Source organism: Acidimicrobiia bacterium (assembly GCA_029210695.1).
Lineage (GTDB): Bacteria > Actinomycetota > Acidimicrobiia > Spongiisociales > JAHEDJ01 > JAHEDJ01.
Genome location: JARGFH010000002.1, coordinates 56,666 through 112,576, shown reverse-complemented (window position 1 = coordinate 112,576; position 55,911 = coordinate 56,666). Strand labels below are relative to the sequence as shown.

63 protein-coding genes (2 of these 63 only partly in view) are annotated in these 55,911 nt (G+C 63.0%); 45 read left to right on the top strand and 18 right to left on the bottom strand.

The window, feature by feature from the left end:
- From P1T08_01295 to P1T08_01285, 3 genes are all read right to left on the bottom strand, one after another.
- On the bottom strand, positions 1-539 hold the 5' portion of the coding sequence (locus tag P1T08_01295) for an ATP-dependent DNA helicase (protein ID MDF1594720.1). The gene continues 2,458 nt to the left of window position 1, outside the view; the window shows 539 of its 2,997 coding nt (coding positions 1-539); it begins with the start codon at positions 537-539; its stop codon lies beyond the left edge, outside the window.
- Positions 540-740: 201 nt separating this feature from the next.
- Complete coding sequence (locus P1T08_01290) at positions 741-932, bottom strand: hypothetical protein (GenBank protein MDF1594719.1); 192 nt, start codon at positions 930-932, stop codon at positions 741-743.
- Positions 929-1,729, bottom strand: a complete 801-nt coding sequence (locus tag P1T08_01285; GenBank protein MDF1594718.1) for a PD-(D/E)XK nuclease family protein — start codon at positions 1,727-1,729, stop codon at positions 929-931. The genes P1T08_01290 and P1T08_01285 overlap by 4 nt, the downstream gene beginning before the upstream one ends.
- Positions 1,730-3,196: 1,467 nt before the next feature.
- Between P1T08_01285 and P1T08_01280 the strand changes: the two genes are divergently transcribed.
- The 5 genes from P1T08_01280 (at position 3,197) to fabI (ending at position 5,859) form a co-directional block, all read left to right on the top strand.
- Positions 3,197-3,799 carry a PH domain-containing protein gene (locus P1T08_01280; protein MDF1594717.1) on the top strand — a complete coding sequence of 201 codons (603 nt, stop codon included), beginning with the start codon at positions 3,197-3,199 and terminating at the stop codon, positions 3,797-3,799.
- Positions 3,800-4,306, top strand: a complete 507-nt coding sequence (locus tag P1T08_01275) for a YbaK/EbsC family protein (protein MDF1594716.1) — start codon at positions 3,800-3,802, stop codon at positions 4,304-4,306.
- A 32-nt stretch (positions 4,307-4,338) separates the two neighbouring features.
- On the top strand, positions 4,339-4,617 hold the full coding sequence (locus tag P1T08_01270) for a hypothetical protein (protein MDF1594715.1): 279 nt from the start codon (positions 4,339-4,341) through the stop codon (positions 4,615-4,617).
- A gap of 82 nt (positions 4,618-4,699) precedes the next feature.
- A complete protein-coding gene (locus tag P1T08_01265) occupies positions 4,700-5,068 on the top strand; it encodes a hypothetical protein (GenBank protein ID MDF1594714.1) in 369 nt (122 codons plus the stop codon).
- An 8-nt stretch (positions 5,069-5,076) separates the two neighbouring features.
- Positions 5,077-5,859 carry an enoyl-ACP reductase FabI gene (gene fabI, locus P1T08_01260; GenBank protein MDF1594713.1) on the top strand — a complete coding sequence of 261 codons (783 nt, stop codon included), beginning with the start codon at positions 5,077-5,079 and terminating at the stop codon, positions 5,857-5,859.
- On the opposite strand, the gene P1T08_01255 is transcribed toward fabI, so the two are convergent.
- A complete protein-coding gene (locus tag P1T08_01255) occupies positions 5,811-7,682 on the bottom strand; it encodes an ATP-binding protein (protein ID MDF1594712.1) in 1,872 nt (623 codons plus the stop codon). The genes fabI and P1T08_01255 overlap by 49 nt on opposite strands.
- Positions 7,683-7,735: 53 nt before the next feature.
- Between P1T08_01255 and P1T08_01250 the strand changes: the two genes are divergently transcribed.
- From P1T08_01250 to P1T08_01220, 7 genes are all read left to right on the top strand, one after another.
- A complete protein-coding gene (locus P1T08_01250) occupies positions 7,736-8,461 on the top strand; it encodes an alpha/beta hydrolase (protein MDF1594711.1) in 726 nt (241 codons plus the stop codon).
- A complete protein-coding gene (locus tag P1T08_01245; protein MDF1594710.1) occupies positions 8,458-9,969 on the top strand; it encodes a UDP-N-acetylmuramoyl-tripeptide--D-alanyl-D-alanine ligase in 1,512 nt (503 codons plus the stop codon). Before P1T08_01250 ends, P1T08_01245 begins: the two co-directional genes overlap by 4 nt.
- Before the next feature lie 13 nt (positions 9,970-9,982).
- Positions 9,983-11,071 (top strand): hypothetical protein, encoded by a 1,089-nt coding sequence (locus P1T08_01240; GenBank protein ID MDF1594709.1) that lies wholly within the window; start codon positions 9,983-9,985, stop codon positions 11,069-11,071.
- A gap of 45 nt (positions 11,072-11,116) precedes the next feature.
- Positions 11,117-11,350: an Lrp/AsnC ligand binding domain-containing protein gene (locus P1T08_01235; protein MDF1594708.1), complete on the top strand. Its 234-nt coding sequence runs from the start codon at positions 11,117-11,119 to the stop codon at positions 11,348-11,350.
- Positions 11,351-11,367: 17 nt separating this feature from the next.
- A complete protein-coding gene (locus P1T08_01230) occupies positions 11,368-12,615 on the top strand; it encodes a hypothetical protein (protein ID MDF1594707.1) in 1,248 nt (415 codons plus the stop codon).
- A 24-nt stretch (positions 12,616-12,639) separates the two neighbouring features.
- Complete coding sequence (locus P1T08_01225) at positions 12,640-13,122, top strand: NUDIX domain-containing protein (protein MDF1594706.1); 483 nt, start codon at positions 12,640-12,642, stop codon at positions 13,120-13,122.
- A gap of 75 nt (positions 13,123-13,197) precedes the next feature.
- Complete coding sequence (locus P1T08_01220) at positions 13,198-14,001, top strand: GNAT family N-acetyltransferase (GenBank protein ID MDF1594705.1); 804 nt, start codon at positions 13,198-13,200, stop codon at positions 13,999-14,001.
- 37 nt (positions 14,002-14,038) lie between these two features.
- On the opposite strand, the gene P1T08_01215 is transcribed toward P1T08_01220, so the two are convergent.
- Both P1T08_01215 and rpmB read right to left on the bottom strand, forming a co-directional pair.
- The gene (locus P1T08_01215; GenBank protein MDF1594704.1) at positions 14,039-14,254 is read right to left on the bottom strand and encodes a cold shock domain-containing protein; all 216 of its coding nucleotides are present in this window, start codon (positions 14,252-14,254) and stop codon (positions 14,039-14,041) included.
- A 6-nt stretch (positions 14,255-14,260) separates the two neighbouring features.
- Entirely contained in the window at positions 14,261-14,449 is a 189-nt protein-coding gene (rpmB, locus tag P1T08_01210) for a 50S ribosomal protein L28 (protein MDF1594703.1), read from the bottom strand.
- A 95-nt stretch (positions 14,450-14,544) separates the two neighbouring features.
- On the opposite strand from rpmB, the gene P1T08_01205 reads away from it, so the two are divergent.
- From P1T08_01205 to P1T08_01140, 14 genes are all read left to right on the top strand, one after another.
- On the top strand, positions 14,545-15,087 hold the full coding sequence (locus P1T08_01205) for a DAK2 domain-containing protein (GenBank protein MDF1594702.1): 543 nt from the start codon (positions 14,545-14,547) through the stop codon (positions 15,085-15,087).
- Between the two features lie 191 nt (positions 15,088-15,278).
- Entirely contained in the window at positions 15,279-16,253 is a 975-nt protein-coding gene (locus tag P1T08_01200) for a hypothetical protein (protein ID MDF1594701.1), read from the top strand.
- Entirely contained in the window at positions 16,250-18,886 is a 2,637-nt protein-coding gene (locus tag P1T08_01195; GenBank protein ID MDF1594700.1) for an ATP-dependent DNA helicase RecG, read from the top strand. The genes P1T08_01200 and P1T08_01195 overlap by 4 nt, the downstream gene beginning before the upstream one ends.
- On the top strand, positions 18,883-19,425 hold the full coding sequence (gene rsmD / locus P1T08_01190) for a 16S rRNA (guanine(966)-N(2))-methyltransferase RsmD (protein MDF1594699.1): 543 nt from the start codon (positions 18,883-18,885) through the stop codon (positions 19,423-19,425). Before P1T08_01195 ends, rsmD begins: the two co-directional genes overlap by 4 nt.
- A complete protein-coding gene (coaD, locus tag P1T08_01185; GenBank protein MDF1594698.1) occupies positions 19,422-19,898 on the top strand; it encodes a pantetheine-phosphate adenylyltransferase in 477 nt (158 codons plus the stop codon). Before rsmD ends, coaD begins: the two co-directional genes overlap by 4 nt.
- On the top strand, positions 19,895-20,413 hold the full coding sequence (locus tag P1T08_01180) for a hypothetical protein (protein MDF1594697.1): 519 nt from the start codon (positions 19,895-19,897) through the stop codon (positions 20,411-20,413). Before coaD ends, P1T08_01180 begins: the two co-directional genes overlap by 4 nt.
- An 11-nt stretch (positions 20,414-20,424) precedes the next feature.
- Positions 20,425-20,931 carry a YceD family protein gene (locus tag P1T08_01175; protein ID MDF1594696.1) on the top strand — a complete coding sequence of 169 codons (507 nt, stop codon included), beginning with the start codon at positions 20,425-20,427 and terminating at the stop codon, positions 20,929-20,931.
- A gap of 11 nt (positions 20,932-20,942) precedes the next feature.
- On the top strand, positions 20,943-21,119 hold the full coding sequence (rpmF, locus tag P1T08_01170; protein ID MDF1594695.1) for a 50S ribosomal protein L32: 177 nt from the start codon (positions 20,943-20,945) through the stop codon (positions 21,117-21,119).
- Between the two features lie 10 nt (positions 21,120-21,129).
- Complete coding sequence (plsX, locus tag P1T08_01165; GenBank protein MDF1594694.1) at positions 21,130-22,101, top strand: phosphate acyltransferase PlsX; 972 nt, start codon at positions 21,130-21,132, stop codon at positions 22,099-22,101.
- Entirely contained in the window at positions 22,098-22,793 is a 696-nt protein-coding gene (rnc, locus tag P1T08_01160; protein ID MDF1594693.1) for a ribonuclease III, read from the top strand. Before plsX ends, rnc begins: the two co-directional genes overlap by 4 nt.
- 117 nt (positions 22,794-22,910) lie before the next feature.
- A complete protein-coding gene (gene mutM, locus P1T08_01155; protein ID MDF1594692.1) occupies positions 22,911-23,741 on the top strand; it encodes a bifunctional DNA-formamidopyrimidine glycosylase/DNA-(apurinic or apyrimidinic site) lyase in 831 nt (276 codons plus the stop codon).
- Between the two features lie 87 nt (positions 23,742-23,828).
- Complete coding sequence (gene smc / locus P1T08_01150) at positions 23,829-27,281, top strand: chromosome segregation protein SMC (protein ID MDF1594691.1); 3,453 nt, start codon at positions 23,829-23,831, stop codon at positions 27,279-27,281.
- A gap of 11 nt (positions 27,282-27,292) precedes the next feature.
- The gene (ftsY, locus tag P1T08_01145; protein ID MDF1594690.1) at positions 27,293-28,303 is read left to right on the top strand and encodes a signal recognition particle-docking protein FtsY; all 1,011 of its coding nucleotides are present in this window, start codon (positions 27,293-27,295) and stop codon (positions 28,301-28,303) included.
- The gene (locus P1T08_01140) at positions 28,300-28,689 is read left to right on the top strand and encodes a cytidine deaminase (protein MDF1594689.1); all 390 of its coding nucleotides are present in this window, start codon (positions 28,300-28,302) and stop codon (positions 28,687-28,689) included. Before ftsY ends, P1T08_01140 begins: the two co-directional genes overlap by 4 nt.
- Positions 28,690-28,757: 68 nt before the next feature.
- Here P1T08_01140 and P1T08_01135 read toward each other — a convergent pair whose 3' ends face one another.
- From P1T08_01135 to P1T08_01110, 6 genes are all read right to left on the bottom strand, one after another.
- Positions 28,758-29,714: an electron transfer flavoprotein subunit alpha/FixB family protein gene (locus P1T08_01135; protein ID MDF1594688.1), complete on the bottom strand. Its 957-nt coding sequence runs from the start codon at positions 29,712-29,714 to the stop codon at positions 28,758-28,760.
- Position 29,715: 1 nt separating this feature from the next.
- Positions 29,716-30,474, bottom strand: coding sequence for an electron transfer flavoprotein subunit beta/FixA family protein (locus tag P1T08_01130; protein ID MDF1594687.1), 759 nt, complete (start codon positions 30,472-30,474; stop codon positions 29,716-29,718).
- Positions 30,475-30,557: 83 nt separating this feature from the next.
- Positions 30,558-31,379 (bottom strand): purine-nucleoside phosphorylase, encoded by an 822-nt coding sequence (locus P1T08_01125; protein MDF1594686.1) that lies wholly within the window; start codon positions 31,377-31,379, stop codon positions 30,558-30,560.
- Entirely contained in the window at positions 31,376-32,689 is a 1,314-nt protein-coding gene (locus P1T08_01120; GenBank protein ID MDF1594685.1) for a thymidine phosphorylase, read from the bottom strand. The genes P1T08_01125 and P1T08_01120 overlap by 4 nt, the downstream gene beginning before the upstream one ends.
- Complete coding sequence (locus P1T08_01115) at positions 32,686-33,855, bottom strand: phosphopentomutase (GenBank protein ID MDF1594684.1); 1,170 nt, start codon at positions 33,853-33,855, stop codon at positions 32,686-32,688. Before P1T08_01115 ends, P1T08_01120 begins: the two co-directional genes overlap by 4 nt.
- Before the next feature lie 94 nt (positions 33,856-33,949).
- Entirely contained in the window at positions 33,950-34,216 is a 267-nt protein-coding gene (locus P1T08_01110; GenBank protein MDF1594683.1) for an MGMT family protein, read from the bottom strand.
- Between the two features lie 98 nt (positions 34,217-34,314).
- Here P1T08_01110 and P1T08_01105 point away from each other — a divergent pair, with 98 nt between their 5' ends.
- Positions 34,315-34,821, top strand: a complete 507-nt coding sequence (locus tag P1T08_01105) for a hypothetical protein (protein ID MDF1594682.1) — start codon at positions 34,315-34,317, stop codon at positions 34,819-34,821.
- A 143-nt stretch (positions 34,822-34,964) separates the two neighbouring features.
- Here P1T08_01105 and upp read toward each other — a convergent pair whose 3' ends face one another.
- Together upp and P1T08_01095 are read right to left on the bottom strand one after the other, a co-directional pair.
- On the bottom strand, positions 34,965-35,585 hold the full coding sequence (gene upp, locus P1T08_01100) for a uracil phosphoribosyltransferase (protein MDF1594681.1): 621 nt from the start codon (positions 35,583-35,585) through the stop codon (positions 34,965-34,967).
- Between the two features lie 204 nt (positions 35,586-35,789).
- Positions 35,790-37,061: a DUF222 domain-containing protein gene (locus P1T08_01095; protein MDF1594680.1), complete on the bottom strand. Its 1,272-nt coding sequence runs from the start codon at positions 37,059-37,061 to the stop codon at positions 35,790-35,792.
- Positions 37,062-37,189: 128 nt separating this feature from the next.
- Between P1T08_01095 and P1T08_01090 the strand changes: the two genes are divergently transcribed.
- A complete protein-coding gene (locus P1T08_01090; GenBank protein MDF1594679.1) occupies positions 37,190-37,477 on the top strand; it encodes a hypothetical protein in 288 nt (95 codons plus the stop codon).
- A 38-nt stretch (positions 37,478-37,515) separates the two neighbouring features.
- On the opposite strand, the gene ppc is transcribed toward P1T08_01090, so the two are convergent.
- Positions 37,516-40,254 (bottom strand): phosphoenolpyruvate carboxylase, encoded by a 2,739-nt coding sequence (gene ppc / locus P1T08_01085; protein MDF1594678.1) that lies wholly within the window; start codon positions 40,252-40,254, stop codon positions 37,516-37,518.
- 53 nt (positions 40,255-40,307) lie between these two features.
- Here ppc and ffh point away from each other — a divergent pair, with 53 nt between their 5' ends.
- From ffh to rimM, 4 genes are read left to right on the top strand one after another with little or no spacing between them, the layout of a single operon-like run.
- Positions 40,308-41,654 (top strand): signal recognition particle protein, encoded by a 1,347-nt coding sequence (gene ffh / locus P1T08_01080; protein ID MDF1594677.1) that lies wholly within the window; start codon positions 40,308-40,310, stop codon positions 41,652-41,654.
- A gap of 4 nt (positions 41,655-41,658) precedes the next feature.
- Positions 41,659-42,168, top strand: coding sequence for a 30S ribosomal protein S16 (rpsP, locus tag P1T08_01075; protein MDF1594676.1), 510 nt, complete (start codon positions 41,659-41,661; stop codon positions 42,166-42,168).
- Positions 42,165-42,416, top strand: a complete 252-nt coding sequence (locus P1T08_01070; GenBank protein MDF1594675.1) for a KH domain-containing protein — start codon at positions 42,165-42,167, stop codon at positions 42,414-42,416. The genes rpsP and P1T08_01070 overlap by 4 nt, the downstream gene beginning before the upstream one ends.
- Entirely contained in the window at positions 42,343-42,894 is a 552-nt protein-coding gene (gene rimM, locus P1T08_01065; protein ID MDF1594674.1) for a ribosome maturation factor RimM, read from the top strand. The genes P1T08_01070 and rimM overlap by 74 nt, the downstream gene beginning before the upstream one ends.
- Positions 42,895-42,918: 24 nt before the next feature.
- On the opposite strand, the gene P1T08_01060 is transcribed toward rimM, so the two are convergent.
- Positions 42,919-43,779, bottom strand: a complete 861-nt coding sequence (locus P1T08_01060) for a Gmad2 immunoglobulin-like domain-containing protein (protein MDF1594673.1) — start codon at positions 43,777-43,779, stop codon at positions 42,919-42,921.
- Positions 43,780-43,862: 83 nt separating this feature from the next.
- Between P1T08_01060 and cofG the strand changes: the two genes are divergently transcribed.
- Both cofG and cofH read left to right on the top strand, forming a co-directional pair.
- Positions 43,863-44,999 carry a 7,8-didemethyl-8-hydroxy-5-deazariboflavin synthase CofG gene (cofG, locus tag P1T08_01055; protein MDF1594672.1) on the top strand — a complete coding sequence of 379 codons (1,137 nt, stop codon included), beginning with the start codon at positions 43,863-43,865 and terminating at the stop codon, positions 44,997-44,999.
- A complete protein-coding gene (cofH, locus tag P1T08_01050; GenBank protein MDF1594671.1) occupies positions 44,996-46,849 on the top strand; it encodes a 5-amino-6-(D-ribitylamino)uracil--L-tyrosine 4-hydroxyphenyl transferase CofH in 1,854 nt (617 codons plus the stop codon). Before cofG ends, cofH begins: the two co-directional genes overlap by 4 nt.
- A gap of 126 nt (positions 46,850-46,975) precedes the next feature.
- On the opposite strand, the gene P1T08_01045 is transcribed toward cofH, so the two are convergent.
- The gene (locus P1T08_01045) at positions 46,976-47,248 is read right to left on the bottom strand and encodes a hypothetical protein (GenBank protein MDF1594670.1); all 273 of its coding nucleotides are present in this window, start codon (positions 47,246-47,248) and stop codon (positions 46,976-46,978) included.
- 72 nt (positions 47,249-47,320) lie between these two features.
- Between P1T08_01045 and P1T08_01040 the strand changes: the two genes are divergently transcribed.
- From P1T08_01040 to P1T08_01020, 5 genes are all read left to right on the top strand, one after another.
- Positions 47,321-48,451, top strand: coding sequence for a hypothetical protein (locus tag P1T08_01040; GenBank protein MDF1594669.1), 1,131 nt, complete (start codon positions 47,321-47,323; stop codon positions 48,449-48,451).
- Positions 48,448-49,083: a response regulator transcription factor gene (locus P1T08_01035; protein ID MDF1594668.1), complete on the top strand. Its 636-nt coding sequence runs from the start codon at positions 48,448-48,450 to the stop codon at positions 49,081-49,083. Before P1T08_01040 ends, P1T08_01035 begins: the two co-directional genes overlap by 4 nt.
- 210 nt (positions 49,084-49,293) lie before the next feature.
- Positions 49,294-49,743, top strand: a complete 450-nt coding sequence (locus P1T08_01030) for a hypothetical protein (GenBank protein MDF1594667.1) — start codon at positions 49,294-49,296, stop codon at positions 49,741-49,743.
- Positions 49,740-50,510 carry a DUF4097 family beta strand repeat-containing protein gene (locus P1T08_01025; protein ID MDF1594666.1) on the top strand — a complete coding sequence of 257 codons (771 nt, stop codon included), beginning with the start codon at positions 49,740-49,742 and terminating at the stop codon, positions 50,508-50,510. Before P1T08_01030 ends, P1T08_01025 begins: the two co-directional genes overlap by 4 nt.
- Positions 50,507-50,695, top strand: coding sequence for a hypothetical protein (locus tag P1T08_01020; GenBank protein MDF1594665.1), 189 nt, complete (start codon positions 50,507-50,509; stop codon positions 50,693-50,695). Before P1T08_01025 ends, P1T08_01020 begins: the two co-directional genes overlap by 4 nt.
- 16 nt (positions 50,696-50,711) lie before the next feature.
- Here the strand turns inward: P1T08_01020 and P1T08_01015 are convergent, their stop codons facing one another.
- The gene (locus P1T08_01015) at positions 50,712-52,502 is read right to left on the bottom strand and encodes a heavy metal-binding domain-containing protein (protein ID MDF1594664.1); all 1,791 of its coding nucleotides are present in this window, start codon (positions 52,500-52,502) and stop codon (positions 50,712-50,714) included.
- 71 nt (positions 52,503-52,573) lie between these two features.
- Between P1T08_01015 and trmD the strand changes: the two genes are divergently transcribed.
- The 6 genes from trmD to P1T08_00985 form a co-directional block, all read left to right on the top strand.
- The gene (gene trmD / locus P1T08_01010; protein MDF1594663.1) at positions 52,574-53,236 is read left to right on the top strand and encodes a tRNA (guanosine(37)-N1)-methyltransferase TrmD; all 663 of its coding nucleotides are present in this window, start codon (positions 52,574-52,576) and stop codon (positions 53,234-53,236) included.
- Positions 53,237-53,317: 81 nt separating this feature from the next.
- A complete protein-coding gene (gene rplS / locus P1T08_01005) occupies positions 53,318-53,659 on the top strand; it encodes a 50S ribosomal protein L19 (GenBank protein ID MDF1594662.1) in 342 nt (113 codons plus the stop codon).
- A 60-nt stretch (positions 53,660-53,719) separates the two neighbouring features.
- A complete protein-coding gene (gene lepB, locus P1T08_01000) occupies positions 53,720-54,454 on the top strand; it encodes a signal peptidase I (GenBank protein ID MDF1594661.1) in 735 nt (244 codons plus the stop codon).
- Positions 54,455-54,544: 90 nt separating this feature from the next.
- Positions 54,545-54,841 carry a DUF2469 family protein gene (locus P1T08_00995; protein MDF1594660.1) on the top strand — a complete coding sequence of 99 codons (297 nt, stop codon included), beginning with the start codon at positions 54,545-54,547 and terminating at the stop codon, positions 54,839-54,841.
- Positions 54,842-54,882: 41 nt separating this feature from the next.
- Positions 54,883-55,176: a YraN family protein gene (locus P1T08_00990; GenBank protein MDF1594659.1), complete on the top strand. Its 294-nt coding sequence runs from the start codon at positions 54,883-54,885 to the stop codon at positions 55,174-55,176.
- 363 nt (positions 55,177-55,539) lie between these two features.
- Positions 55,540-55,911, top strand: partial view of an enoyl-CoA hydratase/isomerase family protein gene (locus P1T08_00985; protein MDF1594658.1) — the 5' portion only. It continues 396 nt past the right edge of the window; only the first 372 of its 768 coding nucleotides appear in the window; the start codon lies at positions 55,540-55,542; its stop codon lies off the right edge, out of view.

Below are 55,911 nucleotides of genomic sequence, written 5' to 3'. Positions count from 1 at the left end.
AACGCCCGCCAGTCGGCCCGATCGGCGGCCAATGCACGAAGCCCGGCATCATCGAGGAGATGCTCACGACTGCGCATGATGAAGTCGGCGACCTCTTCGGCGAAGGTCATCGACCCGAGGAGGGGTCGAAAGAGCACCGGCCATCTCCGCTGGTTTTCCGACGACAGCAGTTCTGACACGAGTGCGACTTGCTCGGGGCCTGTGAGGAGCGAAGGCATGTCGCCCCAGCCGAGTCGCTCCCGTCCATGGTGCTCGAGGAGCCGGAAGGCGAGGGAATGGAAGGTGGAGGCCGGGATCTCGCTGATCGAGCGATCGAGGCGCGCCTGCACACGCGTCTTCAGGTCCGAGGCAGCCCTTCGAGAGAACGTGAGGATGGCCATCCGATCGGCTGGAAGATGGTGGCGTTCTGTGAGTTCGACCACTCGGCGCACGAGGAACTCGGTCTTACCGGTTCCCGGGCCGGCCACCACGATTTGCGGTCCGTCAACGTTCGCGATCGCGTCGGGCCAGTCGTCTGGATCAATCCGCCATTCAGTCATGTTTCCCAGGAGGGTAGGTCGATGCTCAGGCAGCGAGTTGGTGAGCCCTTCCGCAGATGGGACAGTCTCGATCGGCGAAGACCTCCTCGAACTCGATGCCGGCTTCCGACAGAAGTTGCTGAAGATGGTGCGTTGTGTTCATACCAACAAGCTATCGGGCGGGTGTGACAGAAAAGCACTCAACAGATGGGCGCGCCAATGTCAGGCGGCCAGTACCGCGCCACAGCCTGCACACGTCAGGGGATCGAGGCCCGAAAGATCCAGAGCGAGGGTGAGCTGCTCGATTGCGTGATCGCACGTCGGACACGACTCGGGTGGTCCATCGAAAATGACCTCGATGCCGGTGCCGAACCGCTCCCGAAGCGCCGCCATCTCATCACGTGAAGACGTCATGCGGTGCTCGCCAAGGTCTGGTCATCGCCTTCCGCATCGTTGTCGGCGAAGGCGGGGCACCGATCCTGGTAGGAACACCAGTTGCACAGTTGCCCCGGGCGCGGCGGGAAGTTATCGCCGGCGATGGCCTTGTCGATCGCCGCCCACAGTGCCCGGAGCTGGCGGTCCATACCATTCAGATGCGCGTCGCCGACGGGCAGGCGATAGAGGGTCGGTCCGTTGAGGTACAACAGGCGGAGTTCAACGGGAGTCCGGCCCGTCTTGTGCCTGATCAAGAGCGCATAGATCTTGAGGGCGAAGAACGCCGGGAGTGCATATCGTTCGGGCGGTGCCTTGCCGGTCTTGTAATCGGTGATGACCAGTTCGCCGCCGGGAAGCTCGTCGATTCGGTCGAGGATGCCGCGAATGGTGATGCCCCCCAAATCCTCGAGCATGTCCAGCTCGCGATCGCGAGGACTCACCTCAACGGGGTCCTCGACGGTGAAGTAGTTGGCCAGGAGTGCAAGGCTCTCAACACCCCACATGCGCTCCTCGTCATCAGAACTAAACAGGTCGGCATACTCTTCTGTCGTGCGCAGCTCCGTCCACGCCTTGCGGAAGAGGTCGTAGAGGGCTTCCGGTGTGCGCTCCTCCGGTGAGAGGTCGTACAGCTCCTGCAGAGCGAGGTGCGCGGTGGTTCCCCGGGCCTGGTAGATCGTGACCGGTTCGGGTATGCGATCTATTGCCCGGAACTTGAAGAGTTGCGGGCATTGCTTGTAGTCGCTCGCCCGACTTGGAGACAGCGTTTCCAACGGCATGCCCCGACTATACGACACTCGAATGACACTTATGAGATTCCGAGTCGCGAAAACTATGAACAGGTCGCGAAAATTTGTGAGCTCTGTGCCTTGACGAACGGCGCAGGAGCGCTTACCTTCATCTTTACCGCATCGCAGGAAACTGCGAAGCGGACTGAAGAGGTCGAGAGGGCTCTTCGGACCGGAATCGGTGGAAACGCCGGTCGAGGGAGTCTTCGGGAAGACCGAGCTTTCGGGCAAGGAGTTCCCGGGATCGGGAACCCCGAGAGGGTAACGACTTCGGTCGGAGCTTTCTCGGGGTTTTCCGCGTCCTGGGGCGTATCCGCGACTCGTAACTCGCGACTTTTATGTTTGGGTCGCGAAATCTGGGTTGGTTTCTGCCTTGCGTTGGGTGGGGGTAGCCGATATGTTCCTCCCTGCCGGTTCGGAGGAAACTCTGAGACGGCATTGTCCCGGACGGGGCCATTTGGGAAACTGAGCGGCTTTGGATGGGACAACCACTTCGGTGGCTCCTGAAAGGGAGAGGCAGCTCGTAAGGGTTGTCCGTCCCGGGAGACCTTCGGGTCGATCGGGCGTCCGGCCGGAGTGTTGGTTTCTCCTTCGGGGGATACCAGGTCTCTTGGAAACGAGGGGCCGTGTTCGATACCAGTCTTTCGGGATTGGTGGAGAACGAGCCCGGGGCTGAAAGGCTGTGGGTCCGGGGTAGTGGAAACGCTACTTCGGGACTCGCCTCGGATCTTGTCCTTCGGGACTCGAACCGGAGCGGGGTTCGGGAACCCCGAGAGGGTAACGACTTCGGTCGGAGCTTTCTCGGGGTTTTCCGCGTCCTGGGGCGTACCCGCGACTAGCGACTCGTAACTCGGGACCCGCGACTCGTGGACTCGCGAACTCGCGACCCGTAACTGGCGACCCGCGACTCGTAACTCGCGACTTTTATGTTTGGGTCGCGAAATCTGGGTTGGTTTCTGCCTTGCGTTGGGTGGGGGTAGCCGATATGTTCCTCCCTGCCGGTTCGGAGGAAACTCTGAGACGGCATTGTCCCGGACGGGGCCATTTGGGAAACTGAGCGGCTTTGGATGGGACAACCACTTCGGTGGCTCCTGAAAGGGAGAGGCAGCTCGTAAGGGTTGTCCGTCCCGGGAGACCTTCGGGTCGATCGGGCGTCCGGCCGGAGTGTTGGTTTCTCCTTCGGGGGATACCAGGTCTCTTGGAAACGAGGGGCCGTGTTCGATACCAGTCTTTCGGGATTGGTGGAGAACGAGCCCGGGGCTGAAAGGCTGTGGGTCCGGGGTAGTGGAAACGCTACTTCGGGACTCGCCTCGGATCTTGTCCTTCGGGACTCGAACCGGAGCGGGGTTCGGGAACCCCGAGAGGGTAACGACTTCGGTCGGAGCTTTCTCGGGGTTTTCCGCGTCTTGAGATGCAACCGGCGACTCGCGCGAGCCGTGACTCGCGTACCATAAGCTCATGCCCTACCCAGAACGTCTCCTCAGTCCCGGCGAAGCCGTCCAACTCGAGTTCCGCCCGCATTGGCAGAGAATCATGGTTCCCACCGCCATCACGATCGTCGCCATCGCCGCGCTGGTTGCCGTCACCGCGCTCCTAGACGAAGGCGCCATGTGGATCTCGCTGGCCGTCGTTGCCCTCGTCTGGCTCATCACCGCCGTTCCGCGCTACCTCGATTGGTGGTTCACCCGATACATCGTCACCAACGAACGCCTCATCGTTCGGTCGGGGGTACTGGCTCGTCGAGGCAAGGAGATTCCGCTCGAGGTCATCAACGACGTTGCGTTCTCGCAGTCGGTGCTGGAGCGGCTGGTGCATTCGGGCGATCTCTTGATCGAGTCCGCCGGTGAGCAGGGGCAGAGCCGTTTCACCGATATTCCCCGCCCTGAGGATGTCCAATCGCAGATCTACCAACTGAGAGAGAAGCGAACGGTTGCGCTCGAAGGGGGCAACCAGGGGGGAGCCGCGGGGCAACTCGAGTCACTCGCTCGCCTCCATCGCGACGGTGTCCTGACGGATGAGGAGTTCGCCGCCAAGAAGCAGAAGCTTCTCGACGAGATCTGATTGACGGCCCTCCCCGAAACGCCCGCCACCATTGCCGTGGCCTCCTCCGGCGTCGAGCACCGGTTGGTCCCGTTCGGGGAGGTATCTTCTGTAGGCGAAGCCGCCGCCGCCCGAAATATCGATCTGAACCAGCTCATCAAGACGATCGTCGTGCGTGAGTCGGAGGGCCGGTATCTTTTGATCCTGGTTCCCGGTGACCGGGTCATCGACTGGACAAAACTGCGGAAATGCCGGGGTGTGTCGCGCCTGTCTCTCCCCGACGCTGATGAGGCCTTCACTGCCACCGGATACCGGAGAGGCACTATCACCCCGTTCGGCGCCGCCGGCAACTGGCCGGTTGTTGCCGACAGCTCGCTCGAGTCGAAGGCCGAGGTTTCGGTCGGCGGTGGTGTCTCAGGCCTTGCGATTCATCTCCGAAGCATCGATCTCATAGAGGCGACCGGCGCGGTGGTGGCGGATGTGACCAAGTCCGCAGAAGTTGTTTCAAATCCCCCAACCAGCCGGTAGCATTGGTTTCCAACAGGTCACCGGAGGGGAACATGTTCGAGGCGGTTGAGTTCATTGAAGTCGAAGGTACTTCCGGCCGTCCCAATCCGACACCACTCGAGCGCTTGATCGGGACCTACGGAGAGGAATCGGAGGCCATCGCCGCCGGCCGGGCCGCCAAAGCAGCCTTCCACGCCGCCGATCGCTCCGAATACGCATGGTGGGTTGTCCGCAGCCAGGGCGCGCAACTGGCCAACTGGATCGCTGACTCCTCGAACGACCAGGAGTTCATGCTCGATTTGCGCACCGGCCAACTCGTAGAGATCGACTGATTCGGACCATCGTCGGTCGCGCGAACTGCGCTCGATCTGTTGAGGGCAGTAAGGTCCTTCCCCGACCACAGAGAGGAAGAGGGTGACCGACGTCCACGGTATCGGTGCCTGGGTTGCGATCGGCCTGACCGGCGTAACCGGCCTCTGGGGTCTCGGGCTGGCCGTCCTCAAGCGCCAGCCGCCACGAGCTTTCACTTCTGCGGCACTGGTAGCGGTTGGAAGCATGCTGGCGCAGGGCGCGATGGGGCTCATCCTGTATGCCGATGGCGGAGAGCCGGGGTCGGGCCATCTCTTCTACGGCATGGTGATCGCCGCCTCCATCGCCTTCGGCTACATCTATCGGTCACAACTGGGAAAACGGGCTGCACTGGCATGGGGGTTGTTCCTCCTCTTCCTCATGGGGTCGGGGTTCCGTGCCATTGCCAACATCGGAACCGATCTAGGCGGGTGAGGAGCCTCATGTTGCTCGAACGGAAGAAGCTGGTGATCACAGGCGTCGTCACCGACGACTCAATCGCATGGCATGTCGCTCGCATTGCGCAGGAACAGGGCGCCGAGATCGTGTTGACGAGTTTCGGGCGTGGCCTGCGCTTGACCGAGCGGGCGGCGAGGCGTCTTCCCCAGTCCGTCGATGTACTTGAACTCGATATCAACGAACCTGCCCACATGGACGCCGTGGTGGCCGACTTGTCGTCGCGCTGGGGAGCGGTCGACGGCGCATTGCACGCTATCGCTTATGCGCCGCAAGACGCCCTGGGCGGTAACTTCCTGAACACCCCGGCGGAGAGTGCCAATACCGCATTCCAGACGTCCGCCTTCTCTTATAAGACCCTGGCCGTTGGCCTGTTGCCGCTCATGCGGGCGGCAGGCGGTGGATCATTGGTCACACTCGATTTTGACAACACGCAAGCCTGGCCGATTTATGACTGGATGGGTGTTGCCAAGGCGGCGCTCCAGGCGGTGACGCGCTATCTCGCCCGGGACCTCGGTGCCGAACACATTCGGGTCAACGCCGTCTCGGCCGGCCCGCTGTCGACGATCGCAGCCAAATCGATCCCGGGATTCCAGTCTCTTGAGCGGGCGTGGTTGCAGAGGTCACCAATCGAGTGGGACTCATCCGATCCGACCCCGGTTGCGCAAATGGTCGCGCTCCTCCTCTCCGACTGGACTCCCATGACCACCGGCGAGGTTGTTCATGTCGATGGAGGGTTCCACGCAGTCGCAGCCGGATCGCGCGAGTAGCCGGAGGGGGTGCCGTCCGCTCCCGGCGAGCGCGGCAAGTCCCGTGGCCGCGCAGGGAGATCGACCACGAATGTAGCTCCACCCCCCGGCGTGTCGTCGAGTCGCACGGTTCCACCCATCGATTCGACCAGGCCCTTGACGATGGCCAGCCCCAATCCTGTCCCGCTGCGGGAGCGGGTGGCCGCCGGTTCGAGCTGCGTGAAGGGTTCGAATACTTTGTCTCTCATCTCGGAACTGATACCGGGGCCGCGATCGACGACGCTGATCTCGACCCGCTCGCCCTGCACTTTCACCACGATCTCTGCAGGAGAGCCGGGCGCGTACTTCAACGCATTCTGGATGAGGTTGATGAGTACCCGACCCAGGTGATCGGGGTCGACGCGAACCGTTACCTCTTCCGTTGACCGAATGTTCACCTGCGCCGCGGCTCCCGGGATCTCGTCGATCACCGAACGGAGGAAAGATTCCAAATCGATTTCGGTGGGGTGTTGCGGCAGTGCTTGATTGTCGATCCGTGACGTCATCAGCAGGTTCTCGATCAGCTGCCGGAGTCGCCCGGCCTGGTTTCTGGCCGAATCGAGCAGACTCAGGGCACTTGCGTGAGTCGGTGCCAGCTCCGGCCTGGCGATCGTGTCGAGCGAGCCGATAATGCTGGTCAGCGGAGTCCGCAATTCGTGCGAGACGACGGAGACGAAATCCGATTTGAGTTGCGCCAGTTCCTCCATCCGGCGGCCGGCTTCTGCGGCCTCCTCATAGCGCCCGAGATGGGCAAGCACTAGTGCCGCCGGTGCCGACAGCGAAGCCAGGACGTCGAGGTCGTCGTCGGTGAACGGGGTTCCATCCGTCCGATCCGCCACCATCATGACGCCCATGGTGCGATGTTCGACCTTGAGCGGCACCGCCACTGCGTGCTGCACTCCGAGTTCGGTGAGCAGGTGGTTGGAGTTCTTCCCGTCTGTCTGGCTGAAGCGGCGCGCCTGGCCGGACACGAACGTCTGCTCGATGTTGCCGCGGCGGCGCAGGGGGAGCAGATAGCCGGTGACGTCGAGCGTATGTCCGGCAGCCCAGATCGGACTGACGACTTCGAGCGCGCCGCGGGCCGGGTCGTGGAGGAGGACGACGCCTACCTCAGCTTTGAGGTAGGTGGCGATCTTGCCGACGAGTTCTGGGAGAACGCGGGTGAGCGAGTCCCCGGCGGCCAGGGTTCGGGAGACTTCGTAGAGGCGTTCCAGATCCCGTTCTCGTGCCTCGAGTTCCCGCTGTCTTCGGATGCCGCTGCGGATCTCCCTTCGCAACTCGTTGGTGATGGCGGCGGTTGCGATGCCGACCACTACCAGGGTGATGGCCGGTACGACGATGTCTTCCGGATTCGGAGTGGTCCCGAAGGCGGTCTGAGCGATGACGTTCGTTGCTACGAGTACCAGGGCAGTGATGAGGGGAACGATCCAGTGGGCCAGCGCCGCCATGAGCGCCACCACCCCGAAGTAGCCGATGAGCACGAACGAGGCGAAGGCTGGAACCGTCGCCATGATGCTCATCGCCGAACCGATGGTGATGACTCCAAGCAGCAGCAAGAGATCGCCGGAGCCGCGTCGTAGCGTCAAATCCCAGTTGGGTAGGGACAATGCGCCGAGTACCGCGGCGATGGCAACTTGTGGGGCCCACACACGGAGGTTGTCGACTTCGCCGATCCGCCATGTAGCGAACACAAAGGATGCCAGCATGAGCCACCCGGCCCGCAGGGCCAGCGCAACGACCCTCGCCCGGGAAGCCGCCATAGCCGCTCTGGTGGAGCGCTGAGCGCTGATTGAAGGGATGGTCACAATGGTCAGGGTAATCTCCCCGCCATGTTGGATCTTGGATCGTCGATCCTCCAATGACTTTGCGTTCCTACGGAAACCTCTTCGGGGTGCGCTATGGGAGTGCTCAACCAAGGGTGCTGGCACTGCACGGTTGGGGTCGCAGTCGTACCGATTTCGAGGGGTGGTTGTCGGGATACGAGGCGATTGCGCTCGATCTACCCGGCTTTGGCGCCTCGCCTCCCCCTGATGAATCCATGGGAGCCACCGGGTATGCAGAATTGATAGGGTCGGTCTTGGGCGAGTTCGAAACACCACCGGTGATCGTCGGCCACTCGTTTGGAGGTCGAATAGCCGTCGCCCTGGCGGCCTCGCGACCCGAGGCTGTGTCCGGCCTGGTTCTGGCCGGTGTGCCGCTCATCCGCCTGAGTCCGGCCGGCAAACCGCCGTGGCGCTATCGGTTGGTTCGCCGGGCCGGGTCGATGGGACTCGTGTCCGCAGCCCGGCTCGAACGGGCCCGGCGTCGGTTCGGTTCGGCCGACTATCGAGCTGCCGCCGGCGTGATGCGCGATGTCCTCGTGAAGGTGGTGAACGAGAGCTACGAAATCGAACTGGGCGCCGTTAAGTGTCCCGTTCGGCTCGTGTGGGGGGAGCAGGACAGCGCGGTGCCAACGGCAGTGGCCGCCGCCGCCCTCGGCTTCCTGGCTGATGGCACTCTCGATGTGGTCGCGGGTGCCGGCCATGACGTCCACCTCTCCCATCCGGAGCGGCTCTGCGCTGCCATCGATGAGTTGTCGGTATGACGTGGATCGTCCTGGCGCTCGGCGTGGCGGCAGCCGCTCCTGCTGCTCTGCGATTTCTGCGCGTTGCTCAACGGGAGCATTACCTGGGGGGATCGACGATACGGTTCGCCCTTCGCTGGTGGACGGGATCGCGGAATGTCTGGCTCTTCGTCGCGGGAATCGTCGGTCTTGCGGCTACCCCGTGGTGGTGGTGGATGGCGCTTGTCCCGATCGGGGTTGCCGCTCTCGGCCCCCTCGGGTTGGGAGTGCGGGGGGTTTCATCGCCTCTTCGCTGGACGGGTCGCCTTCGCCGGTTGACGGCCATTGTCTCCGGCTCGGCCGCACTGTTGATCGTGGCGAGCGTCGTTCTCGAGTTTGTCACCGTCGTCGCTGCCATCCTTGCCCTCGGGATGCCGCTGTTGATCGACCTTGGACTGGCACTGGCGGCGCCCCTTGAAGCCAGGCTCGGAAGGCGCTGGATCGACAAGGCCCGCGACAAGCTCAACGCCGTCGACCCCCGGATCCTCGCGATCACCGGATCGTATGGGAAGACCACCACCAAGGAGTATGCGCGGTTGCTCCTGGCCGCCGAGATGCAGGTGGTGGCGAGCCCTGCCAGCTTCAACAACGCCATGGGACTGGCTCGTGCGATCAACGAACACCTCACGCCGGGTTCCGAGTTGTTCATCGCCGAGATGGGGGCTTACGGGCCGGGCGAAATCGCCGCGCTGTGTTCGTGGATCCCCCCGGAGGTGGCAATTATCACCGCCATCGGCCCTGTGCACCTCGAACGATTCGGTTCTCTGGAGCGGACGCTCGAAGCGAAATCGGAGATCCTCGAGGGAGCAGGCGTCGCCGTGCTCAACATCGATGACCGGCGTCTGGCCGGATTGGCCGATCGTCAGGCCGGCGTCCGCCGGGTGATCAGGTGCTCGGCGATCGACACTTCGGCGGACGTTTGTGTGCTCGGCCATAACGGCGTTCAGGAAGTGTGGGCCGGCGGAGCGCTCCTCGCCCGGTTGGATCCGCCGGTTGCCTTCGCGACGAATGTCGCCTGCGCGATCGGGGCTGCACTCGCCTTTGGCGTCGATCCCGGCTCGATCCGATCTGCGCTGGCCGGTGCCGATCGGCCGGCGCACCGGCAGACGCTGACGCAGAGCGATCTGGGCTTCACGATCATCGACGACACGTACAATTCCAACCCGGCAGGAGCTTCAGCCGGTTTGCAGTTGCTCGGCGAAATTGGTTCGGGCGCCAGGCGGGTGCTCGTTACCCCCGGCATGGTCGAACTCGGAGCCGACCAGGTGACCGAAAATGCTCGCCTGGCTGCACAAGCCGTTGAAGTTGCCACCGATATCCTTATCGTCGGCCTCACCAACCGGCGCGCCCTTTTGAAGGGAACGGAAGGAGGCAGAGCGTCCGTTATGGTGGTCGACTCCCGTCCGGAGGCCGTCGAATGGGTGCGCGCCAATCTCGGTCGGGGAGACGTTGTTCTCTACGAGAATGACCTACCGGATCACTACCCGTAATGAGGAGCGTGCCATGAGTCGACCGGCGGTTCTGTTCGGCGGGCCATCCCCGGAACACGACATCAGCATTCTGACCGGCCTCCAGGCGGCCAGAACCTTGACTGAGGCAGGCACGGCTGTCGATGCCGTCTATTGGTCAAAGACCGGGGATTGGTTTCTCGTCGAGGCCACGATGGAGGCCGCGGACTTCGCAGATGGGGTGCCGGCCAAGGCACGGCAGCTTCGGTTCGAGGCTGCTCCCGGCGGCGGATTCTTCCTCAAGAAGAAGGCGCTGTCTCCATCCGCCGTCGTGATCTGTTGTCACGGCGGCCCCGGTGAGGATGGGACTCTCCAGGCGGCCCTCAGCTTGGCCGGGATACGGTACACGGGGCCGGACGCGGCGGGATCTCTCCTTGGAATGGACAAATACGCGTTCGGTGCCGTTGTAGCGGCTGCCGGACTCCCGACGCTCCCGAGAGTGCTCGTTACGCCGGGCCGGGCGCCGGACTTCGATGGGCCGTTCATCGCCAAGCCGCGGTTTGGAGGGTCGTCGATCGGCATCGAAGTCGTAGAGGACTGGGACACTGCACTGGCGCTCGTGTCACGTTCGCCGCACATGCGACGTGGAGCCGTGGTCGAGCCGTACCTTCCGAAGAGCCGGGACTTGAACATCTCCGTTCGAACGTTCCCGCAGTTGCAGCTGTCTCCGATCGAAGCGCCGATCCGGGCCGACGCCGCCGCCCGCATCTACGACTACCGGCAAAAGTACCTCGCAGGCGGCGGTCTCGATGGTTCGGCCAGGGAGATCCCGGCCGACATCCCCGCTACATGGACCGAGTCGATTCGCTCGATGTCGACCACTATCGCCGGCCTGGTTCGGACCCGGTCTGTGGCCAGAATCGACTTCCTCCAAGACGGAGACGACCTGTATGTGAATGAGATCAACACGATCCCCGGCAGCCTATCTGCGTACCTGTGGGCGGAAGCAGGGGTCAGCAGGATCCAGCTACTCCGCGACATGGTGGCGGAGGCCGAGCAGTCCCAGCCCGATGCCTACACGACGGCCGGTGCCGACGGTGCGGCTCTGCGCAGCGCATCTTCCATTGCAGCGAAGCTCGGCTGACCTGAAGTGGTATTGTCCGAAACAACCCAGACAGAAGGAGGGCCCGTGGTCCAAGCGTACGTGCTGATCCAAACCGAGGTCGGCAAAGCTGCCTCGGTAGTCGAAGAAGCGCGCAAGATTCCCGGCGTCGAAGCAGCAGACGACGTAACCGGCCCGTACGACGTTGTCGTTAAGGCGTCGGCCGGAGATGTCGACCAGCTCGGCAAGCTGGTGGTGGCGCGCATCCAGGCTATTGAAGGGATCACCCGGACGCTCACCTGTCCGGTGGTGAACCTCTAGCGAAACCAGATACCAACGTGCCCGGTGAGCCGTCCGGAGACCACCGGACCCCCGGCGACTGGCAGGGCGTGGGGGATCTCGTCGCCCTGGCGACAGAGCGCCTGACCGCACCCGTTGAGGGAATGCACAACGCGATCGCGGACCGCTGGTTCGGTATTGCCGGTCCTGGAGCGGCCTCCGGTCGCAAGGCGTACCGCGCTCTCACGGCGAGCATCTACCAATCGGTGCGCTTCACCGGGTCTGTTCTGGGGGCAGCCGTGGGCATCGGGGCGGCGATCGCCGGAAGTCGGAAGCGGACGCGTCCGCTGTGGCATTCCGGTCCGGGCCGCGGCATCCAGTCGACCGTGAACGCGGTCTGGGGTGACGAGCTCGAACGTAGGAGCAGCAACCTGTCCATCGAGCTGAGCCTGCGCGACTCCGCCGGCGAGCCGATCCGCACCGATCCCGCTTCACTATCGCTCGCTTACGCAGATCCCACCCCCCGGCTGGCCGTCTTGCTCCACGGGCTGGGGGAGACCGAGCGATGCTTCCAGGGGCGAGCGGAAGACGAAGGGGCTACACCCGGGATGGGCGACATCCTGGCGGCCGACTCCTTCACCCCGTTGCTCGTGCGTTACAACACTGGAAAGCACGTGTCCGACAACGGGGTCGCGCTGGCCTCCCTGCTCGAGGAGACCGTTCGGTCCTGGCCGGTGGGGGTTGAGGAGGTTGTGCTCGTTGGGAACTCGATGGGTGGCCTATTGGCTCGCAGTACCGTCCACGCCGGGTTCTCCGCCGAGCATCGCTGGACGGGACTGGTCGGGCACGTTGTAACCCTCGGTTCGCCGCACCTCGGTGCGCCGCTCGAGAAGGGAGCCAACCTGATTGCCTGGGCGCTCAGCTTCGTTCAGGAGAGTCGCCCGCTGAGCGAGTTCATCAATCAGCGGAGCGCCGGCATCAAGGACCTTCGGTTCGGCGCCATCAGGGAAGCTGACTGGCGCGGATCCGACCCGGACGCACTCTGGCGAGATCTCGTCGAGGATTTCTCGCTCCCGGGAGCCATCGAGCAGCATTTCATCACCGGCGTGGTGACCACCGAACCCCGACACCCCGTCGGCGTTCTCTTCGGCGACCTCATCGTCCGTTCCGGCAGTGGAATCGGGCGAGGTCGCCGACGCCTGGTCGAGGCCACCGATGTTCGAGTGCTTGGGGGCCGGCGCCACTTCGATCTGCTCCACGATCCCCTCGTACAGGAACAGGTGCGAGCGTGGCTGAGGGCTTCGTAAGGCGTACCGCTACGCTGGCGAGCAATGGTCGATATTCCCATTCGCGTGGCCTCGAAGGCCGTCGTCATCGAGCGCGGTGAGATTCTCCTGACTCGCAACCTTCATCCCGATGATCCCGACGGCGAGTTCTTTCTACTGCCGGGCGGCGGTCAGCACCACGGCGAACCACTCGATGAATGCTTGAGACGCGAAGTGTTCGAAGAAACCGGCTACTCGATCGAAGTCGGGGACGTGCTTTGGGTGCGGGACTACATCGGGGCCAGCCATTCGTTCGCTGCATACGAACCGGACGTCCACCAGGTCGAGGTGATGTTCTGGTGCTCGGTCGACCGATCACAACGACCGGCCACGCCGGTCGAGGAAGACGCTTGGCAGTTGTCGGTTGATTGGATCCGGCTGGAGGATCTGCCGCATATTCGGCTCTTCCCGGCCGCGCTTGTTCCGGGTTTGATTGGCATGGCGGCCGGGCGTATTGATGGCGCAAGGTACCTCGGCGACGTCAACTAGGAAGTGCCCCGGTCACATCGGCTTCGCCGTCCATCTGAGCGGGCCGCATTCACACCCGACGTGTAGGTTCTGACTATGCGGGAAGCTCAGATGGACATCGTGGATCTGTCCGATCAGTACGAGAAGTCCTACCTGGTCTGCCTGGAGGACTGGTCCGACGAGATGGCGGAGGCAGGGGATCACAAAGCTCGCTGGTATCGCCTCATGCGGGACCGCGGACTGCGGGTCAAACTGGCGCTGGGCGATGACGGCCGGCCGGTCGGAATGATTCAGTACCTGCCAATCGAGCACTCACCGGCCGTTGGCATCGATCTCTACATGATCATGTGCGTCTGGGTGCACGGCTACAAGGGCGGGGTGGGCAATCGACAGGGCCGGGGGGTGGGCTCGGCGCTACTGGCGGCTGCCGAACGTGACACCCGGGAGTTAGGGGCGAAGGGGATCGTGGCCTGGGGTGTCGTGCTTCCGTTTTGGATGAAAGCCGGGTGGTTCAAGAAGCACGGCTATCGCCGGGTCGACCGGATCGGCATACGCGCGCTGATGTGGAAGCCATTCATGGAGGAGGCGACAGCCCCGCATTGGATCGAAGAAGGCCCCAAGCCGACACGGGTCAAAGGCAAGGTGGCGGTCACGGCGTTCGTCAACGGTTGGTGCCCGGCGAGCAACATAGTCTACGAGCGGGCCAAGAGGGCTGCCGCCGCCCTTGGTGATGACGTCGTGTTCGAGAGCATCGATACGAGCGAGCAGTCGGCAATGATCGAGTGCGGGCAGTCAGACTGCGTATTGGTCGACGGGAAGACGGTTCAGAAGGGCCCACCCCCTTCATACGACCGCGTCTACAAGATGATGGCCAAGCGAGCCCGCAAGCTGCGCCGCTGAGCAACCCGCGACTAGCGACTCGCGACTCGCGACTCGCTCAATATCCGTCGTGGCCGATGCGAACGTTCGTCACGAAGCTCTGGTCGTTTTCTTCGAGGAGTTCGAAGGTGATGCGTTGGCCCTGACGGAGGAAACGAAACATGCTGCCCTCCAGCGAACCGGGGCGAAGGAAGACCTCGTCGTGACCCGGATCGAGAATGACGACGCCCGTCTGAGTGCCGGTGTCGTACGTTTTGACGACGCCCTGAATCACAGCCGTCTAGGCCTTTTCGACCTTGCCGGCTTTGAGACAGGAGGTGCAGACGCGCACTCGCCTGGTATTGGAACCATGCTTCACCCGGACACGCTGGATATTGGGCGTCCAGCGACGGTTCGAGCGCTTGTGCGAGAAGGAAACCTTCTTGCCAAAGCTCGGTTCTTTGTTACAGACTTCGCAGCGATAGGACATCGATAAACCTTTGGGGAACGGCGCCGAAGCTTAGCACCGGAGCAGTTGGGCTGAAATCCGTATACTCGGCCGACCCGATCCGAGGAAGATCATCTATGCGGCTCAGTGCCGGGCGCCTCAAACGGATCATCGAACGGTATCACCAACGGCTCGGTGAACATCGTGATGCCCTCAATCGGCTCAACGTGTACCCGGTGCCCGATGGCGATACCGGCACGAATATGGCGCTGACCGTCGGCGCGGTGATCGAGGCATTTGGCGACGCCGAGACCATGGCAGAGATAACTGAGGCGATCGCCCACGGGTCGTTGATGGGCGCCCGCGGCAACAGCGGGGTAATCCTGTCGCAGATACTGCGGGGCTTGTCCGATACGTTTCGTTCTCTGTCAGAGGTCGGGACGGCCGATCTCATCGAAGCTCTCGACATCGCTTCAGCGGCCGCCTATCAAGCCGTGCTGCGTCCGGTGGAGGGAACGATCCTGACCGTGTTGCGGGCCGCTGCCGAATCCGCAGCAGAGGCGGGAACCACGGTCGGGGAGGATCTAGTGGTCCGTCGCGGATTTGGTGACTTGGTCTCCTGCCGGACGATCCCCGCTGTGGCAGGGTTCGTGGCACTGCCTACCCCGGTCATCAAATAGCAGACAGACCACTAGGAACTCTGCTCAGCCGAGTCTATGAACGCGCCGAACATGCCCTCGAAGAGACACCCGAACTCCTCCCGGTCCTCAAGCAGGCCGGCGTCGTCGACGCCGGTGGAGCCGGGTTTCTGCTTCTGATCGGCGCATTCCTCGAAGAAGTCACCGGCGAGGAGGTCATCTTCCCGGATCGGTTGTTTGTCGAAGCGCTCACGACCGGTGAAGCCGATCAGATCGAGTCAGGGCCCCGCTACGAGGTCATGTTCTTCTTGGAGTGCGACTCCGCCGATGATCTTCGCAACCGGTGGGGGGAGATCGGAGATTCGATCGTGGTGGTGGGAGGCGATGGGATGTACAACTGCCACATTCATACCGATCACATCGGACCTGCAATCCAGGCCGGCATAGATGCCGGCCGCGTTCGTGACATACGGGTGACCGACCTCGTCGAGCAGGCCGGCGAACACGCCTTTTTGGCGGGCTTCGAACCGATCGCCGAGTTCTTCAACGCCCCCATCGGCGTGGTGCCGGTGGCGGCGGGAGATGGCATCGTTGAGTTGTTCCGCTCTGCCGGAGCGTCCGGCATCGTCCGAGGTGGGCAGACGATGAATCCTTCGACATCCGACCTGCTCGAGGTCGTCGAGTCGCTGCATGCTGCCACCGTGATACTGCTTCCGAACAACAAGAACATCATTCCTGTGGCCGATCAGGTCGATGCCCACAGCACAAAACGCGTGTACGTAATCCCGACCCGGTCCGTCCCGCAGGGATTGGCGGCGATGGTGGCGTTCATGCCGCACGCCGCCGAAGTCGAACTCCTGATCGAGGAGATGCGCGAGGCCGCCGAGTCGATCATCACCGGCGAGGTCACCCGGGCGGTCCGCGATGCCGTGGTCGATTTCGGGCCGATCCGGCGAGGGGATTGGTTCGGGTTGGCCGATGGCGAGATCACCTCGGCATCCGTGTCGCTCGAAGCATCACTGCTGGCCTTGCTCGAGCACCTGGTCGATCCCGAACGCGAATTGGTGACGCTCATAACCGGAGAAGGAGCGACCGAAGAGGTCACCGAGGCTGCCGCTCGCTGGATCACCGACCAGCGTCCCGAAACCGAGTTCGAGGTAGTCGCCGGTGATCAACCGCTCTACCCCTACTATCTCTCAGTGGAGTGAGCGGTCGGAGCCTTGCCTATCTGAACACAGTCCCCATCGAGCAGGTCAAAGGCCTGACGGGGAAGCGTGGTCAAGCCCTGCGCAAGGCGGATATCACCTCGGTGACCGACCTCATCCTTCACACCCCTCGCCGCTATCTCGATCGGAGCACCGTTGCGCCGATTGCCAGCCTCCCGTCCGGCGAAGAGGTGACTGTGATGGGACGCGTAACCAAGGTGTCTTTGCGGCGCCCGCGTCGCAACCTGACGATCGTTGAGGCAGACATCGCCGACGAGTCGGGGAGCTTGCGCTGCGTCTGGTTCAACCAGGCGTTCCGAGCCAGGCAACTCACGGAGGGGACCGAAGTGGCGGTCAGCGGGAAACTGGAAACCCGCAAAGGCAGGCGGCAGATGAACAGTCCGGCCGTCGACGTCCTGTCCGGCGATCTCGAATCATTGGTCACCGGACGCGTTGTCCCGATCCACTCATCCGTCGGTGAGGTGGGGCCGGGTCACATGCGGCGGGCTATTCACAATGCGCTTCTGCGATCGCGCCCTGTGCTCGATCCGCTCCCCGGTGAGCTCGTCACGCGACTGGGTCTGTTGGAGCGGGACCGGGCAATAGCCGACATGCACTTTCCCGACTCGATGACCGACATCCCGGCGGCCCGCCGCCGGCTCGTCTTCGACGAATTGTTCAGGCTCGAGGTTGCGCTGGCGTTGAACAAACGGCGGATGATCGACCAGGCCCAGGGCTTCAGCCACAGGGTCAATCCTCACCTGGTGCGGCGGTACCTCTCGCTCGTTGCCACCCGCATGAAGCTCGAATGGCTGGCACGGGGCGATCTCCCGGCCGGCACCGGCGAGGAAATCATCGCTTCGCTCGGAGGCAACGTCGCCACACTGCTCACCTCTGCGTCCGGTGAAATCGAGGACGCGGCCAGGATCGAGGCCCTCGCAGATCAGGTGCCCGACCTGGCGGAGGATCTGCTGGCGATCGCGGGCAACGAGCGGAAGGATGCAGAAGCGGTACGCAAGATCGGGAAGGACCTGGCCGCGCTGCTCGAGTCGCCGGAGCGTTTGGCCGACGCGAGCCGTGAGCTCGTCCGGACGATGGCAATGATGACGGAACCGGCCGAGACGAAGGGTATCTACCCGCCGGAGATCCGCGACCTGCTGGTGGGAACCGGCGCCGATTCTCCCGGAGTTCGCCTGGTCGGTGCGGAAGCAAACCCCATGTCATCGGCGTTCACTCGAACCCTTCCGTTTCCGCCCACTAATGCCCAGATCGAGGCGATATCCGACATACTCAGCGACCTGGCTGCCCCGCATCCCATGCACCGGCTTCTCCAGGGCGAGGTCGGATCGGGGAAGACACTCGTGGCCGTGTTCGCGCTGCTGACCGCGGTCGGAAGCGGATATCAGACTGCGGTCATGGCACCGACCGAGGTCCTGGCGGAGCAGCACTTCCTTGGGATCGCCGGCCTGATCGAGACAGCCGGGATGACGCCGTCGAGTTCGGGCCGGACCGACCTCGGAATGGAATCTCTATTCACCGAGGCACCCGGCGCTCACCAGGTGTCCGTGGCTTTGCTCACCGCCAACCACGCCGAGGTCAACTTCCGGCCGCGGGGAACGACCAAGCGTGACGACGTCATTGGCTGGATCGCGGCCGGCCGCATCGACGTTGTCGTCGGAACCCACGCTCTGATCCAGGAAGGCGTCCATTTCGACCGGCTCGGCCTGGCGGTCGTCGACGAGCAGCATCGCTTCGGTGTGCACCAGCGCGTTCTCTTGAAAGAGAAGGCAATCGAGGTCGATCCGGACTTGTTGATCATGACGGCTACACCGATTCCACGCACCTTGTCGATGACTCTGTATGGGGATCTCGACGTCTCCGTGCTCGAAGAGATGCCACCCGGTCGGACTCCGGTCGCGACGCGGGCGGTCAACCCGGCGGCTCTGGCCACGGTGTATGAAGAGGTGCACGAGCAAGTGGCTGCCGGTCGACAGGTGTTCTATGTGTGTCCACTCGTCGAGGACAGTGTGAAGATCGAGGCCGCCTCGGCGACTGCGGAGTTTGAACGTCTCGGCGGGGTGTTTCCTAACCTGCGCCTGGGGCTTTTGCACGGCCAGATGCCACCCAGGGACAAGGAGGCGGTAATGCGATCGTTCCGTCAAGGGATGATCGACATCCTGGTGGCGACAACCGTGATCGAGGTCGGAATCGACATCCCTAACGCTACTTTGATGGTGATTCAAGACGCCGATCGGTTCGGCCTCAGCCAACTCCACCAGCTGCGCGGCCGGGTCGGTCGAGGAGCGCACGCTTCTGCGTGCATCCTGGTCACTGATCCGACCACCGAAGAAGGCGAGGCGCGCATTGCAGCGATGGTGGCGACGAACGACGGTTTCAGACTGGCCGAAGAGGACCTTCGTATTCGTGGTCAGGGAACCGTGTTCGGGACCCGCCAATCCGGTCTGGCGGACCTCCGCCTCGCCGACATCCTGCGAGACACCGACACGCTGATCTCGGCCAGGCGCGAGGCCTTCGATCTGGTCGCCGGCGATCCGGAGCTCACCGGCCATCCAGATATCAAGGACGAGATTCGGGAGCTACTCGGCGATGCCGTTGACTGGCTGTTCGTCTCATGAGGATCATCGGCGGGCGCGCGAGAGGCAGGCGGCTTCGTAGTCCGGCCGGCATGTCGACCAGACCGATGATGGATCGCGCCAGAGAAGCGCTGTTCTCGTCGCTGGGGACCAGGATCCCAGCCAGCCGGGTGCTCGACCTCTACGCAGGTTCCGGCTCGCTTGGCCTGGAGGCACTGAGCAGAGGGGCAGCTTCTGCGGTCTTCGTCGAACAAGGGCAGGCTGCCTTGAAATGCCTCCGTGAGAACGTGGACATGCTCGCGCTCGGAGGCTCGGTTGTCGCCACCGACGTCGGCAGGTTCCTGGCAGCAACAGACGGGCCATTCGATCTCGTGTTCGTTGACCCTCCGTATGCACTGGAACTAGCTTCAGTACATGAGATACTGAAGCTCATCGTGGACAAGGTCGCGGTCGGCGGCTCGGTCGTTCTCCACCGACCCGATGGCGAACAACCGCCGGAAGCACCGCCAGGCCTAGTGAAGGTCGATGAGCGCCGTTATGGAGGCACCCGTCTCTGGCGATATGAGAGGAATATGCCGTGACCATTGCACTCTGCCCAGGCAGTTTCGATCCGCCGACGAACGGGCATGTCGATGTCATCCGCCGTGCGCTCGCCATCTTCGACGAGGTGGTGGTCGGTGTCATCGGCAATCCATCCAAGAACTCGATGTTCAGTTCCGAGGAGCGGGTGCATCTGCTTCAGGAGGTCTTTCGTGATGTCGACCGGGTCAGTGTCGAGAGTTTTGATGGCCTTCTGGTCGAGTACGCCGGTCGGCGGCACGTCGACGTGATTGTCAAGGGACTGCGCGGTGTTGCGGATTTCGACAGCGAACTTCAGATGGCGCAGATGAATCACCATCTGTCCGGCATCGAGACGTGCTTCGTCGCTACGAATCCGTCACACGGCTACATCTCATCGTCTCTCGTCAAAGAAGTGGCAAGACTGGGGGGCTCGACCGACCGGCTAGTTCCGGCCGAAGTCCAGCAGGCCCTCGATGCGAAGGGGTCCAGATGAGCGAAGTTCCCGAAGATCGTGCAGACGTTGACCTTCCCGACTCGGCGGGTGTGATTGAGCTCCTCGACGGACTCATTCACGGTGTCGAATCAGCGAAGTCGGTTCCGCTTTCGGACCAGGTCCGATTGGATCGCGAGGCGATGATTCAGGCGCTCGAGCAAATCAAGCTGGAGCTTCCCGAGGAGTTGCGCACGGCCCGCTGGATGATCCGCGAACGAGAGGCCTTTATCGCTCGTACGCAGGAGAAGGCCCAACAGATCCGGAGGGCGGCTTCCGAGCAGGCGCGCGAACTGGTCAGCGATTCGCACATCCTGGCGGAAGCAGTCGAGGAAGCCAACACTCTGGTGCGACATGCCGAAGGTGATGCGCGACGGATACGGCTCGAAGCAGAGGACGATGCCGAAGAGCGGCTCCAGAACCTCGAGATTCTCTTTGCCAACCTGCTCAAGCAGATCCGTGAATCCAGGGCAGAGTTCCACCGCGTTCGCCCCGCCCCGCCCGAAGTGCCGCAGTGATCGGCGAGTCTATGCGCCAGGAACGATCTCCCTTTCTGATCGGCGTCGGCTCTTTCAGCCCGGGAGACCATCGCGACTATTCGATGACCGGGCCGATGGAGGTCTCGCTCGACAGTGGAAGCATCGACGGCGACGTCGAGGTGTCGGTGCGGGTTTCGGCATTGCCGGACGGCGTCGTTGCGACTGGAACTGGAGCCTTCCGTGTCTCTCTCGTTTGCCACCGGTGCCTCGAGGAATGGGAGGAAGACCGATCGGTTGAGATCTTGCAGGTGTACCAGGTCGTGCCGGATGAGGATGGTCGTGGCATCGAGGAGGATGGAACAATCGACCTCGAACCGGTGGTTCGCGACGAGGTCGTGCTCGACATTCCGCTGGCGCCGTTATGTCGCCCGGAATGCAAAGGACTTTGCTCTGAGTGCGGAACCGACTTGAATAGCGATCCGTGTTCCGGCCATACTGATGAATCGGATCACCCACTTGCTGCCTTGAAGCAGCTGCTGGACCCTCAGGACACCTAAGGAGTGCGCCCATGGCGGTGCCCAAGAAGAAGATGTCGCGCTCTCGGACGCGGCGCCGGAAAGCCGAATGGAAGCTGAGCCGAACGGGCACGTCGACTTGCCCTCAGTGCCACAGCCCCAAGCTGCCTCATCGCGCCTGCCCGAACTGCGGTACGTACCGCGGTCGCGAGATCACCGTCACCGAATAGTCATCCCCACATGGCCCGTGTAGCCCTCGATGCGATGGGGGGCGATCGCGCTCCCGACGAGATCATTGCCGGCGGTGTTCTTGCTGCCGGCGCAGGCCACGACGTGATTCTGGTCGGCGAACCCTCGCTCATTGCCGATCGGTTGGCCGCGCTCGGGACAAAGCTTCCGGTGGTTGCCGCCGCCCAGGTAATCGGGATGGATGAAGATCCGGCCAGGGCAATTCGGGAGAAACCGGACAGTTCGATTGCGGTCGCGGCGCGGTTGGTCAAGGCCGGCGAGGCCGACGCCCTCGTCTCAGCCGGATCGACCGGTGCAACGCTGGCCGCCGCTGCGGTCATTCTCCGCCGAATGCCGGGCGTGCTCCGCCCGGCCGTGGCTTCGATCTTCCCGACCCCCGGCAGCCACACCGTCGTCCTGGACTCCGGAGCGAATCCGGAGTGCAAACCCGAGCACCTCGTGCAGTTTGCGGTTATGGGTTCTCTGGTAGCCGAGCTTTACCTCGGCGTGCGTAATCCTCGGGTGGGTCTGCTGAACATCGGGGAGGAAGAGAGCAAGGGTCGGGATTTGGAGAAGGCCGCATTCGAATTATTGCGCGCCACCAGCCTGAACTTCATCGGGAACGTCGAGGGTCGTGACCTCGCCTCCGATAGGGCCGATGTGTTCGTCACAGACGGCTTCACGGGCAACATCCTCCTGAAGACCACCGAAGGTGCGGTGCAGTTCATCGCCGAACTCTTCCAGGCCGCAGTGATCAACCTGCCTCCTCAGGACCTTGCAGTGATTGATCCGGTCCTGGCGGAAGTGCGCAGGCGGGTCGATCACGAAGAATACGGCGGAGGACATCTGCTCGGCACCAACGGAGTGGTGGTGATTGCCCATGGTTCTTCGTCGCGCATTGCCATCGCCAATGCCGTCGCCATGGCCTCGACCGGCGCCGATCGGGATCTCGCAGGACACGTTGCCAAGCGGCTTGAACCGTGAGCGGACTCGAGCAGCGACTGGGGCACTCGTTCCGGACGCCCGGACTACTGGTCCATGCACTAACGCACCGCTCGTTCGAGTCCGAACGCCCTGAAGAGGCCTCCAACGAACGACTCGAGTTCCTGGGTGATGCCGTGCTCCAACTAGCGGTCACCGACTTTCTCTTCGGGGAGTTTGCGGATCTGCCGGAGGGTCAAATGGCCAAAGTACGCGCTGCCTGTGTGAACAGGTCTGAACTCGCACGTATCGCCCGGAATATCGAACTCGGCTCCGATATCCGTCTCGGCAGGGGGGAGGCAGCGACGGGGGGAGGCGAGAAATCGTCGATCCTGGCCGACGCGCTCGAAGCTGTGCTGGCTGCCGTCTACCTGGATGGGGGTCTCGAGGCGGCGCGGACCGTGGTTCTGCGGCATTGGGAAAAGTTGATTCGGGAGAAAGCTACGAGGCCGGGCCTGCTTGATTACAAGACCCGTCTTCAGGAGGTGCTGGCCGTTCAGGCCAGGGTGCCGACCTACGAGATGAGCGGCGATGGCCCCGACCACGACCGGGTGTTCGCGGCGTCGGTAGCGGTTGATGGACATGTCATCGGGCGGGGGGTCGGGCGGTCCAAGAAGGAAGCCCAGCAGGCGGCGGCCGACGAAGCGCTGGCGAGCCTGCAAGGCGAGAGCTACAACCGCGAATCGACAACCTAGTGGTCCGTCGCGGATTTGGTGACTTGGTCTCCTGCCGGACGATCCCCGCTGTGGCAGGGTTCGTGGCACTGCCTACCCCGGTCATCAAATAGCAGACAGACCACTAGAAGCCTCCTCATGCCTGAGCTCCCAGAAGTTGAGACCGTACGTCGTTCGCTTGCGCCGGCGCTCGAAGGAGCGACAATCGTCGCGGTTGAGGTGGGCCACCCCAGGGTGGTTCGCCGTCAACCACGACCTCGCGATTTCCACGATCGGCTCCTCGGCCGCCGCGTGGCTTCAGTTGGGCGGCACGGTAAGTTCTTGATGATCGACCTCGAAGGCGATTTCACCTGGGTCGTCCACCTGGGAATGTCCGGCCGGATCCGCCTCGAGACCCCGGGCGGAGAACGTTCGCCCCACACCCATGTGGTAGTCGAGACCGACCGCCACCAGGAGATGCACTTCGTCGATCCCCGCACCTTCGGGTTCATGGCCGTATTCACTCCGGATGAATTCGAGGGTCAATCGTTTGCTCACCTGGGTCCCGACGCGTTGAACGACCTGCCCCGGTTCCGGCGTCTGCTTCCCCGGTTGGAGGGCCGGGTGATCGCCATCAAGTCCCTGCTACTCGATCAATATTTCGTGGCCGGACTCGGGAATATCTATGCGGATGAGGTACTCCACCGTTCCTGCATCCGACCCGACCGGCCGGCCGGGACCTTGAGCGTCGACGAGGTACGCATCTTGAGAGGTGCGATCGGGCCGGTACTCCGGGCCGGATTGCGCTGGGGTGGAACGAGCCTCAACGATCTCGCCTATCTCCTCCCGGATGGTCGGGCGGGGGAGTACTTCCAGCGTCTACGGGTCTATGGAAGGGTCGGAGAACCCTGTCGACGAGACGGGACGGCGATCGAACGAACGGTGATCGGGGGAAGGAGCAGCTTCTGGTGTCCGACCTGCCAGCGATGAGGCCGGTACTCGCCTTTTTCCGGCGTTTGAAGACCCCGGAACGGATTCCGAACTGTGATAGCCTGCCGAATCACAAAGGTGTAGTTCTTGTATCTCAAAACGCTCAAACTCGTCGGATTCAAGTCTTTCGCGGATCGAACGCGCCTGGAACTCGAACCGGGCGTCACGGTAGTCGTCGGGCCCAACGGGTCCGGAAAGTCGAATATCGTCGACGCGATCGCCTGGGTGATGGGTACCCAGTCGACGCGAACGCTGCGGACGCAGAAGATGGAAGATGTCATCTTCGCAGGAACGGCCACCCGACCCGCCCTCGGCCGGGCTGAGGTCACCCTCACCTTCGATAACCTCTCCCGGTCGCTACCGCTCGACCTGGATGAAGTATCGATTACCCGTCGTCTATACCGTGATGGCTCGTCCGACTACGAGATCAACGACGTTGACGTCCGGTTGCTCGATGTGCAGGAACTGCTGTCGGACAGCGGCGTCGGCCGGCATCAGCATGTCATCGTTGGTCAAGGACAACTCGATCAGATCCTCAACGCCAAACCCGAAGATCATCGCGCCGTGATCGAAGAGGCGGCCGGAGTGCTGAAGCATCGCTTGCGGAAGGACCGGGCCATCCGCCGCCTCGAAAGTACCGACGCCGATCTGCTCCGCCTCAAAGACATCCTGGGCGAGCTGGAACGTCAGATCCGCCCTCTTCGTCGGCAGGCTCGCGCCGCCGAGCGGTATCTGGTCGTACGCGATGAGGCTCGGGCACTGCGTCTGTATCTGGGTGGAGAGGATCTTCGTACCAATCGGGCGCGGCTCGGAGCTGTCGCACGTCAACACGCCGAACTCGATCAGTTGCTGGCTGAGGCTGCGGACGAGGAGACGGTGCTGGCTGCTTCGATAGAGCCGTTGACCCTGGCGGCCGGCGAAGCCGGTCTCTTGCTGGAGCGAGATACCGCCTCCGCCGCCCGGCTCGAAACAGCGGCCGAGCGTTTCAAGCGCATCGCCCAGGTTGCGCATGAGCGGCATCGAGCCCTCTCTCAGCGCATCCAGGGAGCAGGCGAGCGTCGCAGAGATATGCACGAGGAGGCGCGACAGATACAAGCGGATCTGGCGCAGAGCTCCGAAGAGGAACGTCGTGCGCGGATCGAGGCGGAGCGTGCCGAACGTGCCCTGCGCGATCTCGAAGACGAAGAGCGGTCTCTGGCCGAACAAGAACAGATGCCGACCGAAGGCGCGGTGGCGGCAGTCCGTGGCGACCTGCGCTCGCTCGAATCCGCGGTCGGTAGAGACGAGCGAGAGGCCGATCAGATCGGGCGACGCCTCGAATCGCTGCACGGGCAATCCGAGGCCGAGTCGATCGAAACAGATCGACTTAGGGCTGATATCGAGCGTTCCGACATCCAAGCGACGGCCGCCCAACGGGCACACGATTCGGCCCGGTCGGATCGGCGGACACAGCAAGAGATCTGGGAGGCTGCAGAGTCCGACCTTCAATCGGCGCGGGTAGGGGAGTCGGCCGCCGGCGCCAGGGTCGAGGCCCTGGAAGCTGCTGCGGCCGGTCTGGCCGACCCGCAAGCCCGCGACCGGGCGCTTGCAGCCGCCGGCGTGCGGGGCAATCTGGCGACGGTGTTGGACGTTCCCGACCGGTTCGCCGCCGCGGTCGACGCCGCGCTCGGCCCGTGGAGCGATGCACTCGCAGTGCAGAATCCGACTGCAATCGAGCAGGTGGTCGGTGACCTCAAGGCACACGGTCTCGGCGGAGTTCCGCTGGTCACTGCCCGCTTCACCAGCGGCGAGCTTCCGGCCCGGCCGGTGGCGGAAGCCTTCGGGTTGGAGACGCTGGTTGACGTGTTGGGCGCCCGGTCCGATCTCCGGCTGGCCGCCGCCCTCCTCGGGGATGTCGTCGTGGCTGAGGGGTGGTCTGCGGGATGGCAGGTTGTCTCGAAGCATCCCGCAGTTCGAGTTGTCACCCCTGAGGGAGATCTGATCACGGCCGATGGCATTCGCGTTTCCCATCCCGATGGGGCAACTCCTGCGGTGCTCGAGCGTGCCAGAGTGGCGCTCGAGGAAGCTGAGCGCCTGCTCGCTCGGGCTAAGAGCCGCCATGTTTCGGCTCGACGGGACTTTGAGCACGCGCGAGGTGTTGAACGGGACGCCCTCGAGGCCCTCGAGCTCATCGAAACGAGCCTGGCGGGGGCGACGGAAGCGCTGGCGCGACTCGAACGCACCCGGAGTGCTGCCGAACACGAGATCGATCGGCTGGAAGAGCGCCGCTCCATGTTGCTGGAGTCGGCCGCCGACCGTGAGACGAGGATTGACGAGTTGCGTGCGCGCCTGAGTGCCCTCGAGGGAGAAGAGGCCGAGCGCCAGCATGCATGGGATGAACTGGCCGCTAAACGGCGAGTGGTGGCCGATCGCCGTGACGAGGCGCGCGAGGTACGTCAGGTCGCCGCGGCAGGCCTGGGCGGCATCGTGGAGCGGCGCCGCTTGCTCGAGGTGCGATTGGGGTCGATTCAAGGAGATCTCCAAGATCTCACGGACCGTCCCGGTGATCCGCAGCGACTTCAGGAACTGCAGACGGTGGAGGAGAGTGCCCGTCGGTCCCTCGAGGTCGTGCGGGCGCACATCAGCACACTCAGAACACGTCAGGTCGAACTCCGGAAGGCCACCGGTCAAGCAGGAGAACGATTGGCGAGCGCCCGCAGCCGTCTCGATGAAGTCCGTATTTCAATCGCGACGAAGAAGGATCAGCGAGCGAGACTCGACGTCGAATCGGCGGAGCTGAAGGTTCGCCTCGAGTCGGTGGCTGAGGGTCTGCGAAGAGACGTCGACGCGTCGGAGGAGCAGGCGCTGGCCGCCCCTGCTCCGGAAATGGACGAGGGCACGGACCTCCGCGGACGGCTCGCCTCGCTCGAGGCCGAGATGCGCCGGATGGGGACGATCAATCCCCTCGCCGCCGAGGAGTATCAGGAGCTCGATGCGCGGAGGGCTCATCTTCAGGAACAGCTGGAGGACCTCGAGAGCAGCCGGAATGAGCTCCGCAAGGTCATGTCTGCGCTCGACGAGGAGATCGTCGGCTTGTTCAGGACCGCCTTCGACGAGGTGGCGGCGGCCTACGAGCAGCATTTCTCGGTTCTCTTCCCCGGCGGCCGCGGCCGGCTCGTGCTGACTGATCCCGACGACCTGCTCATAACCGGGGTCGACATTGAAGCGCAACCGCTCGGCAAGAAAGTTGGCCAGCTCTCGTTGTTGTCCGGCGGTGAGCGTTCGCTGGCGGCACTGGCGTTCTTGTTTGCCGTGTTCAAGGCGAGGCCCAGCCCGTTCTATGTAGTGGATGAGGTGGAAGCCGCCCTCGACGACGCCAACTTGCGGCGCTTCTTGCGGTTGGTCGAGGAGTTCCGCCGTACTGCACAGTTGGTGATCGTCACCCATCAGCAGCAAACCATGGAAGCCGCCAACATCCTCTACGGAGTGACCATGGAGCCCGGCGGTTCGACCAAAGTCGTTGCCAAGCGGTTGGTGGAAGCACCCGTTCCTGCGTCGTAGAATCCTCCGCTATGGATCCCGTGTTGATCATTGTCCTGGCTGTCGCCGTGTTCGTAGTGGCGATTGCGGTCCTCGTAGGCGTCCTGCGCGGGCGGAAGCAGCCAGTTTCCACCGCCGCACCGGCGACGCCGTCCGCCGGTGCGCTGGCCGAGCGTCTCGAGAAAACCAGAACTGCCCTCGGGGGACGTCTCAAGGGTCTACTCAGCCGGGGGGCGGTCGACGAGGATTTCTGGACCGGTCTAGAGGAAGCGCTCATCGGTGCGGATCTCGGAGTGCGAGCCACGACGCAGGTGGTAGACCGTGTGCGCCTGGCGAGTCCGTCCGGGGCCGATGAGGCGAGGTTGGCGATCCACGACGAGCTACTCGCCATCCTGAGCGGGAAAGATCGTGAACTCCACCTCGAGGGATCGCCGGCGGTTGTGGTTGTGGTCGGGGTCAACGGGGTCGGAAAGACGACCAGCATTGCCAAGCTGGCCGCCCACTTGCAGTCGTCCGGATCTTCCGCCCTGCTGGGAGCGGCCGACACGTTCCGTGCTGCCGCAGACGCCCAGCTACGAACCTGGGCCGAGCGGGTCGGGGTAGAGATCGTCTCCGGTCAGTCGGGAGCTGATCCGGCTGCGGTGGCGTTCGACGCATATCAGGCCGGCAGGGCTCGAGATCGGGACGTGGTAATCGTCGATACTGCCGGTCGACTGCACTCGAAGCACAACCTCATGCAGGAACTCGGCAAGATAGTCCGGGTGTTGGAGCGAGAGGCCGGTTCGGTGGACGAGGTGTTGCTCGTGCTCGACGCCACGACGGGTCAGAACGGGATGGCACAAATCAAGCAGTTCACCGATGTCGTTGGTGTTACGGGAATCGTGCTCACGAAGCTCGACGGCACTGCAAAAGGCGGCATCACGGTGGCGATCGAACAGGACTACGGTGTGCCGGTCAAGTTCATCGGTGTTGGAGAAGGCGTGGAAGATTTGATCCCGTTCGAGCCGAGCGCTTTCGTCGACGCGCTGCTGGCGGACGCATGACCGCTACAGAACTCGCTCAGCGAGCCCGTGAGGCTGCTGGGAGGGCCTACGCCCCCTACAGCGGCTTCCGGGTCGGGTCTGTTGTTGTGGCCGACGACGGGACCATATACGCCGGGGCGAACGTCGAAAACGCGGCCTACGGGTCGACGATTTGTGCGGAATCGACCGCGATCGCGCACGCTGTGTCGTCCGGTGCGCGCCGGTTGACCACGGTGGCGGTGGCCTGCATCGACGCCGAATCGGTGGAGGACGCCTATCCCTGCGGGCAATGCAGGCAGCGGATGACCGAATTCGGCGTCGAGACGGTGCTCGTGACGGCGGGTTCCGGTGAGGTCCGTCAACATGCTCTCGGAGAATTATTGCCGCACGGCTTCCGCCTGGGGTGACGACGGAAGAAGCGCCGAAGGATGAAGAGCCGGGCACCTTCGCTTGAAAGGCCCGGCTCCTACATCGACTAGCGGTTGCCCAGTGCTTCGATCAGTTTCGGCAGTACTTTGTGGAGGTCGCCGACGATCCCGAGGTCGGAGATACCGAAGATCGGTGCCTCTTCGTCCTTGTTGATGGCAATGATGACCTTCGAATCCTTCATCCCCACCAGGTGCTGCATTGCACCAGACACGCCGGCTGCGATGTAGACGTCCGGCTTCACCGTCTTGCCGGTCTGGCCGACCTGCTTGGAATAGGGAACCCATCCGGCATCGACGATCGCCCGGGTGGCTCCGGTGGCGGCGCCGAGCTTGCCGGCAAGCTCTTCGATGACCTTGAACCCGTCCTCGGTGCCGATACCGCGTCCCGCCGCCACGACGATGGCGGCCTCCTCGAGCTTCGGCCCTTCGAGTGTTTCGGTGTGGCTGGCCGTCACCATTGCGCTGCCCGCATGGCCGACGTCCGGCAACGAGACCTCTTCGATCTCGGGGGTTCCTCCGCCGGCCGGCTCCGCCGGGAACGACTTCGGGCGTGCGATCACCAGATACGGCGCATCGTCCTCGAAAACGGTATCGATCAGCGTCATGCCGCCGAAGATCTCGTTCGTAACGGTCACCGTATCGCCGTCGACCGAAAAGTCGGTGGCGTTCGACAGCACCGTCTTGCCCATTCGGGCGCTCAGGCGGCCGGCAACGTCACGGCCGGTGTAGGTGAGGCCGAACAGGATCAGATCGGGGGAGTGCTGGCCCGCCAGAACGGCGACGGCTGCTGCGGCGGCCGCAGTTGGGAGCGCATCCCCTGGTGTCAGATGAAAGATCTTGGTGGCCCCGTGGTCCCCAAGGGCTGCGAAGTTCTCGTCCGAATTCCGGCCGAGGTACACGGCGGCGAGTTCACCACCGAGGCTCCTGGCTTTGGTCAGGAGTTCGAGTCCGACGGTCGCAGGTCCTTCGTCGGTTTCTTCTACAAAGACCCAGATTCTCGACATATCAGATCACCTTTGCCTGTTCGAGCAGCGCGACGATCTTGAGGTGAGCCTCGCCGTCGTCTTCGATGACTTCGCCGGAGGGGCGTTCGGGTGCCGGACGGATAGCCATGATCTTCTGCTGAGAAGCCGTCTCGACGCCGAGATCTGCCGTCGTCAGCGAATCGACCGGCTTGGACTTGGCTTGCATGATCCCCTTGAAAGTCGGGTAGCGCGGCTCGACGACACCGGCGGTGACACTCACGAGTACCGGAGCACTTGCCTCGACCTCGTCGTATCCGGTCTGGGTCTGTCGTTCGATCCGAACCATCTCGCCTTCGACTGAGACCTTTTTGGCGAACGTCAGGGCGGGCACGTCGAGCAACTCGGCGAGTTGCTGGGGCAAGATACCGGCGTACCCGTCGGTGGACTCCGTGCCGGAGATCACCAGATCGAATCCTTCGCGGGTGATGGCGGCCGCCAGCACTCTGGCCGTGGCCAAAGCGTCGGAGCCTCGAAGGGCGGGGTCGTCGACGACCACTGCCTTATCGGCTCCCATCGCGAGTGCCTGGCGGATCCCTTGAAGGTTTCCGCTGGGCCCCATTGAAAATAGCGTGACCGTCCCCTCCGTCTGCTCTGCGAGTTGCAGGCCCATCTCGACGCCGTAGCGGTCGGTGTCGTCCAGCACCTGGTCGGTGGGACGGACCACGAAATGCGTATCGGGGTCGAGATCGTAGGGGGAGGCCGGGTCGGGAATCTGCTTGACGCAGACGGCGACTCTCATTCGACGCTCCTTCGCGTTTGTGACTTGTGAACCGATGCTAACAATTGCCGGGACGAGACCGGCAATTTGCCGGAACGTGTGTTTCAGGCGAGGCGAGGTAGGAGCGAATCGACGAGGCGGGTGAATCGATCGCGGGCAGCTTCCGCCGTTTCCTGTACCTCTTCGTGAGAGAGCGGGACACCGGAGATCCCGGCGGCCAGATTGGTGACCAGTGAGATGGCGATGACCCTGGCACCCATGTGCCGAGCCGCAATCGTTTCAGGCACCGTCGACATTCCAACCATGTCGGCCCCCATTCGCCTGGCCATCTGAACCTCGGCCGGTGTTTCGTAGCTTGGTCCCGTGAACCAGGCGTACACCCCCTCACGGAGGTCGACCTGGACTTGGCGGGCCACCGAATGGGCGGTGGCCCGGAGGTCCGGGTCGTAGGCAGCCGTCAGATCCGGAAATCGTGGACCGAGGCGGTCGTCGTTCGGCCCGAACAACGGGTTCTGGCCGGTCAGATTGAGGTGGTCCCGAAGCAGCACGAGGTCGCCGGGCTTGAACCCGTCGCCGCATCCGCCGCTGGCGTTCGTGAGCATGATGGTCGTTGCGCCTGCCGCAATAGATGCCCGCACGGCAAAGACGACCTGCTCGAGGCTGTGTCCTTCGTAGAAATGGGCCCGACCCGCCAGGATCAAGACGGGAACTCCATCAAGCTCAACGGAATAGGCCGTGCCGGCGTGGCCCTGCACCCTCGGCACCGGGAAACCGGGGATGTCTTCATACGGTATGGCGATCGCCCCGGGCAGGTGTTCGGCATAGCTGCTCAACCCGGAGCCCAGCACCGCCGCGACCCGATGCCGGCGACCGCCGCTGCGCGTTCTGAGGGCGTCGGCCGCGCTTTGAATGGAATCGAAGTTCACGTGTTCCTGCTGATCCGCTCGACGATGAGTTGGGGTGAATCGACCGGATTGTCTGAGAGTTCCCAGGCGGAAGTAATGAGCGGGACGGCGATACCGCGCGCGTAGGGGTCGTTCCAGCGAACCCGTCCTAGCAGATCACCCTGCTCGACTCGATCGCCGATTCTCGCTTCGATGGTGACTCCGACACCGGGGTCGATGTCGTCCTCTTTCCGCTCACGCCCGGCGCCCAACCGCATCGCTCCAACGCCGATTGAGAGTGCGTCACACCGCTGAACCCAGCCTGCGGCACCGGCGGTGATCAGGTCCTCGTTGTCGGCAATCGGCAGCATGTCGAGGTCATCGAGTACTGATGCGTTTCCACCCTGAGCGGTGATGATCTCGGCGAACTTGTCGAGTGCCCGGCCGGAGGAAACGGATTCGACGAGCATCGCCCGGGCTTCCTCGGCGGAGGAGGCCGCCTCACCCATCATCAGCATTTCGGCGCCGAGGGCATAGGTGAGTTCGGTGATGTCGGCCGGACCCTCGCCCCGGAGTGTCTCAACGGATTCCCGGATCTCGGAAGCGTTGCCCACTTCCCGACCGAGTGGCTGGCTCATGTCCGTCAACAGCGCCACCACACTGGTTCCACGGAGGCTGCCGATCTCGACCATCGTTTCGGCCAGCCGGCGGGCGTCGCCTATGTCGGTCATGAAGGCGCCGCTCCCGAATTTCACGTCGAGTACCAGGCCGTCGAGATCTTCCGCCAGCTTCTTCGACATGATCGAGGAGGCGATCAGGGGCAAGGCGGGAACGGTCCCGGTCGCATCCCTGAGCGCATACAGCTTGCGGTCGGCCGGGACGAGATGCTCCGACTGGCCGCCGAGCACCACACCGTGCTCGGCCAGCAACTTCTCGAATTCGTCGGCACTGAAGCTGGTCGTGAAACCCGGGATGGTTTCCAGCTTGTCGAGCGTACCGCCGGTGTGACCGAGGCCCCGGCCGCTCATCATGGGGATCTTCACACCGCAGGCGCCGACCATCGGGGCGAGCGGGATCGAGATCTTGTCGCCCACTCCACCGGTGGAGTGTTTGTCGATCTTGCGTCCCGGTATGCCGGAGAGTTCGAGGACGTCTCCGGAGGTCAGCATTGCCTCGGTCCAGACCGTGAGCTCCTCGGGGTTGAGGCCCCTGATGAACACGGCCATCAGCATCGCCGACATCTGGTAGTCGGTGACGGTGCCCTGCGTGTAGGCCTCGATGAGCCATCTGATTTCGTTGCCGGTGAGCGTTCCCCCGTCCCGTTTCCGTTCGATCAGCTCGACGGCGGTCACGAGATGTTCTCGAGGAATGAGCTGCCGGCGGGCGGGGAGGGCAGTCCGAAACCTTCGCAGACGGTGGCGGCGATGTCGGCATAGGTCGACCTGGCACCGAGGTCGACTCCGGCGGCCCGGCGGCCGGATACGAGCAGCGGCACGTACTCCCGGGTGTGGTCGGTGCTGCCATCTGTCGGGTCGTTGCCGTGGTCGGCGGTGAAGAACAGGAGATCGTTCGGCCCGAGGGCGGCGGTGAGCCGGGGGAGATGACTATCGATCAGGGTGAGGCCCTGGGCGTAGCCGACCGGGTTTTCACGGTGACCGTAGACCATGTCGAGGTCGACGAGATTGACCATGATCAGACCCCCGTCCATCTCTTCGAGCGCGCGCAGGGTGTGGTTCAGGCCGTCGAGGTCGCCCTCGGTGTGCACGGCCCGATCGACGCCTCGACCGGTGAAGAGATCTTCGATCTTTCCGATCCCGAAGGTGGGAACGCCGTTCTGCTGGGCAATGTCGAGCATCGTCGGTGCGTGCGGTGGGAGGGCGAAGTCCTGGCGTTCATAGGTGCGTTGGAACGCCCCCGGCTCTCCTTCGAACGGGCGGGCGATGACGCGGCCGATGCGGTACTCGTTGCAGTGTTTCCTGGCAATCCGGCAGACCCGGTAGAGCTCCTCGAGAGGAACCACGTCTTTGTGGGCGGCGATCTGAAACACGGAGTCGGCCGAGGTGTAGAGGATCAACTCGCCGGTCTCGAGGTGGCGCGGCCCGAGATCCTCGATGATGACGGTGCCGGATGCCGCAAAGTTACCAAAGAAACGGTGCCCGGACTCCTGCTCGACGGCCGCTACCAGGTCTTCCGGGAATCCAGTCTCCGTGAACGTCGCGTCTGCCTCTTCTGTGATGACGCCGGCGATTTCCCAATGGCCGGTGGTGGAGTCCTTCCCGGCGCTCGCTTCGGCGAGTCGCCCGAAAGCCATCGTCGGGTGTTCGACCGCCGGAACGCCCTGCAATGAACCGTGCAAGTTCCCGAGGCCGGCCGCCTGGAAATTGGGGAGGTCGAGGCCCCCGACCGCCATCGCAGTGTGGCCGAGTGTGTCGGAACCCTCGTCGCCGTACTCGACAGCATCGGGTGCCTCGCCGGCACCACATGAGTCCATCACGATGACAATCGCTCGATCCAACACGGCGCTCCTTCCAATCACTATCAGTATGGCCGAGGTTGCTCAACCTAATCGACGGGCGAATGTCGGTGGTTCGATGGCCGAACGACCCATGAACTCACCGGGTTCTGGCGACCTTTCCGTTGCGGAGTTCGACGCCTTCGCTCTCGAGGAGGTCCGCGTGACGATCCTCGAGACCGGGAACCAGGCGCCCCGACGAAGCAACCACCCGCCACCAGGGGAGCCCGGTGCTCTTGCGGAGGTAGTTGCCGACGGCACGTGCTGCGCCCGGCCGTCCCGCCTGGGCGGCTACTTCGCCGTAGGTCACGACTTCGCCGGGTTTGAGGGACATGACGATCTTGCGGACCTGATCTTCGAAGTTCATCACCTCAAACTAACCCGCCCGTTCGCGGTCGAGTACGGTCCGTGCCGATGTCCGAGTGAACCCTGGGATTTGGCTCTCTTCAATCAGGGAGGTCCCCGATGGCAGAGCAGCCGCGGTTCGCCGATCATGGCACCATGATCAAGAAGGTCATTCTCTGGGTCACCGGCACGGCGGCATTGCTAGCGCTTCTGACGTGGAACTACACGTACCAGATGGATCGGCGAATGGACTCGACGGTTTTGGCCGAGGTCCTCGAACGGACTCCGATCCCGACAGAAGATCTGGTTCTGGTCGACCAATGGAACATTGATGGCTCCTGGCTACTCGAAAAACGGGAACCAGAAGCCGTTCGGAAATATGTCGCAGTGGGCGCAGTCGATGAAGTCTGTTCACTGCTGGATGGGTTTTACGGGGAACGTGAGATCCAGATCCGACCGACGAGCAGGTCGGATAATCCAGTCGACTGGTGCGGTAGAAGCATTCGGCTGGAGGATACAGAAATTTCGGTGTGGGTTGAGCCCGTGAAGTCCTGGACCAAGATCCCTGAGCATCTGATCGACGAGCCAGAACTTGTGGTGGTCGACTTCTCCGCTTATCGCCGCTAGTGGTCTGTCTGCTATTTGATGACCGGGGTAGGCAGTGCCACGAACCCTGCCACAGCGGGGATCGTCCGGCAGGAGACCAAGTCACCAAATCCGCGACGGACCACTAGGTGTGTTTCAAGCTCACCGACGTTCGATCAAGTCGGCTAGAGCGTTCCGAACAGGCGGTCGCCCATATCGCCGAGACCCGGTTGGATGTAGTACTTGTCGTTGAGGTCCCGGTCCAGACCGGCGGTGACCACCCGAACATCGGGATGGTCCTTTTCCATCCGCGCGACGCCCTGTGGGGCGGCGACGACACAAAGTGCGAGAATCTCGTGGGCCCCGTTCGCCTTCACCTTCTCGACCGCCCAAGACAGCGAACCTCCGGTTGCCAGCATCGGCTCGAGGATGATGACGCGGGCGTCGTTCAGATTTGGGAACTTGGTGTAGTACTCCTGGGGCAGTGCGGTCTCTTCGTCACGCTGGACGCCGGCATATCCGACCGTGACATCCGGCAGTAGATCGATGACGGCATCGAGCAAGCCGAGTCCGGCGCGCAGAACTGCCACGGCGACCAGATTCCTTCCGATCTTGAAGCCCGTCGTGCGCTCGAGCGGTGTACTGATCGGCACTTCCGCCAAATCGAGATCCGACGTTGCCTCCATCAGCAGCGTGTAGGCGAGCCGCCGGGTGGTCTCCCGGAACTTCTCGGGTGGCGTGGTCTCATCACGAAGGGTCGAGAGGTAGTGGCGGGTGAGTGGATGATCGACGACCGTGAGGCTCATGCTCGGCTCCTGTGGATGTGGTGCCTGCAATCTACCGCGCAAGACCAAGGGATTCTGATTGGCAGCGAGACGGTGGTCGCCTAGGTCCCGGACGCAGTGTTGCATGGGCAGCGGTCGGTATCTGGCAATTGGCAATTGGCAATTGGCCCCTGGCTAGCAGGTTGGCTGGTGGGAACAGTCGATACCCCGTCCAACGGCCAGCCTTCACGGTGATCTGCCGCTGGTGGTGTATCGGTGTCCGAGCCTGCTGGTCCAGAGCCAATCTCCGCCGGGGAGCGGCTGGTAGGTCCAGCCGTGGCGGTGACGGATACGTATGTGGTCCTGCCGGCATCCAGGGGCAAGGTCGGTGGTGCGGGTGGTGTGGCTGTGAGCCCATGGAATGCGGTGGTCCAGGTCGCAGTTTGTGGCGGGCATGCGACATCCTGGAAACACACAAGTTTGATGATTTGCAATGACGTGCCGTTGTTGGGTGGCTGTTGGTCGCCGTCGGGTGATGCCATGTGTGACGGGCATCCCGGTGTGGGGGTCGGTCACCACGAATCGCCATTGAGTGCCCGCGGTTTGTTGTTCGGTGATTTGGCGGGAGATATCCGCGATCACAGGGCCGTATCCGGCCAGTTCACCCGGTGCTTCCGACAGGCGGGCCAGTGTTTCAAGGTCGACACGTAGCTCTATTCCACGGGTGTTGTTGCGACGTCGGTGGTGACCTTCGAGGAGGTCGAGGTAGACGTCGGCCCTCAGTTGATCCATGCTGCGCGATTCGCCGTTCCGTCTGAGGCTCGTAGCCAGTTCGTTGATGTGAGTGGTGATGGCTGCCACCCGATCCGGAGGCAGATCGAAGCCCGATAGGTGGGCTGCGCCGTCTTCCGACAATTCGGCCACGATTCGTCGTTCGTCTATTGCATGCTCGAACCGGGTCTTGGCATCGGCAGGATCAACCTCGATACAAAGTCGGGCGAGGGCGGCTTTGAGTTGGCCGGTGGTCAACTGTGGGGCACGCTCCAAGATCTGTGTTACGACCCGACGGGCTGTGTGGGTGTCGAGGTGGGCGGTGCCACGCAGGATGGTGCGTGCCCGTCGCACATCCACAATGCCTGCTTCAAACGCTTCATACAGGTGTGGGAGCCGTTCCCGCAGATCCAAAGCCACACCCAGTTCGGTGTCGGCTGTTCGGCGGGTCAAACGTAGTGCGGCGCGAATCTCGGCTGCTGCACCATCCCATATCGCTTCAGGATCATCAGGACCGTCGAGATCCTCGATAGCGTCTGATACGGCTGCCATATCTCCATACAACTGAGCCTGATAATGCGACACCAGCCTCTGACGGGCTCGCAACACCACTATCCGATCAAAGCCCGACAGCTGAGACACGTCGATCGAGGACAGGAAGGCTGCCAGAACCGGGCCTGGTTCTATCTGGTCTAGGCCATGTGGAACTACTTCAACTTCGGCTCTCTGTTCCAATCTTTCGAACATATGTTCGATCTTACCAAACTGCCAGGACAGAAACGAGAGACCGTGGAAGCCAAGAGTGGCGGTTCTCAGGGGGCCGGTTCAACTTGCCGACGATATAGGCTCAGTGTCTTGACGCGGAGGAAGTGAGCTTGGACAACTTCAGAGGTATCCGATTCGCTGTGTCGGCAGTCATCGGACTCGTCACTCTCCTGGCCGCCATGACGTATGGCTGCAATGCCGTTGACGGAGTGGGAATCTGGGAACGATGCACATCGTTTCTCGGCAATCCGATACCAGAACTCCACCCCCTGGCGTCGTTGGGCATTGCCATTGCGGTCGGTGCCCTTGCATGGTGGGTGCTCGGCTTCACGCCCCTGAATCCAGGAGGGTCGGGTAGAGGCACATCCGGGCGCAGCCCGCACGATTCCGGGCAATAGGACCAGCCCATCTGCGTGGTTGACGCCTCCTCGGTTTGCTAGCCCGTGTTGCGCAGTCCCGTCGCGATTCCGTTGACGGAGAGCAGCAGCGCCCGCTGCAATGCAGGATCGGGCTCTTCGGTCCGACGCGACCGGGCCAGCAGGGACATCTGGAGGTAGTGCAGCGGATCGAGATAGCGGTCCCGGACTTCCAGGGTGCGCTGGAGCAATGGGGATCCGTCGAGGATGTGCTCCTCACCGGTGATCCTCAATACCTCGGCCACAGTGCGTTCATACTCGGAACGGATCCGGTCGAACAGCGGATGGAGTCGTGTGTCTACCAGTAGTTCCACATACCGCTGAGCGATGCCCAGGTCGGTCTTTGTCAGAGTCATCTCCACGTTGGAGATGAAGGTCCGGAAGAACGACCAGCCCCGGTACATCTCATCGACGATCTCACCGAGACCGTTCTCCCTGGCGGCCGCCAGCCCCGAACCAACCCCGAACCAGCCGGGCACGATTTGGCGAGTCTGAGTCCATCCGAACACCCACGGGATCGCCCGCAGATCGGTGAGACCTCCAAGGCCTCCGGGCCGCCGCGACGGCCGGCTGCCGATGTTCATGGCGCCGAGTTCCTCGACCGGTGTGGAGCTGAGGAAGTACTCGACGAGGCCGGGATCATCGACTAGTGACCGGTAGGCGGTGAAGGCATACTCGGAGACCTGGTCCATCGTCTGATCCCAACCGGCGAGGACCGCTTCGGATTGGCGGGGCTCCCTATGCAGGACGGAGGCCTCGAGTACCGCAGCGAGGGTGAGCTCGAGATTGCGCCGGGCGAGAACGGGTAGGCCGTACTTGTCCGAGATGACCTCTCCCTGTTCGGTGATCTTGACCGCCCCGTCGAGGGTCCCGAACGGCTGGGCCATGATCGCTTCGTGCGTGGGACCTCCACCCCGGCCGATCGTGCCGCCCCGACCATGGAAGAGCCGGAGCACGACACCGTGTCGATGGGCTACGTCACGCAGGTTCCGTTGCGCCTTGTAGATCTCCCACTGCGACGTCGTGATCCCACCGTGTTTGTTCGAGTCGGAATACCCGAGCATGACCTCCTGGAGATCGCCCCGCAGTCGTACCAACTCCCGATAGGAGGGGCTGATGAGAAGATCGTCGAGTATCTGTCCCGCCTGTCGTAGCTCATCAGTCGTCTCCAGGAGAGGAACAAACCCGACTCGAGCAACCTGACTTGGTACGTCAACGAGTCCTGCTTCACGTCCGAGGACGGCAGCAGCCAGCACGTCCGACGCGTCGCGCGTCATCGAGATGATGTAGCTCTCGATGACGCCTTCTCCGAACCGATCCAGAGACCGGCGGATGGTGGCGAAGGTTTCGAGCGTCGCAGCCGCCTCCGGGTCGAATCTGGTGGCCGGTGCCGACAGGGGTCGAGTGCCGGCCAGCTCGGCATCGAGAAGGGAAAGACGAGCGAGTCGATCGAGGTTCAGGTAGTCGACTCCGATCCCCGAGAACAATGCACTGAGCGCTTGTTCGTGTCTCTCTGAATGCTCGCGAACGTCCATCGTCGCCAGATGGAATCCAAATGCCGACACGTTTCTCATGAGCCTGGTCACGATTCCGCCGGCGAGCAGTTCTCCCTGGTTCTCCAGCAGTGACCGTCGCATGATCTCGAGATCGCCGAGCAGTTCGTCGGCGTCGGCATAGTCCTGCCCGGCCACGTGGCGGCTGTTCTCTTCAACACGACGGCGCGTATTGTGCAGGCGCTGATGGATGAAGGCGCACTTCAGGCGGTAGGGCTCCTCGGCGTTCATGGCTCCGAACCGCCGGTGAACGTCTGGCAGCAAGCCGGCATCCCTCTGAAGTGAGACGTTCATCGCTGACGAAATGGAGCGGATGCGTGTCGACGTGCTGATGTCTTCAGCGACTTCCTCGACCGCGCCGATCAGATGGCGCAGGGCGTGCTCGTGCTGCATCTCCAGCACTGCCGTCGTGACGGCCGGTGAGACATTGGGATTACCGTCCCGGTCGCCGCCAACCCAGGTTCCGAAACGAAGGGGGTGGGCTGTAGTCGGGAGGTCGACTCCGAGCCGCAAGAGCTGAACCGAGATCTCGTCGAGTAGATCCGGCACGACTTGATCGAAAAGCTGATCGAAGTAGAAGATCACCGAGCGGGCTTCGTCGAGGGGCTCCGGTCGCTGACGGCGAAGTTCGTCGGTCTGCCAGAGGAGGTCGATGAGTTCCCTGGTTCGGCGGTCGATCCGCCGCAGATCTCCGGCGCCCGAGCGCGGGTCCAATCGTTCTTCGAGAAGCCCGGCGAGATCTCCCAGCTTCGTCAGGATGGAGCGACGGGCAGCCTCCGTGGGATGGGCGGTGAAGACGGGGCGGAGTTCGAGGCGATCGACCAGCGTGGCCAGGCCGGCGATGGTGCCGGGCGATGCCTCGAGCGCGTCGACCGCGGCTTCGAACCACTCGCGTTCACGGTCGGTTCTGTCGGTGAGCTGGTCGACTCGATGCGTTTGTTCCGCGACATTGGCCAGGTGGAAATAGGCGGTGAACGCTCGAACGAGACGGATGGTCGTTGTCGTATCGAGTTCGTCCAGCATTGCCGCGAGCCGTCCGCCGCCCGACGTGGAGCCCGGGTTTCTCGCCTCTTTGGTGAGGGAGCGAACTTCCTCGACGAGCTCGAGCAGCGCTGGACCGTGCTGTCGGATCAGCGCGTCGCCGAGTTCGTTTCCGAGTCGGCGTATGTCGGCCCGAAGGGCCGCGTCTCTTGATCCCTGGTCCATGCGGGCAGGGTACTCGCGGCCGTCCACTCGCGACTCCCTACAATGTTCTCTCCATGTTCGAATCTCTGTCCGACCGGTTCAGCGGCATCTTCACGAAACTGCGCAGCAAGGGTCGCCTCAATGAGGCCGATGTCGACTCGGCGCTGCGTGAGGTGCGGCTGGCCCTCCTAGAGGCCGACGTCAACGTTTCCGTGGCCAAGAGTCTGCAAGCAAGGATCAAAGAGCGGGCCCTCGGCGTTGAGATCTCAAAGAGTCTGACCCCGGGGCAACAGGTCATCAAGATCGTCCATGAAGAGCTCATCACAACGCTCGGATCCGACGTTGCCCGCCTCAACTCATCATCGACTCCGCCGCTGACGATTCTCATGGTGGGCCTGCAGGGATCCGGGAAGACGACCTCTGCCGGGAAGCTCGCTCTGCACCTCCGCAAGCAGGGCAAACGCCCGATGCTCGTAGCTGCCGACCTCCAAAGGCCCGCCGCCATCGACCAACTCGAAACGCTCGGCCGCCAGATCGACGTTCCCGTGTACGCCGAGCGTGCCTCCAAGCCCGAACGGCTGGTCAAAGCAGCCTTGAAAGAGGCAAAACGGCTCGGGAATGACGTGGTGATCATCGATACAGCCGGTCGTCTCCAGATCGACAAGGATTTGATGAACGAGCTTGCCGGTGTGCGCAAGGCTTCCAACCCAAGCGAGGTGTTGCTGGTCGTTGACGCCATGACCGGCCAGGACGCCGTCAACGTTGCCAAGGGGTTTCTCGAGTACACCGACGTGACCGGCATCGTCCTCTCCAAGCTCGATGGCGACGCACGGGGCGGAGCAGCCATCTCGGTACGCGAGGTCACGGATCGTCCCATCAAGTTTGCCGGGCTCGGTGAGAGCCTCCATGAGTTCGAGCCGTTCTACCCGGACCGGATGGCATCCCGGATTCTCGGGATGGGTGATGTGCTCACGCTCATCGAAAAGGCAGAAACCGCCTGGGATGAGCAGGAAGCTCAGGCCATGGCCGACAAGCTGCGGACTGCTTCGTTCACCCTCGAGGATTTCCTCAGCCAATTCCAACAACTGAAGAAGATGGGGCCTCTCGACGGGTTGCTTGCTATGATCCCGGGCGCCTCGTCGGCGCTTAGGGATGTCCAGGTTTCCGACAAGGACCTGGGTCGAGTCGAAGCAATCATCCGTTCGATGACACCCAAAGAGCGGCAGAACCCGAAAAACATCGACGGGAGCCGCAAACGACGAATCGCGGCAGGATCGGGCACCACCCCTCAGGAAGTGAACGGTTTGCTGAAGCAGTTCGCCGAAACACAGAAGATGATGAAGATGATGGCCGGCGGCCGAGGCATTCCGGGAATGCCGGGTCTTGGAGGGCTGATGCCGGGACGAAAAGGGAAGAGGTGACGAGATGGCGGTGAAGATCCGCCTTCAGCGGTTCGGGAAAAAGAAGCAGCCTGTCTACAGGGTCGTCGTCATGGACGGCCGCAAGCCGCGTGACGGGCGCTACATCGAGGCCATCGGCCGCTACGAACCGCGTCAAGATCCGTCGTTGATCGAGATCGACAACGATCGGGCGCTCGACTGGCTGATGAAGGGCGCACAGCCGACTGAGACAGCACAGAAACTGCTCGAAGTGTCGGGCGCCTGGTCACGTTTCAAAGTGGCGAAGGGTGAGATCTACACGGTCGGCGCCAAAGCCGCACCGACAGTCGAAGAAGCCGATGCCGATGCCGACGTGACCGAAGCAGATGCGTCCGAAACGGATGCGTCCGAAACGGATGCGTCCGAAACGGACGTCGCCGAAGTAGTGGCTGATGCCGTTGCCGATGAAACCATCGAACCTGCCGTCGACGAATCCGCTGAGGCAGAGCAAGCACCGGCGGAACCCGATGCTGAAACCGGGAAGGACTCCGAGTGAGCAAGGGAGAAATCGTTGAGCGGGTCGTCCGCTATGTCGTGTCCGAGATCGTGGACGATGCCGAACAAGTAGAGGTCACTGTCATCGAAGATGGGCCGGAAGAGGTCACTCTCGAAGTGCGCACTGCCAAGTCGGACATGGGTCGCGTTATCGGCCGCCGTGGTCGGGTAGCTCGTGCCATCCGCACACTTGCGCAGGCGGCCGCAGACGAAGAGGGCCTGCGCGCCGGCGTTGAATTCGTCGACTGATTCTGTCATCGGCCGCATCGGCCGGGCTCACGGCATCAGGGGAGAGGTCTCGGTGCATGTGCTCGGCGACGCGCGCCATTTCGAACCGGGTTCCGGCATGTACGCCGGCAATCGACAACTGGTCGTTGCTCACGCACGGCCACACAAGAATACGTTGCTGATCGGCTTCGAAGGCGTGGTCACTCGCAACGATGCCGAAGACCTGCGCGGCCTCGAACTGGTGGTTCCATTCGATGGGCGTCCCGAGCTGGAGGACGGTGAGTTCTGGCCGGATGATCTCATCGGCCTTGCCGTTCACGGCGATGATGGGCTGTTGGGCGAGGTCGTCGGTGTTGTTGGAGGGGAAGCCCAGGACAGGCTCATCGTCAGGACACCGACCGGCGGGACATTTGAAGTTCCATTTGTGGACGAACTGGTTCCCGAGGTGGTGCCCGACGAAGGCTTCATCCGCATCAGACCCATCGATGGTCTCATCTGAGAGCCCGGCGTCGGGCCCGCCGAGCTACTCGTCTATCGCCACTGCCAATCGCACGCCTTGTTCCGACCCGTCCCTCGCCGAGTCCTCTCCGATGAAAAGCTCGAGTTCGCCGGTGAGCTGAGGCGGTAGCGCCAGCTCGAACCGGCCCCATGTCTCCAGGTAGTCGGTGGACGTCGTGAACTCCTCAGCGACGATTTCTCCTGCCTGCCGGGCACGCAGAATCACATTCGCTTCGAAGGTTCGTCCGTACCCTTCGATGGTGACTGGTGCGGCGAGAGGATCGGGCAGCGGCATGACGACGACGAAGTCGGACCGTTCGGGAGTTCGGACGGCGGAACCGCCAGGTGCCAGGTCGACGACGAGGCGAGCCGGATTGGAGATTTCCGAGAACCGTGCGACTGCAGCATCGGTGAGATGAATGTCGACAAAGAGGGAATCGTCGAAATCGCGAACGACGTAGACCCGGTCGGCGAGGGTGCCGCCGAGCACGATGTCCGAAAGACTGGTGTCGGTGACAGTCGGATCCAGGTGTACTCGCACCACACCGAACGGCCGGATGAACTCGGCGCTCGTGGTACCGACGGACGTCGCCGGCGCTCCCGAGGCGGCAGCCAGTTCCACGATCAACTGCTCGCACCCTTGGTAGGGGGTGAGCGTGAGCCCGGTCACGGTTGCGGCATCCGCTGCATCCCGGGCTCGCGATCCCAAGGGGCCATCGCCGATGAAGCCGCCTGCTCCCTCCAGACATGGAGTGCTGTTCGCCGTTGTGGTCGTTGGCCCGGCCTGGACCGTGGTGACCGGTGCCGTCGAAGGTGCAGCCGTTGTCGCGCCTCCGCAAGCGGTGGTGACGATCGAGATCAGAAGCGCGAGTTGTCGAAGACGCATTGAGGTGAGGGTAGCCGCCGCCCGAGCACGGTCGGAGGCGACGAGGCGCCCATTGCTGAATCTGCCCGCTAGCGTTGCGCTTCATGCCTCATCCTCCTTTCGATCCGGAGCTCGCCACTGGCTATCTCGACGGATCCGTTGACGCTGCGCCCTTGTACATCGAAGCCGCCCGGCTCCGAGACGAAGGGCATGGCCAGACCATCACCTACAGCCGCAAGGTATTCATACCCTTGACGACGCTGTGCAGGGATCGCTGCACCTACTGCACGTTTGCCAAACCACCAGGAGCCGGCGGCGAGTATCTCGAACCGGACGAAGTGCTGGCAGTGGCGATGGCCGGCGAACGACACGGTTGCACAGAAGCGTTGTTCACCCTCGGCGACCGACCGGAGGGCCGCTGGAATCAGGCCCGGCAGTTTCTCGATGGGCGCGGGCTCGATTCGACACTTGACTACGTGCGCGAGATGACCGAACTCGTTGCGTCCGACACGGCATTGTTCCCTCATGCCAACCCGGGCCTCATGGATGAAGCTGCGATCCGCAAGCTTCGTCCATCCAACCCTTCGATGGGTCTCATGCTCGAGAACATCTCGTCCCGGCTATTGGAGCCGGGCATGCCGCACTTCGACTGCCCGGACAAGGATCCGGCCCGGCGAGTGGCGACGATCGAATCAGCCGGTATGGCCAGGGTTCCTTTCACGTCGGGAATTCTGGTGGGAATCGGTGAGACGAATCGCGAAATCGTCGACTCGCTCGTCGCTCTCGATCATCTGCACCGGCGATTCGGTCACATTCAAGAGATCATCGTCCAAAACTTTCGGGCGAAGGCAGACACCCGCATGAAGGGCAGCCCGGAGCCTGTTCCCGCCTACTTCGCCAGGGTGGTCGCCGTCACCCGTTGGTTGTTTGGTCCGGAAATGAATGTGCAAGTACCCCCGAATCTGACGGAGAACTACGAAACGTATCTGGCTGCCGGAATCAACGACTGGGGTGGTGTTTCGCCGTTGACGATCGACTGGGTCAATCCCGAACAACCGTGGCCGCACCTCGCAGAGTTGAGGCGTCGCACGGAGAGAGCAGGGTTCGAGCTCAGTCCCCGGCTACCGGTCTATCCGGAGTTCATCGACGATGAGTGGCTCGATCCTGCCATGCTGGCCAAGGTTGCTAATGCGTCCGACGAGGCAGGCTACGCGGCGATTCACGAGGGAGTCGGGTCATGACCATCTCATTCTGTCGGGTTCGCCCTGCCGAGTCGGTCTCCGGTTTGTTTGCCGGCACCCGGCGGCGCGAAGGCACCACAACACTGGAAATCAAGGCTATCCGCGATGATGATCGGGCGGCCTGCCTCGAAGGAGGAATCCTTCCCGTCGAGGCCGGAGGGACCGACGGAGCCCCGGCCGCTTGGATCGCCACACCCGGTCAGGCGATTCGCCTGGCGGAACTCGGGGTAGCCGGGTGGCGCATCACGGTTCTCGACGAAGGATCTCGATCCGAGGTGCTCGACGGTCTCGCCAGGAGCCGAGCGGCGTTTCTGAGGACCGCGCGTTCGGCGGTTCGTGCCGCCGCCTCCCTGACCGGGTTGCCGGGAATCGAGGCTGCGGTCTCTGTGTTTGTCGACAGCGTCGAGGAAGCAGTCAAAGCGATCGCCGACGGCGCCACCGATCTCCTCTTGCGGGACTGGGGTGCGGAGCGGATCGGTGAGCTACGAGATGCTGTGGGAGAAGTCATCGAGCGCGGGGCCTTCCCGATCGACACCGAACTCGAGGGGGCACGCACGCAACTGCCGGAAGAGGTATTGACTGCCTGGCTGAACCAGGTCGACGGGCGGGGTGCCATCCGGCCGCGTTACTCCTGGTCACCCGGGAAGGGCGAAGGTGTACCGTCGCCCGACAACCGGTTCTCCGCGCAGTGGCCGGACGCCGCCTGGGTCGGTTCGGCTGCGGCGGAGGGATTGGAGGATGCCGGTCCTTTGCGGCCGATCCTCGAACGGTCGCTCGAGGGTAGCGCTCCCTCGCGCGACGAAATCGAGTTGCTGTTTCGGGCCAGGAGCGGTCAGGTTGATGCCGTCGCCGGCGTGGCCGACGCGCTTCGTAGCCGGGCGGTGGGCGACACCGTGACTTATGTCGTCAATCGCAACATCAACTACACGAATCTCTGCTACTTCCGTTGCGGTTTTTGTGCTTTCTCGAAAGGTCCGCGCAGCTTGAGCCTGCGCGGCGATCCGTACCTGATGTCGGTGGAGCAGATTGTTCACCTCGCCGAGTTGGCGACGGAGCGCGGAGCTACCGAGGTGACACTACAGGGCGGGATTCACCCGGACTACACCGGCGATTTCTACGTCGAGGTGGTGGAAGCCATCAAAGCGCGGATGCCGGCCATGCATATCCACGGTTTCACGCCGCTCGAGGTCTGGCAGGGAGCAGAGACGCTCGGAGTCGACCTGAGGGACTATCTGGTGCGACTGCGCGAAGCCGGGCTCGGGACGCTGCCCGGCACGGCGGCAGAGATCCTCGACGACCGCGTGCGAGAGCATCTCTGCCCGGACAAGATCCGGACAGCCGAATGGGCAGAAGTGATGCTGACCGCCCACGAGATCGGTCTGCGCTCGACGGCGACGGTCATGTTCGGGCACATCGACGGTCCGGACTCCTGGGCCAACCACTACGAGGTGATCCGGGAGATCCAGCGTAGGACGGGTGGGTTCACCGAGTTCGTGCCGCTGCCGTTCGTGCATATGGGGTCGCCGATCTGGTTGCGCGGCCGCGCTCGGCCGGGACCAACGTGGGACGAGGTGGTCCTGATTCATTCGGTGGCGCGGATCGCCTTCGATGGGCTGATCCCCAACATCCAGGCGTCGTGGGTCAAGCTCGGGACCGACGGAGTCGGCCGGTTGCTGAACGCCGGGGCCAACGACGCCGGTGGAACGCTGATGGGGGAGATCATCACCCGATCGGCCGGGGCCTCGCATGGTGAGGAGATGACGACCGGTGAGTTCGAGACGATGATTCGAGCGGCCGGTCGTTCACCACAGCAGCGGACGACGCTGTATGAGGTCGTAGAACGAGCCTGACCCGGGTTTTCTCGGCAATGCTGTTACCTGTTTTCGCACCACAGCATTGCGGAGAAAGCTCCGCGGGTTTTCTCGGCAATGCTGTGTACTGTTTTTGCACCACGGCATTGCGGAGAACACAGTAGGTCAGGCGGTCCAGCCCAGCACCAGATCGCCGAAGGTGAGGAACACGAACCAGAACGCCACCATCAACAGCGGTAGACCCATCGTGATCCTCGGTCCCTGCCGCCACCGTCGTATTCCCCACACGGTCAAGCCCAACCAGGTGGCTGCCAGTACTGCAACTCCCCAGGGCGGGGCGATCAGCCCGCTGAACGCGACGAAGAAACCCATAACGAGGTGAATGCCCGCTCCGACGACGGCGAAGATGATGGCAGCGGGGGATAGTCGCTCGGTCATCGGCACAACGCTAGTCAATACCCGCTCCGTCAAGGCGCGTCCGCGCTCGGGGCGGCGGTTAGCCTGCGCCGCATGAGCGACACCGCCGGCACTCCTGAGATCGAGCGTGTGCTCGGACGCGTGGTGGTCGGCTATCGGATCGTCGGAGCGGCATGGCTCGCCGTTCTCGGAGTCATCACACTGGCGGGTTCGGCTCGACCGGACAGACCGAGCGTTGTTGTTGCCACGATGCTGGGAGTTGGGGCATGGGCTCTCCTCACCGGATGGTTGCACGGGAGCCGCCCCGGCGTATTGCGAAGTTGGTGGTGGCTGGTCGCCGACGTGGGCGTTACGGTCTGGTCGCTCTTCAGCAGTGACGTGGCCGGCATGACGGCGACCTTCTACGGCGGCTACCCGATGTCATCCGTGTTCATGGGCGTCTATACCTTCGCCGTCGCCGGGGGACTGGCAACTGCGACAGCCCTGTCGGCGGCCACCATTCTCAGGCTCATCCAGTCAACCGGGTCGGATCCCACAAATGATTCGGCCGCCGTGCTCATCTACCTGTTTGGTGGAGTCCTGGCCGGCTGGGCGGTCGGGGTGATTCGACGAAGCGATCGGCTGCGGAGGGACGCCGAGGATGCCCTCGTCGAAGAGCGCGCCTCGCGAGCACGCGCCGAGGAGCGAGCCGATATGGCCGCCCATCTGCACGACTCGGTCCTTCAGACATTGGCGATGATCCAGCGCACAGACAAGCCCGAACAGACTGCTGCGCTGGCCCGCCGGCAGGAGCGGGAGCTGCGTGCCTGGCTGTTCGGCGACGGTGCCAGGCCAGATGACAGCTTCTCGGCCGCAGTGCGCACGATGACGGCGGAAGTTGAGGAGTTGTTCCGCGTTCTCATTCAGACGGTCGTGGTCGGAGACGCCGCTCTGAGTCCCAGCCTCGAGGCGCTCGTGAAAGCCGGCCGCGAGGCGAGCATCAACGCGGCACGACATGCCGGTGTCGAAGAGTTCTCTGTCTATGCGGAGGTCTGCGACGGTTTTGCCAGCATCTTCGTTCGGGACCGGGGAACGGGATTCGATCCGGAGACTGTTCCGAAAGACCGCAAGGGCATCGTCGAGTCGATCGTGCGTCGGATGGAAAGGCACGGCGGCACCGCCCAAATCCGCTCGAGTCCGGGTGCCGGCACCGAAGTGGTTCTCGAACAGGAGGTTCCAGTATGACGGTGCGGGTGTTCATCGTGGACGATCATGATCTCTTCAGGTCGGGTGTTCGCGCCGAGATCGGCGAAGGCATCGAGATAGTCGGGGAGGCCTCCGAAGTCGCGCCGGCGATAGAGTTGATCGGCGAACGCCTTCCGGACGTTGTGCTCCTGGACGTACACATGCCGGCCGGCGGGGGGAGAGCCGTGATCGAGGCGATCGCCCCGAACCACCCCGAAGTTGCTTTCCTCGCCTTGTCCGCCTCGGACGCGGCGGAGGATGTCGTTGCGGTGGTCAGGGCAGGCGCACGAGGCTACGTCACCAAGACCATCTCCCCATCCGAGTTGTCGGAGGCGATCCGGCGGGTGGCGGCAGGGGATGCCGTCTTCTCGCCCATGCTGGCGGGGTTTGTGCTGGACGCCTTCAGCTCGATCCCCATCGCTGACATCGATCCCGATCTCGACCAGTTGACCCCCCGCGAACGCGAGGTGCTCCAGCACATCGCACGCGGCTACACCTATCGGGAAATCGGAGAGCAGCTCTTCATCTCGGTGAAGACCGTGGAAACACACGTCTCATCCGTTCTTCGCAAACTGCAGCTAACCAATCGGCACGAGCTGAGTCGTTGGGCGCAAGACCGGAAGCTCATCTAGGCGCCTCGGAAGGTGAAAAGCATTTCGCGTCGACCTCTTGACAGCGTGACATTATTATGACATCATAGTGCTGTCACCCCGAAGAGAGGACCGAGAGATGTTGACCACACCAATCATGGGAATGGAATATCACCGCATTCACAGTGGAGAGCTCATGCGCAGTTTTCGCCCGTCGCAGCGCCGCTGGGAGCATCGTGAGAAGGGGAAGAAGTGAACATCACGGCAGCCGTTGCCGCGCTGGAGCAGGCGGTCGCACAGCAGGTCGCGATTGGAGGTGGTGATCCAACCGTCGAGGCCGCCGCCATGGCCGTGCTGGTTGCCATCGAGCCATCGATGAAGCAACTCGCCATCGACCTAGCCGAGCAGGCAGCACATGAAGTTGGCGCGCAACTGCCCGACTACGAGGTCGAGGTTGTGCTCGTCGATGGTGACCCCGCACTGCGCGTTCGAGCCGTCGACGGTGACGGTGGAGAGATGACCCCCGGGGACTATGAAGCCCGTCTGACATTGCGGCTCCCGGAGCTTCTCAAAGATCTGGTCGAAGAGAACGCCGGCCAGTCCGGCGACTCGGTCAACACCTGGGTCGTCAAGGCCTTGTCGTCTAAGGCACGAAAGCGGACCGAGCGCGGTGGGAAAGTCACAGGGAGCTTCGAGTTATGAGCGAACGGCGCGAGTTTTTCCAGGTCGGGGGGCGTCCCCGCATCGAAGTACGTATCAGCTCAGGCCGAATCATGATCGAAGGGCACGACGAAGGTGGCGTCGAGGTGAGAGTCGACGGTAAAAACGCCGACGGCTTCACGGTTGAGCAATACGGTGACGGAATATCCGTTCGCCAGTCGTCCGAGCGAGGTTTGTTCGGCGGTTCGCATCGTGTTTCGCTGCGGGTGCCGGCGGACGCGGAAGTCGATACGTCGGTCGCGTCTGCCGATGTAGACGTGATGTGTCCCATCGGCGATTTGCGAGTTTCGGCAGCATCCGGCGATGTGAAGGCCAGAAGCATCGAACGCGACTTCACTTTGAAGACTGCCTCTGGTGATGTCGACGTCGATCACGTGGGCGGCAGGGTGCAGATAACTACCGCTTCAGGGGATATCGGAATTCACAGCGTCGGGCGTCACTGCACGATCTCGACAGCCTCAGGTGATATCGAGATCGGGAAGGTCTCGGGGGATGTGAGGCTCAAGACCGCGTCCGGTGACGTCGACATCGCCCGGTTCCTCGGTGGAGAGATCGACTGCAAGACGGTGTCGGGCGACCTGACTCTCGGTGTTCCTGCCGGTCGCAAAGTCGAGGTGGATCTGCAGACGATGACCGGATCAGTGCACTTGCCGCAAGATCGGCGCGAGTCGGTGGATGGCGAGGGAGGGGAATCGGTGTCGATTCGCTTTCGATCGGTGTCCGGTGACGTGCGGTTGGACCGAGCATGATCACCTGGCCGTTGCGCTTCGTCGGAGGTCTGGTCGGCGTCGCCTTCCGGTTGGCCCTGGCGATGATCGCAGTGGCGCTGATGGCGCTCGGTGTATTGATCAGCCTGTCGGTTTTCGGCGCCGTCGTCGGGATCCCGATGTTCTTCGTCGGTCTGTTCGTGCTGTGGAAGTCCGTGGTGGGCTGACGCCCGGATCTGCCGGCTAGTCCTGGGCTTTCAGTGTTACCGCCGTGCCGGTTGCGGTGAGCACCGTCGAACCTCCCAGTGAAGCCATTGTGGTCGAGACTCCAACGATCGCGTGTGCGCCGCGCGCCATGGCTTCGTCGACGAGTGCGCGTATTGTCGCCGTTCGTCCTGAGGGCATCTCGACTTCGATAGGACCGGACCCGAGCACAACGTCGGCCGCCACGACACCCAGGTAGGTGTCGATCTGCCACTCCGACAGGATTGGACTGGTGGTGACGATCGGTCGCCAGGTGCTGCGGCCCTGTTCGTCTTCGACCCATCCCTGAGCCGACTCCTGCCAGCGCGATCCCCATTCGATCGGAGCCGTTTCGCTCACGACAGATTGTGCGGTCGATTCGGCGAACGGCTCCTCCGGAGACGGTATGGCGGGTGATTCGAGGGCCGGTGCGGCTGCGGCAAACGGTTTGATTGCCGGTTCTTCGACTGCAGCAGGCTCCGACGTGGCGAGCACATCGGCTTCAGTCGAGTCGAAATCGACGCGGTCCGCTTCCAGTACGAGTTCATCCGGTTCGGCTTCAGCAATGTCGGTGAGAGCCTCGATCTCGTCCTCGACGAGATCGACGGCGTCAAGGTCTTCGACATCCTCAGGGGCGGATTTCGGGAGGTCTTTGCCGAATGTGACGCCGAAGACGGGCGCATCCGGCTCCGATGGTTCGTCGGCGTATTCGAAGACGGCCCATTCCGAATCGGTGGTTACCGCCTCGCCCGCCTCGCCCACCGCGTCGGCAAGTTGGTCGGTGCTCGAAGGGTCTTTCTCAATGCCGACTCCGCTGGTCTCGACAACCTCGTCAATGGGGGCCTCCTCGGGTGTCACGGCAGGTGCGGCCGGCTCGATCTCAGTCAGGGCCTCCAGTTCGCGATAGACGCTCGGGGTGTCGGCGGGGTCGATGGTGATATCCGGGACCACGTCGTCGAGCGGTATCTCTTCATCGCTACCGGGGTCGGAAACGGCCAGCTCGGCGACCAGCGATTCGAGATCGGCCTCGGCCGTCTGTGTCTCGTCGATCGCCGTCTCGTTTTCGGCGCTCTCGTCGAAATCAGGCACCTCAATGCTCTGGGCCGCATCATCGACAAATGAGATTTCCGCGAACGCGGCGGCGGCTTCATCGAGCGCGGCGGCGGCTTCCAGGTCAACGGACTCCTCGCTGAAGGCCGGCTGCGTGAAGTCGGCAAGCCGGCTTGCTTCATCCGGGTCAACGGCAGGTGGCTGGGAGACCATCCAGGGTGGGGGTTCTGAGGGAAGATCGGCGTCCGTTGCACCGATACCGACGATTGAACCGACCGCGGGAGCCGATAGGTCCGGAGGTTCTACCTCGACTTCCGCGAGTTCGAGTGCCGCCACATCGATGCTGCCGTCGGAATCGCTCTCCTCGCCGGCGGTGTCTTCCAGGCTTTGTGGCTCTTCCTCCTCCTCAGCGGGCTCCACAGAGTGGGGAACGGGGGTTCCTCCGAAGAGTCCTGAGGCGGCCAGAACTTGAGAGAGTGGACCGCGCGATTCCGGCGGAGACGGCGCGGGTGAAGGAGCGTCTGGTTCTACCGCCTCTTCTCCGTCCGATGACCCGGCCGGCTCGAACTCAACATCAAAGATCGGCGAGGCAGGAGCGTTTGAAGGCTCGTCTGGTGCCGCAACGGCTTCCGGCGCGAGGAGGTCGGCATCTTCTTTCGCGTCGTCTGAATCGGTAACGGGGATCGATGATTCTTCAGGCAAACCCCAGGGGTCTGCACCTGAGTCTGTTGTGTCGGACACGGTCTTGTCCCTCCGGGCGGCTGGTCTGCGAGCTTACCGCATCTGCTCATTCGTACTAGCTTTCTTCGGTCGTGAAGATCACAGTCATAACCATATTCCCTGAATATTTCTCGAGCCCGCTCGGTGTCGGGATCGTCGGGCGGGCGATCGAGGCAGGGAATCTCGACGTGCAGACCGTTGACTTGCGGGATTACACGACGAATGTGCACCGCCAGGTCGACGACGCTCCCTACGGCGGGGGTGCCGGGATGGTGATGATGATCGAGCCTCTAGCGAAGGCATTGGACCCACTCGCCGGCACGACCCGGGTGCTCATGTCACCGGCGGGGCGACCTCTCGACCAGTCCATCCTCGATCGGTTCGCCGAACTCGACCATCTCACCCTCGTATGCGGCCGCTACGAGGGCGTCGACCAGCGCGTCTCCGATCATCTCATCGATGAGGAGGTGTCCGTTGGGGACTTCGTGCTTCCGGGCGGGGAGGCTGCCGCTCTCACCATCATTGAAGGTGTCGCCCGCCTGCTTCCTGGGGTCTTGGGCAACGCCCAATCGATCGCCGGTGAGTCGTTCAGAGGGGCGCTTCTGGCGGAACCGCACTACACCCGACCCGCCGAGTTCCGGGGATGGACTGTGCCCGAGGTGTTGTTGTCCGGTGACCACGCTCGAATCGAGGAGTGGCGACTAGCGCAACGGCTCGAGCGGACTCGCCTGCGTCGGCCCGATCTCCTCGATTAGGCGATCTTGGCGTCAACCTTGGCGACGGTATACAATGCGATGCCGCCGGGCGGTCGTCCGTCGCGTCCCAAGGAGTTTCCCATGAACAAGCTTGACCACATTGAGAGCGCGTACCTGCGTGACAACATCCCCGACTTCAAAGCCGGCGATACGGTTCGGGTGAACGTCCGCGTGGTCGAGGGTGGACGTGAGCGCGTGCAGGCATTCGAAGGTGTCGTGATCGCCCGCGACGGCGGCGGCCTCCGGAGCACCTTCACCGTTCGAAAGATGAGCTTCGGTGTCGGCGTTGAGCGCGTTTTCCCCGTGCATGCACCGATCATCCAGAACATCGAGGTCATGCGCCGTGGCGATGTTCGCCGGGCCAAGTTGTACTACTTGCGTGATCGGGTCGGCAAGGCCGCCCGCATCAAAGAGCAGCGTTAGTGACCGCGCTCCGGTGCACGCCGGATAGTGGGGTTTGCCTTGGCTGAGGATTCGCGTCCGATGTCCGGTGATGATCCCGCTTCGAGACCCGAGCCCAACGCCTTCGATGCTGATCCGTATTTCGATGTGCCGGACGCCCCTTCTCGCCAAATTCCCGAACAGTCGGCAGCTCGCCCCGGGCGGAGGAAACACGTCAAGAAGGGCGGCGGACTCGTTTCGTTTCTCATCGAGCTGCCCGTCCTCATTCTGGTGGCGCTCGTGGTCGCCGTCGTCATCAAGACCTTCTTCGTTCAGGCGTTCTTCATCCCATCGGGCTCCATGATTCCGACACTCGAGATCGACGATCGGGTCATGGTCAACAAGCTGAGCTACGTGTTCGGTGAACCCGAGCGCGGCGACGTCGTCGTCTTCGATTCTCCGTTCGCGTCGGTCACAGATGATCAGACTTTCATTGCTGCATCTTGGCGGGCGGTCAAGGAGTCACTCGGCATCCAGACGGCACTCGTTCCGGACGATCTCATCAAGCGGATCATGGCCCTCCCGGGGGAGTCGATCGAGATCCGGGAAAACACCGTGTTCATCGATGGGAACCCGATAGACGAGCCGTACCTTTCACCCGGGATCGTGATGCAGGACTTCGGTCCTCAGACGATTCCCGACGAGATGGTGTTCGTCATGGGGGACAATCGGAGCTCCAGCCAGGACAGCAGGAAGTTCGGCGCGATCTCAATGGAGCACATCGTCGGCAAGGCCTTTGTTCGCCTTTGGCCGTTCGACAGATTCGGTTCTCTCTGAGGATTTTCTGTCCCCTCCGGAGGGTACAACGGTTGAGTCGGGGGATCTGTATGATCGTGGTCCCCAGGCACCACACAGAGGAGTCTGTGAATGCACGAAGAAGATCTCGAACGATACGAAACTGAAGCCGAACTCCAGATCTACAAGGAGTATCGGGACGTCCTCTCGATGTTCAAGTTCGTGGTTGAGACGGAGCGCCGCTTCTATCTCGCCAATCAGGTCAGTGTCGCAAAGCAGGAGTCGAATGGTTCGGTGTACTTCGAGATCGAACTCGAGGATGCGTGGGTATGGGATATGTATCGACCGGCGCGCTTTTTACAAAACGTGCGCGTGATGACATTCCGGGACGTCAACATCGAGGAACTCGAACCCGGCGTCCAGATCTGAACTGGCGAGACGTTGGCCGCCTCGGTGAGTCGATCGCGGCCGTGTTCCTCGAGCGCCACGGTTTGTCCATCATCGACCGCAACGTGAGAGTCGGGCGCGGTGAGGTCGACCTCGTCGCTGATGACGGCGGCAGGCGGGTGGTTGTTGAAGTGAAGACCGTGCTCGCCGTCGGCTTCGCACCACCGACTGCCGAAGATGCCTTCACCGCCGACAAGGAGCGGACTGTGCGCCGGTTGGCCTCCAAACTGCATCCCCCCGCGTCGCGCGTCGACCTGATCGCGATCTCGCTCATGGAGTCCGGGGTGCGGTTGCGCTGGCTCAAATGCGTCGCTTAGGAAGTGCGGCCGTAGCGTCTCCGCCGTTCCTTGAACCAACACCCCCGATGCCAGTGGCGGCGGAGGTCCGGTTCCTCCGGCGGGACGATGACGACGTGAAACGTGCCGGGCTCGATTGTCCCCTCACACCCCGGGCAGAGGTACTGCTTTCTGGCCGCGTGCGGCTGGACCGGCACGACTGCCTCGTTCATCCGACGATTGCCCAGATGATCAACGCGATGGTGACCGCGATGGCGATAGCCACGAGGGCGAGATCAAACGCGGTGGTGCGCTGTTGGCGGAACGGATTGAATCCCATCTCGCGCCCATGGTATCTCCGGGCGAAGCCGGCGCGAACATACTGAGGCTGGATAGGCTCAGGGCATGTTCATTGAGATCACAGATCGCGGGCAGGTCCGCTGGCTCACCCTCAATCAACCGGGACGGAAGAACGCCATCCCGGCCGCCGGGTGGGCTGCGCTGGAATCCGAATTCGCAGCCTTCGAGGCGTCCGACCAGCGGGTTCTGATTGTGACCGGGGCAGGAGATGAGTTCTGCTCAGGCGCAGATCTCGGCGGAGACCGGGCGGAGTCGATCTCAGATCGGGTCGATGGAATGAAGCAGGTCGGAGCTGCCGCTCTGGGGCTCCACCGGCTCACCAAGCCCACGATCGCCGCCGTCGACGGCATCGCGGCCGGGGCCGGTATGAACCTGGCACTCGGCTGTGACATCGTGCTGGCTTCCACACGAGCGAGA

Excerpts from the sequence above, each read along its gene's own strand:
- rpmF (MDF1594695.1), top strand. The coding sequence starts at position 20,943 with ATGGCGGTGCCCAAGAAGAAGATGTCGCGCTCTCGGACGCGGCGCCGG.
- P1T08_01280 (MDF1594717.1), top strand. The coding sequence starts at position 3,197 with ATGCCCTACCCAGAACGTCTCCTCAGTCCCGGCGAAGCCGTCCAACTC.
- ftsY (MDF1594690.1), top strand. The coding sequence starts at position 27,293 with ATGGATCCCGTGTTGATCATTGTCCTGGCTGTCGCCGTGTTCGTAGTG.
- cofH (MDF1594671.1), top strand. The coding sequence starts at position 44,996 with ATGACCATCTCATTCTGTCGGGTTCGCCCTGCCGAGTCGGTCTCCGGT.
- P1T08_01040 (MDF1594669.1), top strand. The coding sequence starts at position 47,321 with ATGAGCGACACCGCCGGCACTCCTGAGATCGAGCGTGTGCTCGGACGC.
- P1T08_01250 (MDF1594711.1), top strand. The coding sequence starts at position 7,736 with ATGACTTTGCGTTCCTACGGAAACCTCTTCGGGGTGCGCTATGGGAGT.
- P1T08_01025 (MDF1594666.1), top strand. The coding sequence starts at position 49,740 with ATGAGCGAACGGCGCGAGTTTTTCCAGGTCGGGGGGCGTCCCCGCATC.
- cofG (MDF1594672.1), top strand. The coding sequence starts at position 43,863 with ATGCCTCATCCTCCTTTCGATCCGGAGCTCGCCACTGGCTATCTCGAC.
- P1T08_01105 (MDF1594682.1), top strand. The coding sequence starts at position 34,315 with ATGGCAGAGCAGCCGCGGTTCGCCGATCATGGCACCATGATCAAGAAG.
- P1T08_01095 (MDF1594680.1), bottom strand. The coding sequence starts at position 37,061 with ATGTTCGAAAGATTGGAACAGAGAGCCGAAGTTGAAGTAGTTCCACAT.
- P1T08_01135 (MDF1594688.1), bottom strand. The coding sequence starts at position 29,714 with ATGTCGAGAATCTGGGTCTTTGTAGAAGAAACCGACGAAGGACCTGCG.
- rplS (MDF1594662.1), top strand. The coding sequence starts at position 53,318 with ATGAACAAGCTTGACCACATTGAGAGCGCGTACCTGCGTGACAACATC.
- P1T08_01035 (MDF1594668.1), top strand. The coding sequence starts at position 48,448 with ATGACGGTGCGGGTGTTCATCGTGGACGATCATGATCTCTTCAGGTCG.
- P1T08_01245 (MDF1594710.1), top strand. The coding sequence starts at position 8,458 with ATGACGTGGATCGTCCTGGCGCTCGGCGTGGCGGCAGCCGCTCCTGCT.
- mutM (MDF1594692.1), top strand. The coding sequence starts at position 22,911 with ATGCCTGAGCTCCCAGAAGTTGAGACCGTACGTCGTTCGCTTGCGCCG.
- ppc (MDF1594678.1), bottom strand. The coding sequence starts at position 40,254 with ATGGACCAGGGATCAAGAGACGCGGCCCTTCGGGCCGACATACGCCGA.
- rpsP (MDF1594676.1), top strand. The coding sequence starts at position 41,659 with ATGGCGGTGAAGATCCGCCTTCAGCGGTTCGGGAAAAAGAAGCAGCCT.
- P1T08_01020 (MDF1594665.1), top strand. The coding sequence starts at position 50,507 with ATGATCACCTGGCCGTTGCGCTTCGTCGGAGGTCTGGTCGGCGTCGCC.
- rsmD (MDF1594699.1), top strand. The coding sequence starts at position 18,883 with ATGAGGATCATCGGCGGGCGCGCGAGAGGCAGGCGGCTTCGTAGTCCG.
- P1T08_01180 (MDF1594697.1), top strand. The coding sequence starts at position 19,895 with ATGAGCGAAGTTCCCGAAGATCGTGCAGACGTTGACCTTCCCGACTCG.
- P1T08_01290 (MDF1594719.1), bottom strand. The coding sequence starts at position 932 with ATGACGTCTTCACGTGATGAGATGGCGGCGCTTCGGGAGCGGTTCGGC.
- P1T08_01225 (MDF1594706.1), top strand. The coding sequence starts at position 12,640 with ATGGTCGATATTCCCATTCGCGTGGCCTCGAAGGCCGTCGTCATCGAG.
- P1T08_01220 (MDF1594705.1), top strand. The coding sequence starts at position 13,198 with ATGCGGGAAGCTCAGATGGACATCGTGGATCTGTCCGATCAGTACGAG.
- P1T08_01270 (MDF1594715.1), top strand. The coding sequence starts at position 4,339 with ATGTTCGAGGCGGTTGAGTTCATTGAAGTCGAAGGTACTTCCGGCCGT.
- P1T08_01285 (MDF1594718.1), bottom strand. The coding sequence starts at position 1,729 with ATGCCGTTGGAAACGCTGTCTCCAAGTCGGGCGAGCGACTACAAGCAA.
- P1T08_01045 (MDF1594670.1), bottom strand. The coding sequence starts at position 47,248 with ATGACCGAGCGACTATCCCCCGCTGCCATCATCTTCGCCGTCGTCGGA.
- P1T08_01205 (MDF1594702.1), top strand. The coding sequence starts at position 14,545 with ATGCGGCTCAGTGCCGGGCGCCTCAAACGGATCATCGAACGGTATCAC.
- P1T08_01130 (MDF1594687.1), bottom strand. The coding sequence starts at position 30,474 with ATGAGAGTCGCCGTCTGCGTCAAGCAGATTCCCGACCCGGCCTCCCCC.
- upp (MDF1594681.1), bottom strand. The coding sequence starts at position 35,585 with ATGAGCCTCACGGTCGTCGATCATCCACTCACCCGCCACTACCTCTCG.
- P1T08_01110 (MDF1594683.1), bottom strand. The coding sequence starts at position 34,216 with ATGAACTTCGAAGATCAGGTCCGCAAGATCGTCATGTCCCTCAAACCC.
- P1T08_01175 (MDF1594696.1), top strand. The coding sequence starts at position 20,425 with ATGCGCCAGGAACGATCTCCCTTTCTGATCGGCGTCGGCTCTTTCAGC.
- plsX (MDF1594694.1), top strand. The coding sequence starts at position 21,130 with ATGGCCCGTGTAGCCCTCGATGCGATGGGGGGCGATCGCGCTCCCGAC.
- ffh (MDF1594677.1), top strand. The coding sequence starts at position 40,308 with ATGTTCGAATCTCTGTCCGACCGGTTCAGCGGCATCTTCACGAAACTG.
- P1T08_00995 (MDF1594660.1), top strand. The coding sequence starts at position 54,545 with ATGCACGAAGAAGATCTCGAACGATACGAAACTGAAGCCGAACTCCAG.
- lepB (MDF1594661.1), top strand. The coding sequence starts at position 53,720 with ATGTCCGGTGATGATCCCGCTTCGAGACCCGAGCCCAACGCCTTCGAT.
- P1T08_01240 (MDF1594709.1), top strand. The coding sequence starts at position 9,983 with ATGAGTCGACCGGCGGTTCTGTTCGGCGGGCCATCCCCGGAACACGAC.
- fabI (MDF1594713.1), top strand. The coding sequence starts at position 5,077 with ATGTTGCTCGAACGGAAGAAGCTGGTGATCACAGGCGTCGTCACCGAC.
- P1T08_01140 (MDF1594689.1), top strand. The coding sequence starts at position 28,300 with ATGACCGCTACAGAACTCGCTCAGCGAGCCCGTGAGGCTGCTGGGAGG.
- rpmB (MDF1594703.1), bottom strand. The coding sequence starts at position 14,449 with ATGTCCTATCGCTGCGAAGTCTGTAACAAAGAACCGAGCTTTGGCAAG.
- P1T08_01060 (MDF1594673.1), bottom strand. The coding sequence starts at position 43,779 with ATGCGTCTTCGACAACTCGCGCTTCTGATCTCGATCGTCACCACCGCT.